The sequence below is a fragment of the Streptomyces sp. NPDC004838 genome (assembly GCF_053600955.1).
The window spans coordinates 1-49,798 of sequence record NZ_JBSGAW010000045.1; the positions used below are offsets into that span (position 1 = coordinate 1).

General features: G+C 69.5%; 40 protein-coding genes and 1 pseudogene. 13 read left to right on the plus strand and 28 right to left on the minus strand.

The features are described 5' to 3' along the window. Positions 1 to 247: 247 nt before the first annotated feature. The 3 genes from ACWEFL_RS33805 to thyX all read right to left on the minus strand — a co-directional run bounded on the left by ACWEFL_RS33805 (position 248) and on the right by thyX (position 4,013). Complete coding sequence (locus tag ACWEFL_RS33805; RefSeq protein WP_451720390.1) at positions 248 to 1,933, minus strand: ribonuclease J; 1,686 nt, start codon at positions 1,931 to 1,933, stop codon at positions 248 to 250. Between the two features lie 149 nt (positions 1,934 to 2,082). Next, positions 2,083 to 2,982: a 4-hydroxy-tetrahydrodipicolinate synthase gene (gene dapA, locus ACWEFL_RS33810; RefSeq protein WP_451720393.1), complete on the minus strand. Its 900-nt coding sequence runs from the start codon at positions 2,980 to 2,982 to the stop codon at positions 2,083 to 2,085. 290 nt (positions 2,983 to 3,272) lie between these two features. Then, on the minus strand, positions 3,273 to 4,013 hold the full coding sequence (gene thyX / locus ACWEFL_RS33815; protein ID WP_451720396.1) for an FAD-dependent thymidylate synthase: 741 nt from the start codon (positions 4,011 to 4,013) through the stop codon (positions 3,273 to 3,275). A gap of 164 nt (positions 4,014 to 4,177) precedes the next feature. On the opposite strand from thyX, the gene ACWEFL_RS33820 reads away from it, so the two are divergent. Together ACWEFL_RS33820 and ACWEFL_RS33825 are read left to right on the plus strand one after the other, a co-directional pair. Beyond that, entirely contained in the window at positions 4,178 to 4,417 is a 240-nt protein-coding gene (locus tag ACWEFL_RS33820; protein WP_451720498.1) for a hypothetical protein, read from the plus strand. 96 nt (positions 4,418 to 4,513) lie between these two features. Beyond that, positions 4,514 to 5,071: a hypothetical protein gene (locus ACWEFL_RS33825; RefSeq protein WP_451720399.1), complete on the plus strand. Its 558-nt coding sequence runs from the start codon at positions 4,514 to 4,516 to the stop codon at positions 5,069 to 5,071. A 131-nt stretch (positions 5,072 to 5,202) separates the two neighbouring features. Here the strand turns inward: ACWEFL_RS33825 and ACWEFL_RS33830 are convergent, their stop codons facing one another. From ACWEFL_RS33830 to eccD, 6 genes are all read right to left on the minus strand, one after another. Next, positions 5,203 to 5,655 carry a hypothetical protein gene (locus ACWEFL_RS33830; RefSeq protein ID WP_451720402.1) on the minus strand — a complete coding sequence of 151 codons (453 nt, stop codon included), beginning with the start codon at positions 5,653 to 5,655 and terminating at the stop codon, positions 5,203 to 5,205. A 17-nt stretch (positions 5,656 to 5,672) separates the two neighbouring features. Continuing rightward, entirely contained in the window at positions 5,673 to 6,425 is a 753-nt protein-coding gene (dapB, locus tag ACWEFL_RS33835; protein ID WP_451720405.1) for a 4-hydroxy-tetrahydrodipicolinate reductase, read from the minus strand. Between the two features lie 179 nt (positions 6,426 to 6,604). Further along, positions 6,605 to 7,984 carry a M16 family metallopeptidase gene (locus ACWEFL_RS33840; protein WP_451720408.1) on the minus strand — a complete coding sequence of 460 codons (1,380 nt, stop codon included), beginning with the start codon at positions 7,982 to 7,984 and terminating at the stop codon, positions 6,605 to 6,607. Then, positions 7,981 to 10,197 carry a polyribonucleotide nucleotidyltransferase gene (locus tag ACWEFL_RS33845; protein ID WP_451720411.1) on the minus strand — a complete coding sequence of 739 codons (2,217 nt, stop codon included), beginning with the start codon at positions 10,195 to 10,197 and terminating at the stop codon, positions 7,981 to 7,983. The genes ACWEFL_RS33840 and ACWEFL_RS33845 overlap by 4 nt, the downstream gene beginning before the upstream one ends. A gap of 406 nt (positions 10,198 to 10,603) precedes the next feature. Beyond that, positions 10,604 to 10,894: a 30S ribosomal protein S15 gene (rpsO, locus tag ACWEFL_RS33850; RefSeq protein ID WP_003958228.1), complete on the minus strand. Its 291-nt coding sequence runs from the start codon at positions 10,892 to 10,894 to the stop codon at positions 10,604 to 10,606. 296 nt (positions 10,895 to 11,190) lie between these two features. Further along, positions 11,191 to 12,690 carry a type VII secretion integral membrane protein EccD gene (gene eccD / locus ACWEFL_RS33855; protein WP_451720415.1) on the minus strand — a complete coding sequence of 500 codons (1,500 nt, stop codon included), beginning with the start codon at positions 12,688 to 12,690 and terminating at the stop codon, positions 11,191 to 11,193. Between the two features lie 656 nt (positions 12,691 to 13,346). Between eccD and eccCa the strand changes: the two genes are divergently transcribed. From eccCa to ACWEFL_RS33875, 4 genes are all read left to right on the plus strand, one after another. Beyond that, positions 13,347 to 17,324: a type VII secretion protein EccCa gene (gene eccCa / locus ACWEFL_RS33860; protein ID WP_451720418.1), complete on the plus strand. Its 3,978-nt coding sequence runs from the start codon at positions 13,347 to 13,349 to the stop codon at positions 17,322 to 17,324. 294 nt (positions 17,325 to 17,618) lie between these two features. Beyond that, a complete protein-coding gene (locus tag ACWEFL_RS33865; RefSeq protein WP_451720421.1) occupies positions 17,619 to 18,134 on the plus strand; it encodes a hypothetical protein in 516 nt (171 codons plus the stop codon). Continuing rightward, positions 18,134 to 20,446: a hypothetical protein gene (locus tag ACWEFL_RS33870; RefSeq protein ID WP_451720424.1), complete on the plus strand. Its 2,313-nt coding sequence runs from the start codon at positions 18,134 to 18,136 to the stop codon at positions 20,444 to 20,446. The genes ACWEFL_RS33865 and ACWEFL_RS33870 overlap by 1 nt, the downstream gene beginning before the upstream one ends. A 4-nt stretch (positions 20,447 to 20,450) precedes the next feature. Continuing rightward, the gene (locus ACWEFL_RS33875) at positions 20,451 to 21,080 is read left to right on the plus strand and encodes a hypothetical protein (RefSeq protein WP_451720427.1); all 630 of its coding nucleotides are present in this window, start codon (positions 20,451 to 20,453) and stop codon (positions 21,078 to 21,080) included. 108 nt (positions 21,081 to 21,188) lie between these two features. On the opposite strand, the gene ACWEFL_RS33880 is transcribed toward ACWEFL_RS33875, so the two are convergent. The 7 genes from ACWEFL_RS33880 to eccB form a co-directional block, all read right to left on the minus strand. After that, entirely contained in the window at positions 21,189 to 21,488 is a 300-nt protein-coding gene (locus ACWEFL_RS33880; RefSeq protein WP_451720430.1) for a WXG100 family type VII secretion target, read from the minus strand. A gap of 62 nt (positions 21,489 to 21,550) precedes the next feature. Further along, complete coding sequence (locus ACWEFL_RS33885) at positions 21,551 to 21,913, minus strand: WXG100 family type VII secretion target (protein ID WP_451720433.1); 363 nt, start codon at positions 21,911 to 21,913, stop codon at positions 21,551 to 21,553. A gap of 101 nt (positions 21,914 to 22,014) precedes the next feature. Next, positions 22,015 to 23,268, minus strand: a complete 1,254-nt coding sequence (locus ACWEFL_RS33890; protein WP_451720436.1) for a S8 family serine peptidase — start codon at positions 23,266 to 23,268, stop codon at positions 22,015 to 22,017. Between the two features lie 25 nt (positions 23,269 to 23,293). Then, complete coding sequence (locus ACWEFL_RS33895; RefSeq protein WP_451720439.1) at positions 23,294 to 25,087, minus strand: hypothetical protein; 1,794 nt, start codon at positions 25,085 to 25,087, stop codon at positions 23,294 to 23,296. Between the two features lie 3 nt (positions 25,088 to 25,090). Continuing rightward, entirely contained in the window at positions 25,091 to 25,567 is a 477-nt protein-coding gene (locus ACWEFL_RS33900) for a hypothetical protein (RefSeq protein WP_451720442.1), read from the minus strand. Positions 25,568 to 25,875: 308 nt separating this feature from the next. Then, positions 25,876 to 27,168 (minus strand): type VII secretion-associated serine protease mycosin, encoded by a 1,293-nt coding sequence (gene mycP / locus ACWEFL_RS33905; protein ID WP_451720501.1) that lies wholly within the window; start codon positions 27,166 to 27,168, stop codon positions 25,876 to 25,878. Between the two features lie 49 nt (positions 27,169 to 27,217). Beyond that, positions 27,218 to 28,744 carry a type VII secretion protein EccB gene (eccB, locus tag ACWEFL_RS33910; RefSeq protein ID WP_451720445.1) on the minus strand — a complete coding sequence of 509 codons (1,527 nt, stop codon included), beginning with the start codon at positions 28,742 to 28,744 and terminating at the stop codon, positions 27,218 to 27,220. Between the two features lie 181 nt (positions 28,745 to 28,925). Here eccB and eccE point away from each other — a divergent pair, with 181 nt between their 5' ends. From eccE to ACWEFL_RS33930, 4 genes are all read left to right on the plus strand, one after another. Then, on the plus strand, positions 28,926 to 30,293 hold the full coding sequence (eccE, locus tag ACWEFL_RS33915) for a type VII secretion protein EccE (RefSeq protein ID WP_451720447.1): 1,368 nt from the start codon (positions 28,926 to 28,928) through the stop codon (positions 30,291 to 30,293). After that, entirely contained in the window at positions 30,290 to 31,000 is a 711-nt protein-coding gene (locus ACWEFL_RS33920) for a hypothetical protein (protein ID WP_451720450.1), read from the plus strand. The genes eccE and ACWEFL_RS33920 overlap by 4 nt, the downstream gene beginning before the upstream one ends. Positions 31,001 to 31,172: 172 nt before the next feature. Continuing rightward, on the plus strand, positions 31,173 to 31,406 hold the full coding sequence (locus ACWEFL_RS33925; RefSeq protein WP_451720453.1) for a DUF397 domain-containing protein: 234 nt from the start codon (positions 31,173 to 31,175) through the stop codon (positions 31,404 to 31,406). Between the two features lie 485 nt (positions 31,407 to 31,891). Continuing rightward, a complete protein-coding gene (locus ACWEFL_RS33930) occupies positions 31,892 to 35,125 on the plus strand; it encodes an SCO5717 family growth-regulating ATPase (RefSeq protein ID WP_451720456.1) in 3,234 nt (1,077 codons plus the stop codon). Positions 35,126 to 35,364: 239 nt separating this feature from the next. Here the strand turns inward: ACWEFL_RS33930 and ACWEFL_RS33935 are convergent, their stop codons facing one another. From ACWEFL_RS33935 to rimP, 8 genes are all read right to left on the minus strand, one after another. Further along, positions 35,365 to 36,309: a bifunctional riboflavin kinase/FAD synthetase gene (locus ACWEFL_RS33935; RefSeq protein WP_451720459.1), complete on the minus strand. Its 945-nt coding sequence runs from the start codon at positions 36,307 to 36,309 to the stop codon at positions 35,365 to 35,367. A gap of 400 nt (positions 36,310 to 36,709) precedes the next feature. Continuing rightward, positions 36,710 to 37,639 (minus strand): tRNA pseudouridine(55) synthase TruB, encoded by a 930-nt coding sequence (gene truB / locus ACWEFL_RS33940; protein WP_451720462.1) that lies wholly within the window; start codon positions 37,637 to 37,639, stop codon positions 36,710 to 36,712. After that, positions 37,636 to 38,079, minus strand: coding sequence for a 30S ribosome-binding factor RbfA (rbfA, locus tag ACWEFL_RS33945; RefSeq protein ID WP_451720465.1), 444 nt, complete (start codon positions 38,077 to 38,079; stop codon positions 37,636 to 37,638). The genes truB and rbfA overlap by 4 nt, the downstream gene beginning before the upstream one ends. A gap of 34 nt (positions 38,080 to 38,113) precedes the next feature. After that, positions 38,114 to 38,407: a DUF503 domain-containing protein gene (locus ACWEFL_RS33950; protein ID WP_451720467.1), complete on the minus strand. Its 294-nt coding sequence runs from the start codon at positions 38,405 to 38,407 to the stop codon at positions 38,114 to 38,116. A gap of 139 nt (positions 38,408 to 38,546) precedes the next feature. Then, positions 38,547 to 41,666, minus strand: coding sequence for a translation initiation factor IF-2 (gene infB / locus ACWEFL_RS33955; RefSeq protein ID WP_451720470.1), 3,120 nt, complete (start codon positions 41,664 to 41,666; stop codon positions 38,547 to 38,549). 162 nt (positions 41,667 to 41,828) lie between these two features. Further along, positions 41,829 to 42,116, minus strand: a complete 288-nt coding sequence (locus tag ACWEFL_RS33960) for a YlxR family protein (protein WP_451720473.1) — start codon at positions 42,114 to 42,116, stop codon at positions 41,829 to 41,831. A gap of 143 nt (positions 42,117 to 42,259) precedes the next feature. Next, on the minus strand, positions 42,260 to 43,273 hold the full coding sequence (gene nusA, locus ACWEFL_RS33965) for a transcription termination factor NusA (RefSeq protein WP_451720475.1): 1,014 nt from the start codon (positions 43,271 to 43,273) through the stop codon (positions 42,260 to 42,262). Between the two features lie 2 nt (positions 43,274 to 43,275). After that, positions 43,276 to 43,803 (minus strand): ribosome maturation factor RimP, encoded by a 528-nt coding sequence (rimP, locus tag ACWEFL_RS33970; RefSeq protein WP_451720478.1) that lies wholly within the window; start codon positions 43,801 to 43,803, stop codon positions 43,276 to 43,278. A 293-nt stretch (positions 43,804 to 44,096) separates the two neighbouring features. Between rimP and ACWEFL_RS33975 the strand changes: the two genes are divergently transcribed. The 3 genes from ACWEFL_RS33975 to ACWEFL_RS33985 are packed head-to-tail and all read left to right on the plus strand — an operon-like array spanning position 44,097 to position 45,845. After that, complete coding sequence (locus tag ACWEFL_RS33975) at positions 44,097 to 44,465, plus strand: hypothetical protein (protein WP_451720481.1); 369 nt, start codon at positions 44,097 to 44,099, stop codon at positions 44,463 to 44,465. Beyond that, complete coding sequence (locus ACWEFL_RS33980) at positions 44,462 to 44,953, plus strand: ferritin-like domain-containing protein (protein ID WP_451720484.1); 492 nt, start codon at positions 44,462 to 44,464, stop codon at positions 44,951 to 44,953. The genes ACWEFL_RS33975 and ACWEFL_RS33980 overlap by 4 nt, the downstream gene beginning before the upstream one ends. Positions 44,954 to 44,972: 19 nt before the next feature. Further along, on the plus strand, positions 44,973 to 45,845 hold the full coding sequence (locus ACWEFL_RS33985) for an aminoglycoside phosphotransferase family protein (RefSeq protein WP_451720487.1): 873 nt from the start codon (positions 44,973 to 44,975) through the stop codon (positions 45,843 to 45,845). Between the two features lie 83 nt (positions 45,846 to 45,928). Here the strand turns inward: ACWEFL_RS33985 and ACWEFL_RS33990 are convergent, their stop codons facing one another. The 4 genes and pseudogenes from ACWEFL_RS33990 to ACWEFL_RS34005 form a co-directional block, all read right to left on the minus strand. Beyond that, complete coding sequence (locus tag ACWEFL_RS33990; protein ID WP_451720490.1) at positions 45,929 to 47,626, minus strand: proline--tRNA ligase; 1,698 nt, start codon at positions 47,624 to 47,626, stop codon at positions 45,929 to 45,931. Positions 47,627 to 47,694: 68 nt separating this feature from the next. Next, positions 47,695 to 48,264, minus strand: coding sequence for a GNAT family N-acetyltransferase (locus ACWEFL_RS33995; RefSeq protein ID WP_451720493.1), 570 nt, complete (start codon positions 48,262 to 48,264; stop codon positions 47,695 to 47,697). A gap of 225 nt (positions 48,265 to 48,489) precedes the next feature. Next, a complete protein-coding gene (locus ACWEFL_RS34000; protein WP_451720496.1) occupies positions 48,490 to 49,332 on the minus strand; it encodes a GNAT family N-acetyltransferase in 843 nt (280 codons plus the stop codon). Between the two features lie 330 nt (positions 49,333 to 49,662). Further along, positions 49,663 to 49,798, minus strand: a pseudogene (locus ACWEFL_RS34005) (flavodoxin-dependent (E)-4-hydroxy-3-methylbut-2-enyl-diphosphate synthase); the annotation flags it as partial.

Genomic DNA, 49,798 nt, shown 5'->3' on the forward strand with positions numbered 1-49,798 from the left:
GACCTTTTTCCCATTCCGTTTCCGGCTTGGAATTTCGATCGAGCGGCCGATTGGAGAAGCCTTTTGCCTTTCGGCGGTGCCGACATTATCAGAAGATTCTGAGTCGGTTTTCCCGACCCGCTCGGATCACCTGTGCGGGCGCATGAGCGCTCCGGGTTCCCGTTCGGGCGGAGCCGTAAACTTACTGGAGCGGAGCGCCTCGATGCAAATCGAGGCGCTCCGCTCCAGAAAGTGCGACGTCAGACCGTCAGACCTCGACGACGACCGGGAGGATCATCGGGCGGCGGCGGTAGGTGTCGGAGACCCACTTGCCCACCGTTCGGCGGACCAGTTGCTGGAGTTGGTGGGGTTCGGCGACGCCGTCGGAGGCCGACTTGGCGATGGCTTCCTCGATCTTCGGGACGACCGCGGCGAAGACGGAGTCCTCGATTCCGGAGCCACGGGCATGGATGTGCGGGCCGCCGACGACCTTGCCGGTAGTGGAGTCGACCACGACGAAGACCGAGATGATGCCTTCGTCGCCGAGGATGCGGCGGTCCTTGAGGGAGGTCTCGGTGACATCGCCGACCGAGAGGCCGTCGACGTAGACGTATCCCGCCTGGACCTTGCCGACGATCCTGGCCTTGCCGTCGACGAGGTCGACGACGACGCCGTCCTCGGCGATGACGATGTGGTCCTTGGGGACGCCCGTGAGGGCTCCGAGTTCGGCGTTGGCGCGGAGGTGGCGCCATTCGCCGTGGACCGGCATCAGGTTTCTGGGCTTGCAGATGTTGTAGAAGTACAGCAGCTCGCCCGCCGAGGCGTGGCCGGACACATGAACCTTGGCATTGCCCTTGTGGACGACGTTCGCGCCCCAGCGGCTCAGGCCGTTGATCACGCGGTAGACCGCGTTCTCGTTGCCCGGGATGAGGGACGAGGCCAGGATCACCGTGTCGCCCTGGACGATCCGGATCTGGTGGTCGCGGTTGGCCATCCGGGAGAGCGCGGCCATCGGCTCGCCCTGAGAGCCCGTACAGACGAGGACGACTTCGTGGTCCGGCAGGTCGTCGAGGGTCTTGACGTCGACGACGAGGCCGGCCGGCACCCGGAGGTAGCCGAGGTCTCGGGCGATGCCCATGTTCCGGACCATGGAGCGGCCGACGAAGGCCACACGCCGGCCGTATTCGTGGGCCGCGTCCAGGATCTGCTGGATGCGGTGCACATGGCTGGCGAAGCTGGCGACGATGATGCGCTTCTGGGCGTTCGCGAACACCTGGCGCAGCACATTCGAGATGTCGCGCTCGGGTGGGACGAAGCCCGGGACCTCGGCGTTCGTCGAGTCGGAGAGGAGAAGGTCGATGCCCTCCTCGCTGAGCCGGGCGAAGGCGTGGAGGTCGGTGAGCCTGCGGTCCAGGGGGAGCTGGTCCATCTTGAAGTCGCCGGTGTGGACCACCATGCCCGCGGGGGTGCGGATCGCGACCGCCAGCGCGTCCGGGATGGAGTGGTTGACGGCGACGAACTCGCAGTCGAAGGGGCCGATGCGCTCGCGGTGGCCCTCGGTGACCTCAAGGGTGTACGGGCGGATGCGGTGCTCCTGGAGCTTCGCCTCGATGAGGGCGAGCGTCAGCTTGGAGCCGATCAGCGGGATGTCCGCCTTCAGCCGGAGAAGGTAGGGGACGCCGCCGATGTGGTCCTCGTGTCCGTGGGTGAGCACGATGCCGTCGATATCGTCGAGACGGTCCCGCAGGGTGGTGAAGTCCGGCAGGATGAGGTCGATGCCCGGCTGCTCCTCCTCGGGGAAGAGAACGCCGCAGTCGACGATGAGCAGTCGGCCTCCGTACTCGAAGACCGTCATGTTTCGGCCGATTTCGCCGAGGCCGCCGAGCGGGGTGACGCGCAGGCCGCCCTTGGGGAGCTTCGGCGGGGCGCCGAGTTCGGGATGCGGATGACTCAAAAGACTCTCCTCACCACATACGCCACGTACCGCTGAGGCACGTGGCGTACATGACATTCGTGCACTTGCAGATGTCCTTGTCCGGGCCGCCGTGACGCGCACCCGGATCCGTCCTCGTATTCAGTTATGAGGTCTTGCCAAGTCCGTGGTCACAGCTGGACTCCGCCGGCCGCGAGGTCGGCCTTCAGCTGGGCCGTCTCCTGGGGGTTCAGTTCGACGAGAGGGAGACGGAGGGGGCCGGCCGGGAGGCCCTGGAGGGTCAGCGCCGCCTTGGTCGTGATGACTCCCTGGGTGCGGAACATGCCCGTGAAGACCGGCAGGAGCCGCTGGTGGATCTCGGTGGCCTTCTGGACGTCGCCGTTCACATGGGCGTCGAGCAGGGCGCGGAGTTCCGGTGTGACGATATGGCCGACGACGGAGACGAAGCCGATCGCGCCGACCGAGAGCAGGGGGAGGTTGAGCATGTCGTCGCCGGAGTACCAGGGGAGGCCGGAGCGGGCGATGGCCCAGCTGGCGCGGCCGAGGTCGCCCTTGGCGTCCTTGTTGGCGACGATCCGGGGGTGCTCGGCGAGGCGCACGATCGTCTCGGTGTCGATGGGAACGCCGCTGCGGCCGGGGATGTCGTAGAGCATGACGGGCAGCTCGGTCGAGTCGGCGATGGCCGAGAAGTGACGGTACAGGCCCTCTTGCGGGGGCTTGTTGTAGTACGGCGTCACCGCGAGCAGGCCGTGTGCGCCGGCGCGTTCCGCCGCGCGGGCGAGTTCGATGCTGTGGCGGGTGTCGTTGGTGCCGATACCGGCCACGATGTGGGCCCGGTCTCCGACCGCCTCCAGTACGGCTCGTACGAGCCGGTCTTTCTCCGCGTCGCTGGTGGTGGGCGACTCGCCGGTGGTGCCGCTGATGATCAGGCCGTCATTGCCTGCGTCCACCAGATGGGCCGCCAGACGCTGTGCGCCGTCGACGTCGAGCGCGCCGTCCGCCGAGAACGGCGTGATCATGGCGGTGAGGACCCGCCCGAAAGGGGTCTGCGGAGTGTGGATCGGAGCCATGGGTAACACGCTACTCGCTGCTCAGTACGGTGTGGCCCTTCAGGGGACGTGACGTACGACGTGGCATGAGGAGCCCGGCACTGCCTGCTCGGGGGTTCAGGCAGTGCCGGGTCCGTTTGATCAGCCTAGATGAAGTTCACGAAACACCGCAATGTGGACACTTCGCCGGGCGAATCCGTACATCTGTACCTCTGGGTGCCTCGGGAGAGGGACCATTCGGGTGGCTCCGGCGGGCACTTCGCCGATGTTCCGCCGGGAACCGCGGCCGCGGTTCCCGGCGGTGTCGAGGATCAGGGAGCGATTCGGCCATTCGCGTTGAACGAGGCGTGGGTGAGCGGCATCAGCCGGGCCCAGTGCTCCTCCATCTTCTCCCCCACCATCTCGATCTCCCGCTGCGGGAAGGAGGGCACTTTAGCCTGCTCGTGCTGCGTCCGCAGACCGAGGAAGTGCATCAGCGACCGCGCGTTGCATGTGGCGTACATCGAGGAGAACAGGCCGACGGGGAGGACCGAGCGGGCGACCTCACGGGCGATGCCCGCGTCCAGCATCTCCTGGTAGGTCTCGTACGAACGCCGGTACGAGTCCTCCATGGCATCGCTGACGATCTTGTGCTGCGCCGGGCTGCCGTCGATGAAGACGTACTTGCCGGGGCGGCCCTCCTGGACGAGCTTGCGGTCCTGGGCGGGGATGTAGAAGACCGGCTGAAGCTCCCGGTAGCGGCCGGATTCCTCGTTGTACGACCAGCCCACGCGGTGCCGCATGAACTCGCGGAAGACGAAGATCGGGGCGCTGATGAAGAAGGTCATCGAGTTGTGCTCGAAGGGGCTGCCGTGACGGTCCCGCATCAGAAAGTTGATGAGACCCTTCGACCGCTCCGGATCCTTCCGCAGCTCCTCCAGGGACTGCTCGCCGGCCGTGGAGACGCGGGCGGCCCACAGGACGTCGGAGTCCCCGGCGGAGTGCTTCACCAGTTCGACGGTCACATCGCCACGGAAACTGGGGGTCGCGGTCTCGGCGGAAGTGTCGGTCACCAGGGGGGTCCTTCCAAGGGCTGAGCTGGGCTGAGCTGGGCGGCGACCACTTTAGTCCACGCTTCTCAGAGGCTCCCCGCCATCGGATTTCCGAAATCGGGCACCGATTCGACGATTCGTTCGTCTGTATGGGTGACAGCCCGAAGACCAAGGAGAGTGACCTGATGTTCCGCCGGCGGGAAGCCGTCCCGTTCTCGTTCGTCGCCGAGGCCGACAGCTTCCGCAGTAACGTCACTCCTCCTCCGCGCGAACGCCCGAGCGTCTCCCAGCTCACGGGTCGCACGCTGATCGGGCTGACCATCGTCGCCGGACTGGTCGGCTCCCTGCTGTTCGGTATCCCCGCGCTGGAACCGGACAGTGCTACGGGCCGTGCCCAGCACTCCGAGGCGGCCGAGCGCCCCTGACTCGTACGGCCCCCTGGGGTGGTCGGCCGGTGAACGCCTCTGTAGCCTCACCCGTCACAGCCCCCAATCGAGCGTGCTGGTGAGTGAGGATCAGTCGTGCCCCTGCCTTTCCTGACGGCCGATCGCGCATTTGACGCGACCGAGGACGAGACCGCGCTGCCCTTCGACGACCACGACCTCTGGCGACGTCCGTACCGTCCGGGGCCCTGGAGAGTAGGCTCGGCGGCCGTTCTGCTGCTGCTCGCCTCGTTCATCATGCTCGCGGCCATGATCATCGCGTTCGCCGGGGCGCTGTCCGGGGCAGCGGCCTGTCTGTCCCTGGGGCTCGCGGTGATCGGGTCGGCCCTGCGGCTTCTGCGCATGGGTGTGTGGGTCAGCAGGCACGGACTGCGGAGGGTCGGCTTCTTCATAACGACCACGCTGGCGTGGGACGAGACGACCGATGTACGGACCGTGCAACAGCCGGTCAAGTGGCTGGGGCTGCCGCGGACGGTGCAGGGGCAGGCGCTGGTGCTGTCGCGGCGGGGCGCCGCCGAACCGTTCGGGCTGCTGACGGACCACAACGCGGACTTCCTGGAGCGGGTCGAGGCGTTCGACCGGGCCGCTGACACGGTCGAGGCGTGGGCCTCCGAGTACGGCACCGCCACGGCGTGACGCACCGTCCGGGGACACCGCTCCTGTAGGGGGCGCCGGACCGCCCCGCCCGCACTAGGGGCCGGGCTCAGGGCGTCCGTACAACTGCCGGGGCGTCGCCCCCGCCGACTCCGGCTCCCGGTCTCGTCTGCTCAGTCGCCGGACGGGCGCGCGCCGTGCAGCGCGATCGCGCGTTGCATCGCCTTCCGCGCCCGGGGGGTGTCACGGGCGTCGCGATAGGCGACGGCCAGACGGAACCAGCAGCGCCAGTCGTCCGGGGAGTCCTCGGTCTCCGCGCGGCGCTTGGCGAAGACCTCGTCGGCGGCGTCGCGGTCGATGCGGCCGGCCGGGGTACGGGCGAGGTCGTCGACGGGAAGGCCGCCCTCGGCCTCGAGTTCCGCGGCGAGCCGGTTGGCCCGGGTGACGAACCGGGTGTTCGCCCAGAGGAACCAGCCGCCGATGACGGGCAGGATCAGTACCACGGCCCCGAAGGTGAAGGTCAGCAGGGTGCCCTGCTGTATCAGCATCAGGCCACGGCTGCCGACCAGGACGAAGTACACGACCAGGGCGGCTGCCGTGACGAAGTAGGTGATCTTCGCGCGCATGTCGTTCGGGGTTCCGCTCAGCCGAGGTCCAGGAAGTGTTCCAGCCCGTAGGTGAGACCGGGCACGGACCCGACCCGCCGCACGGCGAGCAGGATGCCCGGCATGAAGCTGCTGTGGTGGAGCGAGTCGTGGCGGATGGTCAGGGTCTCCCCCTCGGCGCCGAGCAGCACCTCCTGGTGGGCGAGGAGGCCCCGCAGGCGTACGGAGTGGACCGGGACTCCGTCGACGTCCGCGCCGCGGGCGCCGTCCAGCGCGGTGGCGGTCGCGTCGGGCTGCGCGCCGAGGTCCGCCTCGGCGCGGGCGGCGGCGATGAGCTGGGCGGTGCGGGTGGCGGTACCGCTGGGGGCGTCGACCTTGTTCGGGTGGTGCAGCTCGATGACCTCGGCGGACTCGAAGTACCGCGCCGCCTGCTGAGCGAACTTCATGGTGAGAACCGCGCCGATGGAGAAGTTCGGTGCGATGAACACACCGGTGCGAGGGGACGCGGCGAGCGAGGTGCCGAGTTGCGCGAGGCGTTCGTCGGTCCAGCCGGTGGTGCCGACGACCGCGTGGATGCCGTGGCGTACGCAGAAGTCGAGGTTGCCCATCACCGATGCGGGGGTGGTCAGCTCGATCGCGACCTGGGCTTGGGCTTCCACCAGGCCCTCCAGCCTGTCGCCCTGGTCGTGTGCGGCCACCAGTTCCATGTCGTCGGCGGACTCGACGGCCCGTACCGCTTCCGAGCCGATACGGCCCTTGGCGCCGAGAACGGCCACGCGGAGCTTGCTCATCAGTTCATTCCTTAGATCTAGGTCGTTTCTGGTGGATCAGGCTGGGTCAGTGAGCGGGGTCTGGTGCCGTGCATCGCAAGGCGGAGGAGGGAGTCCATGCGGAGCATCGGCGACCGACGACAACGCAGCGAGGTGCGGTGCCAGGGCACGCGAGCCCAGCAAGATCCACCAGAAGCGGCCTAGGAGACCGACTCGTGCAGCCGGTCCGCCTGGCGGTCCTTGAGCGGGCCGATGACCGCCAGGGAGGGACGGTGTCCCAGGACTTCCCCGGCCACCGCGCGTACTTCTTCAGGGGTGACCGCGGCTATTCGGGCGAGCATCTCGTCGACGGACATCTGCGCCCCCCAGCACAGCTCGCTCTTGCCGATCCGGTTCATCAACGCGCCGGTGTCCTCCAGGCCGAGCACCGTGGAGCCGGAGAGCTGGCCGATCGCTCGGCCGATCTCGTCGTCCGACAGGCCGTCCGATGCCACGCGGTCCAGCTCGTCGCGGCAGATCTTCAGAACGTCGTGGACCTGGCTGGGCCGGCAGCCGGCGTAGACGCCGAAGAGGCCGCAGTCGGCGAAGCCCGAGGTGTACGAGTACACGCTGTAGGCGAGGCCGCGCTTCTCCCGCACCTCCTGGAAGAGTCGGGACGACATGCCTCCGCCGAGGGCGGTGTTCAGGACGCCGAGGGCCCAGCGGCGGTCGTCGGTCCGGGCGAGGCCGGGCATGCCGAGGACGACATGGGCCTGCTCGGTCCTGCGGTCGAGGAGTTCGACCCGGCCCGCCGTGCGCACACTGCGGCTGCCGTCACGGGGAGCGAGCGGGACCGCGTCCGTACGGGTGAGGGCGCCGGACTTCTCGAAGGCGCGGCGGACCTGGCGTACGACGGCGGCGTGGTCGATGTTGCCCGCTGCGGCGACGACCAGGTGGGTCGGGTCGTAGTGCTTCTTGTAGAAGCGGCGGACCCGGTCGGCGGTCAGCGCGTTGACCGTGTCGACCGTGCCGAGGACCGGGCGGCCGAGCGGCGTGTCGCCGAAGACGGTGCGCGCGAAGAGGTCGTGGACGCAGTCGCCCGGATCGTCCTCGGTCATCGCGATCTCTTCGAGGATGACCCCGCGCTCGGCCTCCACGTCCTCCTGGAGGATGAGCGAGCCGGTGAGCATGTCGCAGACCACGTCGATGGCGAGCGGCAGGTCGCTGTCGAGCACCCGCGCGTAGTAGCAGGTGTACTCCTTCGCCGTGAAGGCGTTCATCTCGCCGCCGACCGCGTCGATCGCCGAGGAGATGTCGAGTGCGCTGCGGCGCCGGGTGCCCTTGAAGAGCAGGTGCTCCAGATAGTGTGTGGCGCCGTTCAGGGCCGGAGTCTCGTCCCGGGAGCCGACGTGCGCCCAGATGCCGAAGGTGGCGGAGCGTACGGAGGGGAGGGTTTCGGTGACGATCCGCAGACCGCCGGGGAGGGTGGTGCGGCGGACCGTGCCGATGCCGTTCTCACCCTTGAGGAGCGTTTGGGTACGGGCGACGGCCCGCGCCTCCGAGGAGGTGCGGGCCGTCGCCTGCGAGCTGCGCGACGTCACTTGGCGGCGTCGTCCTTCACGTCCTCGGCGCCTTCGCCCTCGATCACGGGGATCAGGGAGAGCTTGCCGCGGGAGTCGATCTCGGCGATCTCGACCTGGACCTTGGTGCCGACCGCGAGCACGTCCTCGACGTTCTCCACGCGCTTGCCGCCGGCGAGCTTGCGGATCTGCGAGATGTGCAGCAGGCCGTCCTTGCCCGGGAGCAGGGAGACGAACGCGCCGAAGGTGGTCGTCTTGACGACCGTGCCCAGGTAGCGCTCGCCGACCTCCGGCATGGTCGGGTTGGCGATGCTGTTGATCGTGGCCCGGGCGGCCTCGGCGGCCGGTCCGTCGGCGGCGCCGATGTAGATGGTGCCGTCGTCCTCGATCGTGATCTCGGCGCCGGTGTCCTCCTGGATCTGGTTGATCATCTTGCCCTTGGGGCCGATGACCTCGCCGATCTTGTCCACGGGGATCTTGACGGTGATGATCCGCGGGGCGTTGGGGGACATCTCGTCCGGGGTGTCGATCGCTTCCATCATCACGTCGAGGATGTGGAGGCGGGCGTCACGGGCCTGCTTGAGGGCCGCGGCCAGGACGGAGGCCGGGATGCCGTCCAGCTTGGTGTCGAGCTGGAGGGCGGTGACGAACTCCTTCGTACCGGCGACCTTGAAGTCCATGTCGCCGAAGGCGTCCTCCGCACCGAGGATGTCGGTGAGGGCGACGTAGTGCGTCTTGCCGTCGATCTCCTGGGAGATCAGGCCCATGGCGATACCGGCGACGGGGGCCTTGAGCGGCACACCGGCGTTCAGCAGCGACATGGTGGAGGCGCAGACGGAGCCCATGGAGGTCGAGCCGTTGGAGCCGAGGGCCTCGGACACCTGACGGATCGCGTAGGGGAACTCCTCGCGCGTCGGCAGCACCGGCACGATGGCGCGCTCGGCGAGCGCTCCGTGGCCGATCTCGCGGCGCTTCGGGGAGCCGACGCGGCCCGTCTCTCCCACGGAGTACGGCGGGAAGTTGTAGTTGTGCATGTACCGCTTGCGGGTCACCGGGGAGAGGGTGTCCAGCTGCTGCTCCATCCGGAGCATGTTGAGGGTGGTGACGCCCAGGATCTGGGTCTCGCCACGCTCGAACAGCGCGGAGCCGTGCACCCGCGGGATGGCCTCGACCTCGGCGGCGAGGGTGCGGATGTCGGTGACGCCGCGGCCGTCGATGCGGACCTTGTCCTTGATGACGCGCTCGCGCACCAGGGACTTGGTCAGGGAGCGGTAGGCGGCGGAGATCTCCTTCTCGCGGCCCTCGAAGGCCGGGAGGAGCTTCTCGGCGGCCAGTTCCTTGACGCGGTCCAGCTCGGCCTCGCGGTCCTGCTTGCCGGCGATGGTGAGCGCCTGGGACAGCTCGGCCTTGACGGCGGCGGCCAGGGCCTCGTACACGTCGTCCTGGTAGTCCAGGAAGACGGGGAACTCGCCCTCGGGCTTGGCGGCCTTGGCGGCGAGGTCGGACTGGGCCTTGCACAGGACCTTGATGAAGGGCTTGGCGGCTTCCAGACCCGCGGCGACGACCTCCTCGGTCGGGGCGGCGGCGCCGTCCTTGACCAGCTGGACCGTCTTCTCGGTGGCCTCGGCCTCGACCATCATGATCGCGACATCGCCGTCTTCGAGAACCCGGCCGGCGACGACCATGTCGAAGACCGCGTCCTCCAGCTCGGTGTGGGTCGGGAACGCGACCCACTGGCCCTTGATCAGTGCGACACGGGTGCCGCCGATCGGGCCGGAGAAGGGCAGGCCGGCGAGCTGCGTGGAGCAGGAGGCGGCGTTGATGGCGACCACGTCGTAGAGGTGGTCGGGGTTGAGCGCCATGATCGTCTCGACGATCTGGATCTCGTTGCGCAGGCCCTTCTTGAAGGAGGGGCGCAGCGGCCGGTCGATGAGGCGGCAGGTGAGGATCGCGTCCTCGGAGGGCCGGCCCTCGCGGCGGAAGAAGGATCCGGGGATCTTTCCGGCCGCGTACATCCGCTCCTCGACGTCGACCGTCAGGGGGAAGAAGTCGAGCTGGTCCTTGGGCTTCTTGGAAGCGGTGGTGGCCGACAGCACCATGGTGTCGTCGTCCAGGTACGCCACGGCGGAACCGGCTGCCTGCCTGGCGAGGCGGCCCGTCTCGAAGCGGATGGTGCGGGTGCCGAAGGAGCCGTTGTCGATGACGGCCTCGGCGTAGTGGGTCTCGTTCTCCACTAGCGTTTTCTCCGTTACGTTTCGTTACGTTGATCGTCTTTGGTCCCCTCGCCCGTGTGGCGGGGAGACAGGCGGAGAAGCTCTCGGACTGGGCCGGTCTTCGATCGAAGCACCCGGGGTTCGAGTCCCGGGAGCCACTACCGAGGACCGGCGGCGGCGAGTCGGCTTCTCCCTCGTTCAGTTGTCGCGTTCGGTGTCGCGTTCGTTCGGTGTTGCGTTCTCGTGCGGTACCGCGGTGGTATCGCGTGTTGTTCCGTGTTGCCTTCTGCGACCAGACTAAGGGCCGTCCGGTAGGTCGCGCACGTACGGCTATCACGTACAGCCGTCACGTACGGCGATCGGCCACCATGTACAGCAAAAGGGAGCGGCTCCCTTTCCAGTGGGAACCGCTCCCCTCCATGGCGTCTTACTTGGCGCCGCCGGCCGCACCGCGGCGGATGCCGAGGCGGTCGACCAGGGCGCGGAAGCGCTGGATGTCCTTCTTGGCCAGGTACTGCAGCAGCCGACGGCGCTGGCCGACCAGGATGAGCAGGCCACGGCGGGAGTGGTGGTCGTGCTTGTGGGTCTTGAGGTGCTCGGTCAGGTCCGAGATACGGCGGGAGAGCATCGCGACCTGGACCTCGGGGGAGCCGGTGTCGCCCTCCTTGGTGCCGAACTCGGCCATGATCTGCTTCTTCGTGGCGGCGTCGAGAGACACTCGGTACTCCTCGGTGTGTTCAAAGCGCCCGCGAGTGCCCTTGGTCTTGATCTCAAGGGAGCTTCCATGACTCGAAGGCGGAGGTCCGATGGGCGCAGATCCCAGGGATTCCGGGAACGCGTACACAAACGGCCGTCACCCAGAGTACCAGCCGGCCGGGCCGGTACCGCGCGCGGCCGGTCGCCGGCCGCGGCGGGGCCGGGCGGTCCTTGTACGGCGGGGGTCGGGAGTCCGGGGTGGGGCGGGTCGGTCGGTTCCAGGGCGGGGACGGGTCGGGAGTGTGAACGTCACGGCCGCTACGAGGTCATCGCCCGGATCGCGTGGTAGACGTCGAAGACCGCGAGGCACAGCGGCAGGAGCGTCAGCAGGACGAACGTCTCCGCGATCTCCAGGAAACGTCCCCAGAAGGGGGTGACGCCCTTGCGCGGCACGATCAGGCCGATGGCGGTGATCAGCGCGGCGACGCCCGCGACGGCGGCGGCGAGCCAGACCGTACGGATGTCCAGCGCCGTGGCGTCGCCCTTGAGGGCGTCGCGTACCAGCTCGGCCGGCGGGTTGAGGCTGAGTCCGAGCCCGAGGAGCACCAGGGCGCCGAGGCCCGCGGCGAGGGCGCAGCCGACCTGGGCGGTGTAGCGGAAGAGGTGGGCGCGCATCAGCATGGCGATGCCGGTGGCGAGGGCCAATGTCTGGGCCCAGACATTGCTGGAGAAACCGAGGACGGCGGCCGAGCCGACGGCCAGCAGGGCGCAGCCGCCGACGAGGCCCACAAGCAGTTCGTGGCCGCGGCGGGCCTGGGCGGCGATGCGCTCGGCGTCGACCGGGCCCTGGGGTTCCGGGTCGGAGCCGTAGTCGCCGATCGTGGTGCGGGGCGGGTCGAAGCCGATGGGCAGGCGGGCGAAGCGGGTGGAGAGGCCGGGCAGGAAGGCGAGCGCCCCCACGGCGAGCGGGGCGCACATGGCGGCCGTCTCGATCGGTTCCAGTTCGCGGGTGATCGCGACGAAGGTGGCCAGCAGGCCGATGGCGGAGGCGAAGACGAAGGCGACGAAGGGGCCGTCGCCGCCGGGGGCGACGATGGTGAGGATCACCGCGAAGATGAGGATGGCGGCGCAGGCGAGCAGGAACTGGAGCTTGCCGATTCCCTGGCCGTCCGCGAGGGGCAGCAGTCCGGTTCCGCCGATGGCCGCGTTCGCCATCGCGCCGATGCCCAGCGCGATGGCCGAGCCCCGGTCGTCGTACACCCGTGCGCGTACACAGGCGAGTGCGAGAAGGAGCGCCGCGGTGACGCCTGCGAGGACGCCCGGCAGACCGTGCATGTCGTGGCGGGGGTCGGAGGTCCACAGCACGAAGGCGAGCAGAAGCAGCAGTACGCCGCCGCCGAGGAGCCCGGCGCCGCGCATGAGGGTGTCGGTCCAGAGCGTGCGGTCGCGGGCGACGGAGGTGGCCACGGCGTCGGAGACGTCGTCGAAGACGGCCGGGGGGAGGGATTCGGCGAAGGGGCGGAGGGAGAGGAGTTCGCCGTCGAGGATGCGCTGCGCTCCGAGGGAGCGGGCGCTGTCGAGGACGGTGCCGTCGCGGCGTACCAGGTGGTAACCGACCGGGGCGCCTGGTTCGGGGCTCTGTCCGGACAGCCGCAGGATCTCCGGGTAGAGGTCCGCGATGGCGATGTCCTCGGGCAGTGCCACGTCGACGCGGCCGTCGGGCGCGACGACCGTCACCCGGCAGAAGCCGGTTCCGCTGCTGGACGGAGTCACGGGACCCGGGTGGCCGGTTCCGTTCGCCGCCGCTGAGGCCGTCATACTCACCTGCTGCATCCCCTCGTGTTCTTCCTGTGCATCGGCTTGTTCATGTGGATCGGCGTCACACGTCGTCGTTCTTGGTCACGCGTCGTCGTTCTCGCGTCGTGCTGTCGTTCGGACCGCGTTGCTCAGGCCGCTGTCGTTCAGGCCGCGTGGTGGTTCGCGGTTCGTGGTTCGCGGTTCGTCGTTCAGGGTTCGTCGTTCGTGCGCTGTCCGTCCGCGTCCGTGTTCCCGTGCATCTGGTGCATCTCACGCATCTCGTGCACCGACTGCGTGGCGGCTCCACAGCCGTCCCGCAGGGAAGGCGCTCCGTACAGACTTCACACAGAGACTTCACACTTCGCCTTCATTTCGGCTTCCCGCAGCTCGCGTACAGCCGTCATGCACCGATAGGTCCGGCTTCGCGCACCGCCCGAACAATCCGAATCCATACGCTCGGTCCGAATTCAATTCGTCCAGGCCATTTCGCCCGGTCCGGCATTGCGCTCCGATTGACCCGGTTTTCACGGCAGTTCACGGGCACGCAAACACATCGCGTCACCCTACCGCCCGCTCCTTGACCTCGGCGCAAGTAGGATCCCTGACCGCGGACGGAACCCGTCGCCACGGGGGCGCCGATAGGAACAATCCCGTCCGGCAAGGGAATTGGTGAGCTGGTGAGTCAGATCGTCGTCAAGCGCCCACCACGGGTCCTGCCTTCCGAGGTGCCGAGCGAGCATCTGCAGCTGCAACCCCCTCCCGAGCTGCCGCGAGGACAGCAGGAGGGCGCGCTGATGCAGCTGCTGCCGATGCTGGGCATGGGCGGTTCCGTCGTCTTCTTCTTCATGACCCCGAATCCGATCATGAGGATCATGGGCATGGTGATGATCGCCTCGACGATCGCCATGGCCATCGCGATGCTGGTCCGCTACCGGCGTGGCACCCAGGGCGAACTCGCCGATCTGCGGCGCGACTATCTCAAGTATCTGACGCAGACCCGCCGGGCGGTGCTGCGGACCGCACGCCTCCAGCGTGACGCGCAGTACTACCTCCACCCCTCCCCCGAACAGTTGTGGGCGCTCGTCGCCGAAGGCAGCCGGGTATGGGAACGGCGCGTCGGGGACGCCGACTTCGGGCAGGTCCGCATCGGTCTGGGCAGCCAGCAGCTGGCCACCCCGCTGATCGCGCCCGACACCGCGCCGGTCGACGAGCTGGAGCCGCTCACGGCGGGCGCGATGCGACAGTTCCTGTCGGCGCACGGAACGCTGGACGGCCTGCCGATGGCCGTGTCGCTGCGCGCCTTCTACCACCTGACGGTGAGCGGTGAGCCGGAATCCGTACGGGCGACGGCGCGCGCGATGCTCGGCACGCTCGCCTCGCTCCACTCCCCCGAGGACCTGGTCATCACCGTCGCCGCCGGGCGTGAGGCAGTGGACCACTGGGAGTGGACGAAGTGGCTGCCGCACCTCCAGGCTCCCGGCCCCGGTGACGGCGCGGGCAGCCGCCGGCTGATCACAACCGACGCACGGGATCTGGAGGAGCTGCTCGGCGGACGGCTGGACGGACGCCCCCGGTTCCAGGGCAGCGGTCATCCCCTGCTCGACCAGCCGCATCTCGTCGTGATCATCGACGGGCAGTCGGTGCCCGCTACGTCTCCGCTCGCCGCGCCCGAGGGGCTCCAGGGTGTGACGGTCATCGAGGTCGTTCCGGGCGAGGTCACCGGGGCGCGCGGCGGACTGTCAGTGGTCGTGCACCCCGATTCGCTGCGGCTGGAGTCCGGGCACGGGCTGGTGTACGACGGTGTGCCGGACCTGCTGAGCATGGAAGCCGCCGAGGCGCTCGCCCGCCAGCTGGCCCCTTTGAGGGTCGCCTCCGGCGGCGACGACGACGAACCGCTCCTCGCCAACCTGGACTTCACCGATCTGCTGAACCTCGGTGACGCGGCGTCCATCGACGTCAGCCGCACCTGGCGGCCCCGTTCCCAGTCGGAGCGGCTGCGCGTGCCCATCGGTGTCGGCGAGGACGGCGTTCCGGTGATGCTCGACCTCAAGGAGGCGGCGCAGGAGGGCATGGGGCCGCACGGTCTCTGTGTGGGCGCGACCGGTTCCGGCAAGTCCGAACTGCTCCGTACGCTTGTACTCGGCCTCGCCGTCACACACTCCTCGGAGACGCTCAACTTCGTCCTCGCGGACTTCAAGGGCGGCGCCACCTTCGCCGGCATGTCGCAGATGCCCCACGTGGCCGCCGTGATCACCAACCTCGCGGACGATCTGACGCTGGTCGACCGCATGGGCGACTCGATCCGCGGTGAGCTGAACCGCCGTCAGGAGATGCTCCGAGACGCCGGCAACTACGCGAACATCCACGACTACGAGAAGGCACGCGCCGCCGGCGCCCCGCTCCAGCCCATTCCGTCCCTCGTGCTGGTCATCGACGAGTTCAGCGAACTCCTCACCGCGATGCCCGACTTCATCGAGATGTTCGTGCAGATCGGCCGGATCGGCCGTTCGCTCGGTGTGCATCTGCTGCTCGCCTCGCAGCGGCTGGAGGAGGGGCGGCTGCGCGGTCTGGAAACGTATCTCTCGTACCGGATCGGTCTGCGGACCTTCTCGGCGGCCGAGTCGCGGGCGGCGCTGGGCGTCCCCGACGCGTACACGCTCCCGAACGTGCCCGGTTCCGGGTATCTGAAGTACGGCACGGACGAGATGGACCGCTTCAAGGCCGCGTACGTCTCCGGCGTCTACCGCGAGAGCGGCCACCAGGCGGCCTCCGCCGGGGGGCCTCTGCCGGTGGACCGCAGGCCGGTGCCGTTCACGGCGGCTCCCGTGCCGATCCGATACGTCGAGCCGACGGCCCGGCCGTCCGTGCCGGACGCGCGTACCTCCGAGGACGACGCGCTGGCCGACTCCGTACTCGACGTGATCGTGCGGCGGCTCGAAGGGCGGGGAGCGGAGGCTCACCAGGTGTGGCTGCCGCCGCTGGACAATCCGCCGCCGCTGGACGAGCTCGTCCCCGGACTGACGAATGTGGAGGGACGGGGCCTCACCCAGCCGGGCTACGAGGGCGCCGGCCGTCTCGTCGTACCGCTGGGCGTGGTCGACAAGCCGTTCGAGCAGCGCCGCGACACCCTCTACCGGGACTTCTCCGGCGCGGCGGGCCATATGCAGATCATCGGAGGCCCGCAGTCCGGGAAGTCGACCCTGCTGCGCACCTTGATCTCCGCGTTCGCTCTGACGCACACCCCGCAGGAGGTCCAGTTCTACGGGCTCGACTTCGGCGGCGGCGGTATGTCGGCGGTCGCCGGGCTGCCGCATGTCGGCGGGATCGCCTCCCGTCTGGACCCCGAGCGGGTCCGGCGGACCGTCGCCGAGGTGTACGGCATCCTTTCCCGCCGCGAGGAGTACTTCCGCAGCGCGGGCATCGACTCCATCGCCACGTTCCGCACCATGCGGGCGCGCGGTGCCATCTCGGTGGCGGAGCAGCCGTGGGGCGACGTGTTCCTGGTCATCGACGGCTGGGGCAACTTCCGTACGGACTACGAGGGTCTGGAGCCCGCCGTCCTCGAGATCGCCGCGCGGGGGCTCGGCTACGGAATCCATCTGATCGTCTCCGCGTCGCGCTCGCTGGAGGTCCGGGCCAACCTCAAGGACCTCCTGATGAACCGGCTGGAGCTGCGCCTCGGTGACACCATGGACTCCGAGCTGGACCGCAAGGCCGCCGTCAATGTGCCGACGGGTGTGCCGGGACGTGGTCTGACGCCCGAGAAGCTGCACTTCATGGCTGCGGTTCCGCGTATCGACGGCATCAACTCCAGCAGCGATCTGTCGGAGGCGACGGCCGCGATGGCCCAGGAGGTCAACCGCCACTGGACGGCCCCGGGGGCTCCCGCCGTACGGCTCCTGCCCCGCGAGCTCCCGGCGGACAGTCTGCCGTCCGGCCTGGCCGAGCCTCAGCGCGGTGTCGCCTTCGCCATCGACGAGAACAATCTGGAACCCGTCTACCTCAACTTCGAGCGCGACCCGTTCTTCGTGGTGTTCGGCGAGAGCGAATCGGGCAAGTCCAACCTGCTGAAACTGCTCATCAAGCAGCTCACCGAGCGGTACGACGGCGATTCGGCGAAGTTCTTCGTGATCGACAACCGGCGGGCGCTGCTGGACGTCACCCCGGCGACGCATCTCGCCGAGTACGTCCCCATGTCCAACAACATGGAGCACCATGTGGACGCTCTGGCCGACCTGATGCAGCGCCGGACGCCGTCGGCCGATGTGACGGCCCGACAGCTGCGGGACCGGAGCTGGTGGCGGGGGCCCACGGTGTACGTGGTCGTCGATGACTACGACCTGGTGTCGACGTCGAGCGGCAACCCGCTGGGGAAGCTCACGGAGTTGCTGCCGTTCGCGCGCGACGTGGGCGTCCGCTTCATCATCGCCCGGAGTTCGGCCGGCGCGAGCCGTGCCTCGTACGAGCCCTTCATGCAGCGGATGATGGAGCTGGGCGCACAGGGTGTGCTGCTCTCTGGAGACCCGCAGGAAGGCGATGTCCTGGGGGGTGTCCGGCTTCGGCCGATGCCGACGGGCCGGGGCGTCTTCGTCTCCCGTCAGCGCGGGAATCCGCTGGTGCAGACGGGGTTGATGGCTCCGGACGAGCACAGTTGAGGGCGCGGGGGCGTGGCTGGGGCGTCAGGGCGCGGGAAGCGTCGGAGCGCGACGCCCTCGACGCCCGCGCCTTGTCGTGCCCCTCTTCGCCTCCCTTCGCCTCTTTTCGCTCCTCTTCGCTCCTCACGTGGTGCGCGTGAATCAGGATTCGGCGATGGAAGTGTGGTCGTACTTCGTCAAGTTGGGGCTTGGGGGCGGCGCTTGCAAGCAGTGACAGCACGTCAATAGGTTCGTTCCGGGCGCTGCCGAAAGGGGCCGCCCGAGACGGTGAACACGGGGGAAGGGGTCTGCGGCATGGCATGGGACGAGTGGGAACGGCTGAAGGCGTCCGCGGCGGAGAGAGACTCGGCGCAGATGCGACTGAACGGGCTTCCGCCCGACGAAGGCGGCGGCGGTTCGAGCGGGGCCGAGGCCGGTGATCTCAAGGTGTCGCAGACCGATCTCGCGGCGATCGGGGACAGAGCGTACAAGCTGTACAACCGGCTCTGGACGGAGGCGCGGGTAGCCGTGCCGACCAGCGATACGGCCGGGGAGAACCTGTCGAAGCAGGGGTTCGCTCTGGGCGGCGCGCTTCAGCATGTGGCGGACCGCTGGGAGAAGCAGCTGAGGTCGCTCATGGACGCTTGCGCGCATATTTCGAACCATATGGACGTCAGTGGAAAGACGCATCAGGACGACGACCAATTCATTCGGCGCAATATGAGCAGTATTCAGACGCTGGACAAGGGCTTCGACGAGTCGCACGCACCTGCAGGCAAGAAGAACGAGGTCTACGGCGATCAGGGTGAGAAGGGCAAGGGAGACAGCTGATGGACTTCGAAGCGCTTCGCGCGGCCAAGTTCTCGCTGCTCGACACGGCGATCACCGACTGGTCGAAAATGGTCACCAATCTGGAGGACCTGGAGAAGGGCGCCAGGGAAGGTCTCAGAGGCCAGGCCAACAAAGCCAACTGGGCAGGAATGAACGCGACCGTGTCCCGTGAGTTCATCGGCAGGACGGCCGGCGAGTTCGCTGATGCCCAGACGCAGGCCACATCGATCCGGAACATCCTCAGGGACACGCGTGACGAGCTGAACGACTGGCACCGCAAACTCAACGAGGCGATCGACCGCGGACAGGGAAAGAACCTCACCGTCGTGTCCACGCGCGGCGGTGGCTTCACCGTCACGATGATCGTCCATCCCGACCGGGTCGCCAAGGGCGGCTCCGTCCCCGATCACACCCCCGAGGACACCACGGCTCTCCGTGACGAGATCCAGGGGATCCTCGACGGCGCGACCGTGAGCGACACCTCAGCGGCCCAGATTCTCAAAGCTCTCGTCGACCAGAGCGACTACGGCTTCTCCGGTGCGAAGTACAGCGACCGCGACGCCGGAGCGGCGGCGCTGAGGGAAGGGGACAGGCTCGCCGCGCTGGCCGGGAAGAAGCCGGAGGACCTCACGGTCGAGGAGTTCGACGCGCTCAATGCCGGGCTGAAGAAGTACTCGGGTGATGAGCTCTTCGCCGAGCGCTTCGCGGAGCGGCTCGGGCCCAAGGGCACTCTGGAATTCTGGGCCGGTATCAATGAACCGGGCAGGAACTGGGAAGTCGGCAGCAAGCGGGTCGATCAGTTCGACGACCTCCAGAAGCACCTCAGTCTGACCCTCGCCAACGCGACGCAGAGCGACAGTCAGGCCATGACGGACTGGAAGCGCGATATGACGTCTCTCGGCGCTCAGCCGGTGCACAAGAACAGCCCGACCATGGGCTTCCAGGTCATGAGCAACCTCATGCGCTGGGGTGACTTCGACGACCAGTTCCTCAATAGCTACGGCCGGGAACTGATCAAGACCGAGAAGAAGATGAGCGACAACGGCAGCCATATGCCGATCGGCTGGCAGCGGATGGGGATGGACCCCTATCTCAACCGCACCGGCACCGATTCCGGCTCGGACCCCATGGTCGGGTTCATGAAGGCGCTGTCGAACAGCCCGGACGCGGCGACCGAGTTCTTCAACGACACATTCGTCACGAAGGACGAGGACCACGACTTCAAGCGCGAGGACGGGAACGGCAAGAACGTCAAGGCCGGGCTGAGCAACTTCGATTACCTCTTCGAGGAACGGGACTGGCCCAAGGACTCGGACGCCAAGGGCGACGAGAGCATTTCGGGGCGCAACTACATGGGGCTGGCGCTGGAAGCGGCGACGACGGGGCATCCGGCGGGCGAGTTGCCCACGATCGACACGCCGCCTCACAACGAGGAGCAGGCGAAGCTGATGGAGAACATCGTCGCGTCGATCTCCGACGACCCCAAGCGGCTGACGGATCACGGGTACATGGCCGACAGCATGGGGCAGATCGCTGCCGAATACATGCCTGACATCAACCGGGGACTCCACCCGGGCGAGGTCCGCGAGGATGCTCTGTTCCCCGTCGTCGGATCATCGGCGAAGCTCGGCGAGAACGAAATCACCCGCTTCCTCTACACCGTGAGCCAGAACCCCGAGGGATACGCGGCGATCAATGTGGGGCAACACAGCTACACAACCGCCCTCATGGAATATCACTTCGCTAACCCTGATGCCTACCTTGATGACCCCGGTCACAGCGAAAAAGAAAACCTCAAGAAGACAATCGAGGACATTTCCCGAGTGGCAGGCGAGGTCGATGGGACCATCGGAGCCGGCCGCGCATATGCGAACGAACTGGACGGAGGGGCCAAGGACAAGGAGTTCAACGATGCCCTGAATTCCTCCTCCACCTGGATCGGAAGTGGTATCGGAATCGGAATCGGCCTGGCCACGGCACCATTTATCGGACCGGGAGGAATCGTCGCCGGAGGACTTGCCGGAACCGCAGTGAACGAAATCCTCGGCGCCATCACGGAAGGCTCGATGAAGGACAGTGCCGACGATGTAATCTATCGCAACGGCGAGAAGATGAATGACACCAGGGACTCAACGTACACGCTCGTCGAGTCCGCCGCCCAAAAAGCTGGCGAGAACGCCGGCAACCCGTCGCCCCACATCGTCTCTGCCGCAGCAACCGCAGCAGAACAAGGGTTCAACAACGCCAAGAGCAACGTCAACGATGCCTTCGACGGTCAAGGGGTTCCCAGGCAGTTGGATACAGAGAGCTGAGGGCATGGCTATCGCACCGAAGAAAATAGTCATCCCGGTCGCAACACTGGCCGTGCTGGGTTCTGTGGCCGGCGCATCCTACCTGCTTGGCTTCCCCCCTTTCGATCGACAGGGGGAAATCAAAGCCGATCGTGTCTGCGAGTCTTTGGGGGAGTCATCCTTTGCTGCGACAGCGCTCAGGCAAGCACTGCCCGCCGAACCCACCTACTCGTTCAAGGACCAAGTGGCGGGCGAGAACGCCGAACAGGGCAGTACGAGCTACACGGCTGATTGCTTCGTCCGGGGCGAGAGCAGCGTCCTGCTGAGTGCCAGAACTGAGATGATGGTCGTCAGTTCATCGGAGAGCTGGACGACGCAAGTACTCGATGGTCGGAGCCCCTCGGATGTCGAGAACTTCACCGCAGGATCCAAAGGGGTGGCTTCTGCAAGCAGAGCCGCTGTCTTGGTGCCCTGTACGTCAGCGGGAAGGATCCCCGGCGGAAGCTACAGCCTTAGTGTCGTCATCGACTTGCGAAAGCACGACGACTCGGATGAACGGAAGGTTCGCCAAGCGCTGGAGAATCTGGCCGTCGGCGCGGCTGAATACTCCCACCGCGAGGCGAAGTGCGACCTCCCGTCTCGGCTGCCTCAGTAGCGGAACGAAAGCCATCGCGCCCCAGAAGAAGAGCAACAGGGTGGGCATCTCCCGCGCATGCCCACCCTGTTGCCCTTTGCTGCGCTCAACGATGAGAGCGCTCAGTTCTTAGAAGTATCCGGCGGCCCTCTTGTCGCCCGCCTGGTAGGCCGGGCCCGCCTCGCGAACAGCCTTGGCGATGCCCTTCAGGGCCGTGTGGATCTGACGGGTCTCCATGTCCCACTTCTTGTGGGCGCCGTCCGCCGCGGTCTTGGCTTCACCCTCGAAGGTGGCGGAGACGCTACGGATCTTGTTCTGCAGATCCTCGAGCGTCTGGTCCAGTCGCTGGGCCTGTGCCTCAATGGTGGAAGCCGCCTGCTCCAGTGAGGAGTAGGTGACGAGCATGAGGCCGTCGTTCTGCTGTGCCATGATTCCTCCAACTACCTGCTGTGGCGATTGTGTCGGCCGGGTACGGAGTGCCGACGCTCTGGTCAGTAGCCGCTGATGTTCGAGGTCGCAGCCCTCGTGGCACCCGCGTCACCCGAGAATCCGGCGGTGACGTCGACGCCCTGGAGCGCGGCGCGTACCTCGTCTTCCGTGTTGCCGGCGGTGGTACGGGTAACCTGGATCGCTTCCTGGAAGTTGAGCAGCAGCTTCGCGATGCGCACCATGCCCTGGTTGATCTCGGCCTGCTTCACGTCGAAGGCGCCGGCACCAATGCCTTTCCACGCGCCTTCGAGGCTGTCGATGACGCCCTGGAGTTTCTGGACCTGTCCCTTGATGTCCTCGAACTGCCGAGAGATCTCGTCCTGGAAATCCTTGAGACTCTGATCGCCGACCTTCTGGACTGACATATCCCGGTCTTCCTTTCCCTGTGATCTGTGTGGGTGAATCGTGTTGGCTCGCGTGTCCGCCGCAACCCATCTGTGAGTGGAGCGGAAAGATCAAGCCGTGGTCAGGCGCTGCGGCGGCGCCTGACTACGAGGAAGGCTCCCCCTGCGAGGACGACCACGGCGGCGACTCCACCGAGGATCAGACCCGACTGACCGTCGTCCTCGGATTTCTTGCTGGAGCCTGCCACGGCGGCTTTGCCGTCGGGCTGGTCCTTGGAGGGTTGTGACGAAGCTGGTGCAGAGGGGGACGCCGAAGCCGGCGAACCACCGGTCTTCTCATGGGTCAAGGGACTGATATCGGCCGGGCCGGGCTCGCCCTTTCCGTCGAGAATGATCTGGCGCGGACGGATGAGACCGTGACCGAGGAAATTGCTGCGGGTTCCTTTAGCCCAGTCACGGGAGGCGGTGTCGATGAGTGCGTGAAGGACTTGATTCGCGGTCCAGTCCGGGTGAGCAGACCAGACGAGAGCTGCGGAGGCGGAGGCGATGGCGGTCGCCAGGCTGGTTCCCCCGCTGTCGCAGTAGTTCTTGAACTTGGTATCGCACCAGGCAGGAATGCCTATCCCGGGAGCGGCGAGATCCACGTTGTCGCCGTGCTGAGAGGTCTCAGCCACTTTGCCCTTGCTGTCTGCTGAGGCGACGCCGACGACTTCAGCGTACGCGGCCGGATACTCGGGCTTGTTGCCTTCCTTGGCATTGTTACCGGAGGATGCGAAGAACAACTTTCCCTTACTGAACGCGTACTTCACGGCAGCCCGCTCCTCCGGGCTGGAGTACTCACTTCCCATCGACATGCTGATGATCTTCGCTTCGCTGTCGGCAGCCGCCCGGATGGCATCCGGCACGTCCTGGCCGTTGACCTTGTGCTTGTTCTGGAAGTCCGCATCGGAGACCCTCATCGGGATGATCTTTACTCCAGGAGCCAGACCACGGAGGCCGCCCCCCTTGCCCGTCCCGGCGATCAGTTCGGCCATGGTGGTCCCATGGCCGTCATAGTCGTCCGTCTCCTCACCTTCGGCGTCCGTGGCATCGAGTCCCTTGAGAACCTGCCCCTTCAGCGATGGCGTTGACGAATTGACACCGGTGTCGATGACAGCGACCTTGATGCCTTCCCCCGTGGCGACCTTCCACATCTCCTCGGCGCGCATCGCATCCAGATACCACTGCTGCGGCTGTCCGGGCGCGGCAGAGGCGACCGGAGCCGTGCCTGCCGTGCCCGCAGCCCAAACGCCAACCGCAGCCAGCGTGCAGAGCATGCCTCGCTGCAAAGGACGGGACCTGCCGTGCTTCCGCGTCAGGCGCATTCCTGCCGTCATCCTGGCTTCCGAACCTTCCCTGTGCCTACTCGATCACCGGCGGCACAGCGTCGCGCCGCCGAGTCGCCCATGTCTCTTCGTCTTCCGTCAGGTAGTCCGGACGGGCCGAACCGGAGCGCTCGTCGTCCCCATCACCCGTCTGGTTCTGACGGGGGCGACCTCCGGCGAGCCCCGTGCCGCCCGCTGTGAAGCCGCCTGTGCCGGACCGGGAGTTCGTACCGCCGGGACGCGGAGTGCCGACGACTCCGTTGGCACTGGGAGTGCCCCGCCCAGCGGGTCGGGGCGTGTTGCCCGCCGGGTTCGCTCCCACGACTCCGGCCTGACTCTGCCGTGCTGCGGAGGGGCGGCCCGGTGCCGCTCCGTCCCCGCCGACGACGGTTCCTCGGGGCATCCGGGACCCGGTGGACCCGCCAGTGGCACGCTGAGGTGTCCCTCCGACGATTCCGTCCGCACGACCGGTGCGGGATCCGGCTGAAGTACCCGATCCGGCACGGCCTCCCGCCATGGGCTGCCCAGCCGTACCCGCTCGCCCTGCGACAGGGGACTGCCCTGCGGCTCCTCCGCCTACGGCACCCGCACGCCCCGCCGCACCCGCACCCGCGGCTCCGCCCATGGGTCCCGTGGAACGGCCGACCGGACTCGCGCTGCCGGCCGCGCCGGATCCGCCGCCCACGACTCCGGCCCGACCGGCCGCACTTGCGTGTCCGGCTACCGGGGCACCGCCACCTGCCGCACCCGCCCGACCGACCGCCCCAGCACCCGGACTTCCGCCGGCCCTCGGCACCGCTGCCACGCCTGCGCCCGGCCCCGCCTTTCCTGTCACGGGGTTCGTCACGCCGCCGATCGGCGGGACCATGCCGGGGGCAGCGCCACCCGGGCCCGTGGCTTGAGGCACCGTAGGCGTCGGATTCGGGGCCGGAGACACGGCGGGGGGCGCCGCGACACTGTCGATCTCCATCGAGGTGTTGCGTTCCGGCGCTGTCGGCGCTGTGCCCGTGACCTCCGTACGCGGTGCTTCGGCAGGGTGCACAGTGTCCGTACGACGCTCCTGAGTCGACCTGGTCGCCGACTTTCGGGAAAAATCAGCGCTTCCGGACCGGGTAGCCGGCGGATCGACTCGCCTAGCCTTCGGCGGGAGCATGTCCGCCTTCAGCATCCGATCGAACCTCGGCACCTCCTGCCCCGCCAGCGTCTCCTCCGAGACTGCGTAGAACGACGCCAGCCGGGTCATCTGATTGATGGCCTCCTGACGGTTCTTCTCCACCTTCACGGCTTCGTCGAATTCGGGATTCCCTTCGACGCGCTTCTGAGCCTCGATGGCGTTGACGTCACGCTTGACCACGCGGGTGTCGCGCGCGGGCATGGAGTTGCGCACCGAGGCCAGGCCCGTGCCCGCGACCGTGATCTGGGTGCCGGCCACGTCCGCGAACGAGGCCAGGGTGCCGGCGTGTTCGGCGAGGGATCGGCCGAAGGAGCGGAACTCGTTGCCCGATTCGCCCTTCCACTCGACCTTCTCGACGTAGTCCTTGAGCTCCTTGGCGGCGTCTCTGAGGGCGTCCCGCGCATTCCACAGCGCGGTGCCGGCGGTCTCAAGGTCCGCCGGATTGGAGTTCTCCACCAGGTCGATCATCGCGTTCAGCTCATGGGCTTCGAAGCTGGTCCGGGCAAAGGGGCCCGGACCGGAGTTGCCGAAGAAGCCGCCCAGTACGGAGGTGATCTTCTGGGTCAGGTCGGTCACGCCCAGTTGGCTCTGGACCCGCGCCAAGTCCTGCTCACGCTGTGCCTCGGGGCTCAGTTCCTGCTCGTCGTTGTCAGTCATCCGTCACCACCCGGATTCGGCGGACTTGTCGTCGGTCTTCTGCTCCTCGGGCTTGAGGCTCCTGCGCTCGCGCACCAGCGCGGCCTCGCGTTCCTGGTCCAGACGGGCCCGGATCTGCGCGAAGCGCTGGCGTCTCTCCTCGTCGACGTTGTCGAGGCCGACCTCCGCGGCGTGGACGGCGATGCTCAGACACTCGATCTGGTCGCCCAGTGTCCGAGAGAGCGTCACGAGGGCCGCGTGCACACGGTTGTACTGGCCGAACAGTCCGTCCGCCTCGGAGAAGGGAGAACCGACCCCGCTCAGAGAGGTTCTCGCGACCGTCTGCGCGGCCACCTTCGTCTTTCCCGCTGCCCCGTTCTCGAGGTTCTCCAGCAGGGTGTTCACCCGCTGCTGGAACCGCTTCAGCGCGCCGACACCCTTCTCCAGGTCGCTCGCACCGCTCGGGCCTCCGCTTCCTCCACCCTCTGACGCATCGAGCACGATGCCCGTTCCTCCCCGTTTGCTCCAGCTGTACCACGTTGCGATCGTGGTGTCTCGGCCATCCTCAATTGGCCGCTTACCACTCTAGCCACTGGCTATGACAGCCCCAAGTGTCTTATCCGCCACGCGACTTCCCTCGTACGTCACCTCATAGATACGCACGCGGACCCCTGTGCGGTTGCAATCGACATCTCGTCATGGACCTCATCGTCCACGTCCCATGACAACCGCTTTCACCGCCGAACCACGGCGTCCGCGGAAGCCGCCAAAGCCACCGAAACCGCCGGAGCACCGGAGCCGCCGAGATCTCAGCCTTCCGTGCTCCGGGCGGACCGCCGCCGCGCGTCCCGCAGAGCCACCGAACCGCCTGCGATGGCCGCGACCAAGACGCCGCCGCCGATGACGACGTACGTCGCGAGACGGGCGTCGCGCTCCTGCGCGGTCTCACCCAGGCTGAGTTCGGCGGGGGTCGGGGCCTTGGCTTGGATGACGCCCTCGTCGGCGACCGGTCGCTCGATGGGCTTGTCGTCCTCCGTCAGGGCGCGTACGGGGTCGACGACTCCCCAGCCGACGAGGCGGTCGTGGCCGGGGGTCGAGCGCTCCGCGGTCTGCTGGATCTGGGCCACGATCTGGCTCGTCGACCAGTCCTTGTGCTTGGCCTTGAGCAGCGCGGCGACCCCGGCGACGTAAGGGGCGGAGAAGCTGGTGCCGTTGTCCGCGCAGTGGCCACCGCCGGGGACGGTGGTGATCACGTCGACGCCCGGAGCGGCGACCCCGACGAAGTCCCCTGACTGGGAGAACGCGGCGCGCTCGTTGTTGCGGTCGGACGAGGCGACCGCGAGGACGCCCTCGTACGACGCGGGATACGTCTTCTTGACGTTGCCGCCGAGACCGTCGTTGCCCGCGGAGGCGACGACCACGACCTTCTTGGCGATGGCCCTGTTCACGGCCTGCCTCAACTCGGGTGCCGGTTCGATCGCGTTGGCCGTGTCCTGGGAGATGTTGATGACTCCCGCACCCCTCTTGACCGCCTCGTCTATGGCGGTCGCGAGCGTCCCGGCGGTGCCACGCCCTTCGGCGTCGTTCTGCTTGATGGGGATGATCGTCGCCTTCGGGGCGAGTCCGACGAAGCCGGTGCCCTCCGCCGGGCGCGCGGCGATGATGCCGGCGACCTTGGTGCCGTGCCCGACCGTGTCGGTGGTGCCGTTGTCCGCACCTCGGTCGATCTTGTTGCCGTTCTCGTCCTTGGCGTCCTTCGGCAGCAGATTCACCCCGCTCTCGGCGTCCACGGCATCGGTGAGCTGCGGATTCCTGGTGTCGACGCCGGTGTCGATGACCGCGACCCGTACCCCTTCGCCGGTGGACCGCTTCCACAGTTCGTCCAGGAGTACGCGCTGAAGGGCCCAGGGGCGGCCCTTGTACTGCTTTCCCGGATAGTTGCACTGGGTCGTCTCGGCGGCGGCCGGGGCCAGGGGGAGGCCGATGAAGGTGATCGCGGCGGACGCCGCGACGGCGAGCGCACGCCGTCCGGTCGTGCCCGGACGCGCTGTACGCCGGCGGCTCGGGCGCAGACGTGCCGGGCGCAGACGTGCCGGGCGCATTCGGGCCGTACGCGGGCGGCTGCTGGTGTAGTTCTTCATTCCCCGGCCCTCACGAACCCTGCGGTTGGTTGGCCGAGCCGGTCGACAGCCGGGGGCCGGTCGGCAGGAAGGCGGACCAGGCCGCCGGGATCGGCAGCGGATCGACGCTCTTGTAGCCGAGCCGGTTCTGCGCCTGCTGCGCCTCCTGCTGCCGGGCCTGCTTCTCCTGCTCCGAACCGGAGTCGCCGATGCCGGAATCATCCGTCGCACTGTCGCTGTTGGACTGCATCGCGTAGCGCAGCCCGGTGTCGGTGACCAGGAACAAGAAACCGGTGTTCGTCGTGGAGCCCTTGTACTGGCGGAAGAGCTGGCCGGAGCCGGGAGTGACGTAGGCGCTGCTCGATCCAGTCGGCAGGGTCGCCGGGAAGTCGGTGCCCGCCCAGGTGCTGAGGGTGGTGGCTCCGCTGTCCTCGTCCACCTCGCGCAGGACGTTGCACACGGTGTTACGGCTTCCCTCCTCCAGACTCGCCGTGTTGACGGGCCTCGGAGCGTCCTCGGGCCAGTTCTTCTCCCGGCCGAACCCTTCGCCGGGCTGGAAGGCGGCGGCGCTGACGGACGTGGCCCGCCCCGCCTGGCCGAGCCCGATCAGCTCCCGGCTGTTGATCAGCAGCTTCGCCGTGAAGTCGGAGAGGGGGGCCACCCGGCCCTTGAGGACCACGTACTGCTGGTTCCTGGTCCCGTCCGTCGCCGTGAGGATCATGCCGACCTTGTTGACCGAGGGCTCCAGGCTTCCGGGGACGCCGGCGTCCTCGCCGGGCGTCCCCTGGATCGCGGGGAAGGAGATGGCGTCGCCCTTGTGGAGGGTGTCGAGCCAGGCGGCGGACACCCGCTGGGCGACCCGCCCCTGGCCGACCAGCTGACGGAGCAGCAGTTCGTCCTTCTCCACCGGATAAGCGGTTCCGCCGGCGTCGACGATGTACTGGACCCTGTCCGGGCCCTCCACGTACATGAGGTCACCGCCGCGCAGCCGCCTGGCGCCCTCGGTTTTCCTCTCGTCCCGTTCGGCGAACACGAACGCGGCCTTCTGGATGGCTCTGCCGCCCTCGCCGGGCCGCTCGCAGACCGCCCACCGCTTGGCGGATCCGGCTTCCTTGGCCGCGGGCAGCCGGTCGGGGGCATAGGGAATTCCGAGCGTCGCGCCGTGCGGGATCTTCCCCTTGTCGAGTTCCGACTCCGCGACGTTGATGACCTTCCCCTTGTCGGGATTGAGGAGAAGTTTCGCGGAGGACATGTTGAGAACGGGATGGAGCTGTTTCTTGCCATCCGTCTCCAGCACGACATATCGGGTGGTGGATTTGCTGGCGATAATGACGTTCTCACCGGGCTTGTCCCAGCCCTTGGGTGCTACGGGTTTGAACATTCCCCAGGCCCCGAACCCCGCGAGAATCACCACGCCGACGATCGCTCCGGGTACCACCGCACGCAGCGGACGAGGGGCGCCTTCTTCCGAACCGGTCGCGTTGGGCTGCAGGAACTGTGCGATCAGCCGTCGTTTCGCGAAGGTATAGGCGTTGAGTTCGTCCCGACGTGATGCCATCTGTCCGCTGTCCCTCTCCCCGCTGGGCGGCCAGGCTCCCCTGTTCACCGAATCGGCCTGCCGTCGTACCGGGCCCCTACTATGCCTTCTGACGGTGACGACTTACTGCTCCGGTAGGGTGATCGCCCGGTCAACGCCCATAGGAATTCGGCGATTACGGACACGAGGGGGCAACGCGGCGATGGGTTCGGCGACGCGCGCGCGTAATGGGCGGACTCCGGAGAGACGGCCACTGGCGAGAGGAACACACGGCGGCGGTTCTCCAAGGCAACGCGACGGCAGGGTCGACGGCCCCGCGCGTTCGGGACCGTCACCCGCCCCCGCGACGACCACCCTGCGCCCGCTCTCCCGTACCAGCCGTGTGGGCCCGTTCCAGTTGCGACAACTCGCCCTGGTGGAAGTGGCCCTCGCCCTCGCCGCGGTGGGCGCGGTGCTCGGCGGACTGTGGCTGATTCTCGCCGTTGCCGTCGCCTCCGTCCTTGTGCTCGTCGCGTTCATCAGACGACGCGGTCACGCCGTGCAGGACTGGCTGTCGACGGCGATGTCCCTCCGTTCGCGCACGCGCCGCGGAGCCGGTCCGGCCGCGCCTGACACCGATCCTTCGCTGGCCCCGGTGGTCGAGGGCGTGCCCGGACTCGGTCCGTACCCCTATGTCGACCGGAACCGGCGCACCGTCGGGATGCTGGGCGACGGCACCTTTCTGACGGCGGTCGTACGGGTCGAGGCCAGCGGCGCGGCACTGCGCCCCGCCTTCGGCTCGCGGGCCCTGCCGCTCTCCGTCCTCGGCGGGGCGCTGGAGGTCGACGACATCGTGCTGGAGTCCGTGCAGTTGGTGCAGCAGGTACGGTCCGCCCCCGCGCCGCATCTGCCCCAGCAGTCGGTGGCCCGGCTCTCGTACGCCCCGCTCCAGGAGCGGACGGGCGCCCCTGCCCTGCGGCTCACCTGGGTGGCGGTGAAACTCGACCCGGAACTGTGCCGGGAGGCCGTCGACGCGCGCGGCGGGGGGCTGGAGGGTGCGCAGCGCTGTCTCGTCCGGATCGCGGACCATGTGGCGAGCCGGGTCACCGGCGCCGGCTTCCAGGCCGCCGTGCTCGACCAGGACGACCTCAACTCCACCGTGGCCACGGCCGCCTGCGCGAGCCCCCGGCTGGCGGCCCGCGCGAGCCGCCCGGACGCCGCGCCGCAGCGCCGGACCAGCGAGACCCCGCGCGTCTGGCGCTGCGACGACCGCTGGCACACCACCTACGCGGTCGGCCGCTGGCCCGAGTTGGGGCGGGGGGCGGCCCCGCTACCCAAGGTGGTCTCGCTGCTCACCTCGGCCCCCGCGTACGCGACCACTTTCAGCCTCACCATGCGGCGGGGCGCACACCAGGGGGCGATGTCCATGGCCGGTCATGTCAGGGTCACCGGAGGCTCCGACACCGAACTCATCGGAGTGCGGCGGACGTTGGAGGAGGCGGCGAGAGCCGCGAAGGTGGGTCTGGTTCGGCTGGATCGTGAGCAGCTTCCCGGCGCGCTGGCGACCCTGCCGCTGGGCGGTGCCCGATGACGGCGCAGGCCGGAGCGGCCCGCCGCCTGCCGGGTCCGCGCCATGCCGGGCACACCCTGTCCACGGCCGATCTGGGCGCGCTGTCCCTTCCCGTCGGCGACGACGGCGTCGTGATCGGTGACGACGCGGAGGGCCGCCCGCTGATGGTCGGCTTCCACCGGTCCACTCCGTACGACGTCCTGCTGATCGGCGGGCTGTGGACGGCTCAGGTGCTGGCGCTGCGCGCGGCGGGCACGGGCGCGCGGGTCGCCGTGGAGACCGGGCGCGCCCAGGCGTGGACGGGGCTCGCGCAGGCGGCGGGCGCGGGGCTGGACTGCATCACGCTCCACGAGGTCGGGCGTGTCCCGCCGATGGGCGCGACGGTCGGCAGCCCGGTCGTGGTGATCCGGGACTGCGGTATGCGGCCTCCACGAGGTCGTGTGGTGTCGGCCCCCTGGCAGTCGGTGCTGACGCTGCTTCCGTATCTCAGCCCGGTGGCGCCCCGATTGCTGCGCGACGCCACCCTGGTCGGCGTCCAGCGGATCTCACCGGAGGAGTCCGAGCAGATCGGGCGCATACTCGGGCTCTCCCAGGCGGAGACCGGCGCGCTGCCGACGCTGGCCGACGGGGTCACCCTCTGGTGCGCCGGACGTGAGCGGCACTGGGTGATGACGAGCGGTACGGACGCGGAGACGGGCCTGCTGGGCGTCGCCCGCCGGATGGACTGACTCCACAACCGTGTTCGAACCCGGCGGAACCCGTTCGTACGCTGCGGTCTTCGGCGGATCTTCAGCTGATCTCCGGGGCCGGTTCGGCATAAAATCTCTCACCGGGCGGACCGGCGGGACAGCCGCGCGGTCCGCGGACCCGACCGTTCGACCGAAGGGGATTCTTTCACTCATGGGGAGCGCACAGGAGAAGGACGAGTTGTACGCCCTCGACATCTCTGACGTCGAGTGGCTCAGCGCGCCTGGCACGAGCGAGGACGAGGAGCGGGTCGAGATCGCCCATCTGCCCGGAGGGGCCGTCGCGATGCGCTCGTCTCTGGACCCCGACACCGTGCTGCGTTACACCGAGGCCGAGTGGCGGGCGTTCGTACTCGGGGCGCGGGACGGCGAGTTCGACCTGCGTTAGTGCCGTAGGCCGGCGGCAGGTGAACGTCCGCGGTCATGTCACTCGCCGTCGTACGCCGGTACGGCACGGGAAGTACCGACGGCGGGCTCGGAGGGGCGGGGGCGGCTGCTCGCACAGGGCGGTCCTCGTCCGCCGGGACCGGCCCCGCGCAGACCGAGACCGGATTGTTGGGCGATGTTCACCGAGCGGGCAGCGACCCTCATCCGGACGCTATTGCCGGGCAGTTGTACCGGTTTGCCCCGTCCGCTTCCCCACGGTCCGCCGCTCCCGGACCACTTGGGGAGCCTGGGGATGCACGGGAGAGTCCCCGACGGGGCATCGGCCCTGCCGGGCCCCCTTGTCGGCGATTAGGGTGGGATGAACAACGGCACAAGAACCTGCGGGGATGCCCGCCGCGTCCCCAGAGGGAGAGCCGGGCCGATCGGAAGACAGCGGTCGCCCCACCCACTACGGCACAAGGGTGCTCGACCACACCAGGAGGCACAGTGAACAGCGATCGGGACGAGATCCGCGGGGGATGGGACCTTCCCGCCGACGAGTCCGACGCGGAGCCCTCGGATGTGACGGGTGAGTTCACCATCGACTACACCCCGCCTGCCTGGTACACACAGAACGCGTCGGGGGACGCTCAGAGCGGTGGCGCGGGCGGAACGCCTCCTCCGCCGCCTCCGCACGGATCGCCCGTCGCGGTGCCGGGACTGCCGACGGGGAGCGGGTTCCAGCCGAACTGGGCGCAGGGGCCGGACGTTCCGGGTCCTCCCGGCGGTCCGGGAGCGTCGGCGGCCGATGACCGGACTCAGCGGCCGGGCACCGCGCCGGACGCTCAGGCACCGCAACCACTGGTGCCCGCGCCCGTCGCTCCTGCCGTTCCGGGATCCGCCGCTCCCGAGCCGAGCGCTACCGCTGTCCCTCCCGCTCCTGTTGCGGCCCGGGCGGACGAGCCCCCGTCGGAGCCGTTCGGCGGTGGCAGGCTGGAGAGCGGGGCGACCATGCGCTTCTCCCCCGCCGCGCTGAAGCGCGAGTTCGACGAGCGGGATGCCGCGGCCGGCCGCAAGGCGGAGGCGGCGGGAGCAGAAGCGGGAGCGGGAGCGGGAAGCACTGCGGATCCCGGGGGCTCGACGGCCACCGGCGGAGACGGTACGACCGCTCCCGCCGCCGCGGAGCCCGAAAGCCCGGTCGCGGGGACCGAGCCCGCCACCGCGACGCCAGAGGCCGGGACGTCCGAACCCTCCGGGGACGCCGGGGCGACCGGGACGTCCGAACTCTCCGAGGAAGCCGCAAACGCCGCGGCGGTCGACGACAGCGACGGCACTCCGGCTTCCGCCGTCCGTGTGCCTGCCCCCACCCCCGAGGCTTCCGTCGATCCCGAGGTCTCTCCGGGATCCCCTGACTCGACGGAGGCCGTAGGAACCGCGGAAGCGACTGCGCCGACGGCCGAGGGGGCCAGCGAGCCCGTACCCGTACCCGCCACTCACCAGGACCGGTCCCCCGCCACGGCCGACGAGCCGCAGGGCCCCGCAACCGCTCCGGCTCAGCCCTGGTCCCCCGCGGCTCCCGCGCAGGGCACGGGTCTGCCGGCACTGCCGCCCGCCTTCCAGCCGGCCGCGCCCGCGTCCACGCCGCAGTGGCCCGTATCCCCGCAGACCTCCGAGCAGTCCGTGCCCCCGCCGCCACCGGCACTCGGACACGGCGGCCCGCCCCCCGCGTCCGTCACGGCACAGCCCGGTTACGGATTCCCGCAGCCCGATCCGGCGCGGCCCGCACTCCCCCAGCAGCCCAACACCCCCGCACCCCAACCGGGTTACGGATTCCCCCACACCCCCCAGCCCGCACAGCCCAGCCCACAAGCCACGTACGGCTTCCCCCACCCCGGCACCAACCTGCCCGCACCTGTCGCACCCCCCGCGCCCGCACCCGGTCCCGAGCAGCAGGCACAGCAGCCCGGATACGGATTCCCGCAGCCCGACCCCGCGCAGCCCGCACTCCCCCAGCAGCCCAACACCCCCGCACCACAACCGGGTTACGGATTCCCCCACACCCCCCAGCCCGCACAGCCCGCGGCCCAGGACGGCTACGGCTTCCCCCACCCCGGCACCAACCTGCCCGCGCCCCAGACACCCAACCCGCCGGCGACGCCCCAGCTACCGGCGCAGCAGACGAATCCGCCGGCCCAGCAGCCTTCGGGCGGTGCCGGACCCGGTGCGGGGGGCCCGATGCCCCCCGCCGATCCGCGGGCCGGAAACGCCTGGCCGACGCCGGTCACGCACGACCAGCGTGAGCGCTCCGTGCCCGGAGCGCCGCTCGGGTACACCGCGGCGGTGGAGCTGTCCTCGGACCGGCTGCTGCGCAACAACAAGCCGAAGCCCAAGTCCAGCCGCAATCCCTCCGGCGCGTCCCGCTTCAAGCTGGGCGGCAAAAAGGAGGAGGCCGAGAGGCTGCGGAAGCTCGATCTGATCCGTACGCCGGTGCTGTCCTGCTACCGGATCGCGGTCATCAGCCTCAAGGGCGGCGTGGGCAAGACGACCACGACCACCGCACTGGGCTCGACCCTGGCCACCGAGCGGCAGGACAAGATCCTGGCGATCGACGCCAACCCGGACGCCGGCACGCTCGGCCGCCGGGTCCGGCGCGAGACGGGGGCCACGATCCGGGATCTGGTGCAGGCGATCCCGTATCTCAACTCGTACATGGACATCCGCCGCTTCACCTCGCAGGCCCCCTCGGGGCTGGAGATCATCGCCAACGATGTGGACCCGGCGGTCTCGACGGCGTTCAACGACGAGGACTACCGCCGTGCGATCGACGTCCTGGGACGGCAGTATCCGATCATCCTCACCGACTCGGGCACCGGGCTGCTCTACAGCGCGATGCGCGGGGTCCTGGATCTGGCCGATCAGCTGATCATCATCTCGACGCCGTCCGTGGACGGCGCGAGCAGCGCTTCCACCACGCTCGACTGGCTCTCCGCGCACGGATACGCGGAGCTGGTGCAGCGTTCGGTCACGGTGATCTCCGGCGTACGCGAGACCGGGAAGATGATCAAGGTGGACGATATCGTGGCGCACTTCCAGACGCGCTGCCGCGGTGTGGTCGTGGTGCCGTTCGACGAGCATCTGGCGGCCGGCGCCGAGGTCGATCTGGACATGATGCGGCCGAAGACGCGAGAGGCGTACTTCAATCTGTCCGCGATGATCGCCGAGGACTTCATCCGCGCTCAGCGGCAGCAGGGGCTGTGGACCGCGGACGGCAACCCTCCGCCGACCATGCCACCGCCGATGCCGGGCCAGCAGGGTCCCGCACAGCAGGGTCACCCCCCGTCCGGGCAGCCGGGTCAGTACGGACAGCAGGCACAGCCGGGGCAGCCCGGCCCACCGCAGTACGGGGCCCCGCAGGTGTATCCGCAGGTCGGCCGGCCCCAGCCGCCGTACGGCGGGCAGCAGCCTCCTCCGTACCAGCCCTACCCCCCTCAGACTCCCCCCTCGACACCCTCGGCCCCGGCGCAGGCAGAAGCGCAGGCTCACGGCTGGCCCCAGCAACCGCCCGCCCCCGCGCAGCACCCTCTGCCGCCGGCCGGTGCTCAGCACCCGTCTCAGCACCCGCACCCCGGATACCAGGGCCTGGCGGGTGATCCTCAGCAGCCCGAGTTGCAGGGCCCGGTCCCGCCCGGAGGCCGACCGCAGCAGCAGCCTCCGCAGTCGCCGCCGGCCTCTGGTCAGTAAGGCGGCGGGAAACCTGAACCACTGAGGGCCCACAGCGCCTCCACGCTGTGGGCCCTCAGTGCGTTGCCGCGACCCGCACACCGACGCCGTGGTTGATCTCAAGACGACCCGAGTGCCACTCCACGAGACGATCACGCGCACGGGGCGGCGTGCCTACAGGTCGCGGGGTCGCGTGCAGGGGGCTCCGCCCGTGAGCCCCTCTCGTCGAACGCCGGAGGGACCGGATCCGCCGCGACCGCTCAGGCCGACGCGGTCAGCTCACGGCACTTCTTGACGTCTTCCGACATCGTTTCCAGCAGGGCGTCGACCGAGTCGAACTTCTGCATGCCGCGGATGTAGGCGAGGAACTCGACGGCGACGTGCATCCCGTACAGATCGAGGTCCACGCGGTCGATCGCGTACGCCTCGACGGTACGTTCCGTACCGTCGAACTGGGGGTTCGTACCGACGGAGATGGCCGCGGGCATGCGCTCGCCGTCGGCCGTCAGCCAGCCCGCGTAGACGCCGTCCGCGGGGACCGCGGTGTGGGGCAGGGTCTCCAGGTTGGCGGTCGGGAAGCCGAGTTCGCGGCCTCGCTGCGCGCCGCGGACGACGACGCCCTCCACGCGGTGGGGGCGGCCGAGGATCTCGCCCGCGCCCTCGACGTCGCCGGAGGCGACCAGGCGGCGGGTGAGGGTGGAGGAGAAGGGTTCGCCGCCGCCCGCCTCGCCGGTGACGTACAGGTCGATGACCTCGACCTCGTAGTCGTAGGTCGCGCCCAGCTCCGTCAGGAAGCCGACATCGCCGGCGGCCTTGTGGCCGAAGCGGAAGTTGGGGCCTTCCACGACCAGCCGGGCGTGGAGCTTGTCGACGAGGACCTTGACGATGAAGTCGGCGGGCGAGAGCTTCGAGAACTCGGCGGTGAACGGCAGGATGAGCAGGGCGTCGACGCCCAGTTCCGCCATCAGCTCGGCGCGCCGGTGGTGCGGGGCGAGCAGGGGCGGATGGCTGCCGGGACGGACGACCTCGCTGGGGTGCGGGTCGAAGGTCACGACCACCGACGGCACGGACAGCTCCCGCGCCCGCTGCACCGCGCGTCCGATGATCAGCTGGTGCCCGCGGTGGACCCCGTCATAGGAGCCGATGGTGACGACGCTGCGCCCCCAGTCCTGGGGGATGTCCTCCAAGCCACGCCAGCGCTGCACTGTGACCGCTCCTCGCCCAAACCTCAGATACAGAAGACTGAATATTTTCGCAGGTCTAAGACTGCCATGCCCACGGCGGTCCGTTTGCATCGGCCTCAGTGCGACCGCACATCGAACGCGCCCCTTTTCACTCCCCTGATTCACTCCGCGCGCCCGCCCGATGGGGTGAATGTCGGGCGCGCGCTGGATAGACCCCTGCGGAGGGGGATCGTGGAACGGGCAGTGAGGCTGCCCGTTCCACGGTGAAGCCCGGTCCCGGCCCGGCTCCGGCCCGGCTCCAGCCCGGTCCCGGCCCGGCTCCGGCCCGGCTCCAGCCCAGTCCCGGCCCGGTCCCGGCCCGGTCCCGGCCCGGTCCTGGTTTCTGAGTTCTGGGCCCTCGTGCCGGGGCCCTCGCTCAGCCTCAGACGAAGACGGCGAGGCTCTTGGCCTTGCCTTTCTGCTCCTCCACCAGCGCCAGAAAGCGGCCCGCGGGATCGAAGACGGCGACCGGTGATCTGTCGTACGGCGGCATGTCCAGGCGTACGCCGTTGGCCAGCAGCCTGGCCCGCTGCACATCCACGTCCCAGCGCGGAAAGGCCGCCGCGGCGGCGTCCGCGATCGGCATGACGGTCAGCTCCTCCTGGAGCTGGTCGAGCGTTCTCGCCGCGTCCAGTCCGTACGGGCCGACACGGGTCCTGCGCAGCGCGGTCAGATGCCCGCCGACGCCGAGTCCGGCGCCGAGGTCACGGGCGAGGGCGCGGATGTACGTACCGGAGGAGCAGACCACCGAGACGATCAGGTCCACGACAGGGGTGCCTTCGCCGGAGCCCCCGTCCTCGGGGGACGGCGGGGCGACGGCCTCCCGTACGTCGTAGACCTGGAAGGACGAGACCCGTACCGGCCGGGCCGGGATCTCGAAGTCCTCGCCGCCGCGCACCCGCGCGTACGACCGCTTCCCGTCGATCTTGATGGCGCTGACCTTGGACGGCACCTGCATGATGTCGCCGGTCAGCGCCGCCACGCCGGCGTCGACGGCGTCGCGGGTGATGCCCGACGCGTCCGCGGAGGCGATGATCTCGCCCTCGGCGTCGTCCGTGACGGTCGTCTGGCCGAGGCGGATCGTGCCGAGATACTCCTTCTCGGTCAGCGCGAGATGGCCGAGGAGCTTGGTGGCCCGCTCGACGCCCAGCACCAGCACCCCCGTGGCCATGGGGTCGAGCGTGCCGGCATGGCCGACACGGCGGGTCCTGGCGATGCCGCGCATCTTGGCGACCACGTCGTGCGAAGTGAAGCCCGACGGCTTGTCCACGATGACAAGCCCGTCGGGCGTGGTGGTGTTCCGCTGTGTCATTCGGAGGCTTCGTCCTCGTCCTCCGGCTTGCGGTACGGGTCCGCCTCGCCGGCGTAGGCCGCTCCCGAGGACGCCTCGCGCACCTTGGCGTCCGAGGCCCGCGCCTTGTCCAGAAGGTCCTCGATCGTCCTCGCGTTCTCCGGGAGGGCGTCCGCCACGAAGGCGAGGGTGGGCGTGAACCGGGTCCCCGCCGCAGCGCCGACGGCGCTGCGCAGCACGCCCTTGGCGCTTTCGAGCCCGGCGGCGGCGCTCGCCCGGTCCTCGTCGTCGCCGTAGACCGTGTAGAAGACCGTGGCCTCCCGCAGATCGCCGGTGACGCGGGTGTCGGTGATGGTCACATGCGTGCCGAGTCGCGGGTCCTTGATGCCGCGCTGTAGCTTCTCGGCGACCACTTCCCTGATGAGGTCCGCCAGTTTCTTCGCCCGCGCGTTGTCGGCCACTGGTCCTTCTCCTTCATACCTGCTTGCCTTGCCATCAGTCTTCGTCGCTGTGGAGCCTGCGTCGAACCGAGAGCAGCTCCACTTCCGGCCGGCCCGCGACAAAACGCTCGCACCGGTCCAGTACATCCCTGAGATGTGCCGAGTCGCCCGACACCACCGCCAGGCCGATCTCGGTCCTGCGATAGAGCTCCTGGGCCCCCGTCTCCGCCACGCTCACCGCGAATTTCCGCTGGAGCTCGGCGACGATCGGGCGGACCACGGAACGCTTCTCCTTCAGCGACCGTACGTCGCCGAGAAGCAGGTCGAAGGAGAGAGTCCCCACGTACATGGATGTGTCCGGATGTCCCGCCGGTTCGGGTTCAAGGGCCCTGCCAGTGCTTGGCGGGTACTCCGAGAACCGTACACGCAGCGGCCGGGGCCGATCGACGGAGTTTCCCCGCCGACCGGCCCCGGCCGACCCTGCGTGATCAGCCGCGCGGCTTCTCGCGCATCTCGTACGTCGCGATGACGTCGTCGATCTTGATGTCGTTGAAGTTTCCGAGGTTGATACCGCCCTCGAAGCCTTCGCGGATCTCGGTGACGTCGTCCTTGAAGCGGCGCAGACCCTCGATGTTGAGGTTCTCCGCGATGACCTTCCCGTCGCGCAGCAGGCGGGCCTTCGTGTTCCGCTTGACCTCGCCGGAGCGGATGAGCACACCGGCGATGTTGCCGAGCTTGGACGAGCGGAAGACCTCGCGGATCTCCGCGGTGCCCAGCTCGACCTCTTCGTACTCCGGCTTGAGCATGCCCTTGAGGGCCGCCTCGATCTCCTCGATGGCCTGGTAGATCACCGAGTAGTAGCGGACGTCGACGCCTTCGCGCTCCGCCATCTGCGCGGCACGGCCGGCCGCACGGACGTTGAAGCCGATGACGATGGCGTCGGAGCCCATCGCCAGGTCGATGTCGGACTCGGTGACCGCACCCACACCACGGTGGAGGATACGGATGTCGACCTCTTCGCCCACGTCGAGTTGGAGCAGCGAGGACTCCAGAGCCTCCACGGAACCGGACGCGTCGCCCTTGATGATGATGTTGAGGTCCTGCACCAGGCCGGCCTTGAGCACCTTGTCGAGGTCCTCCAGGGACACCCGGCGGGTGCGCTTGGCGAACGCGGCGTTGCGCTCACGGGCGGCACGCTTCTCGGCGATCTGACGGGCCGTACGGTCCTCGTCGACGACCAGGAAGTTGTCGCCCGCGCCCGGGACGTTGGTGAGACCGAGGACGAGGACCGGGGTCGAGGGACCCGCCTCCTCCACGTTCTCGCCCTTGTCGTCGAGCATCGCGCGGACCCGGCCGTACGCGTCGCCGGCGACCATCGTGTCACCGACGCGGAGCGTTCCGCGCTGGACCAGGACGGTCGCGACGGCGCCGCGGCCTCGGTCGAGGTGGGCCTCGATCGCGATGCCCTGCGCGTCCTGCTCCGGGTTGGCCCGCAGGTCGAGCGAGGCGTCGGCGGTGAGGACCACGGCCTCCAGCAGGGAGTCGATGTGCAGCCCCTGCTTGGCGGAGATGTCGACGAACATGGTGTCGCCGCCGTACTCCTCGGCCACCAGACCGAACTCGGTGAGCTGTCCGCGCACCTTCGTCGGGTCGGCGCCCTCGACGTCGATCTTGTTGACCGCGACCACGATCGGCACATCGGCCGCCTTGGCGTGGTTCAGCGCCTCGATCGTCTGGGGCATCACACCGTCGTTGGCCGCCACCACGAGGATCGCGATGTCGGTCGACTTGGCGCCACGGGCACGCATGGCGGTGAACGCCTCGTGACCGGGGGTGTCGATGAAGGTGATACGGCGGTCCTCGCCGTTGACCTCGGTCGCGACCTGGTAGGCGCCGATGTGCTGGGTGATGCCGCCGGCCTCGCCCGCGACGACGTTCGTCTTGCGGATCGCGTCGAGGAGCCGGGTCTTGCCGTGGTCGACGTGACCCATGACGGTCACGACCGGCGGACGGGACACGAGGAACTCCTCGCCGCCCTCGTCCTCGCCGAACTCGATGTCGAAGGACTCGAGAAGCTCGCGGTCCTCCTCCTCCGGGCTGACGATCTGGACCTGGTAGTTCATCTCCTGGGCCAGGACGACGAGCGTCTCGTCGGAGACGGACTGGGTCGCGGTGACCATCTCGCCGAGGTTCATCATGACCGCGACGAGCGACGCCGGGTTGGCGTTGATCTTCTCCGCGAAGTCGGTGAGGGACGCACCGCGCGACAGGCGAATGGTCTCGCCGTTGCCGCGAGGCAGCATCACGCCGCCGACCGACGGGGCCTGCATGGCCTCGTACTCCTGGCGCCTCTGCCGCTTCGACTTGCGGCCACGACGGGCCGGGCCGCCGGGACGGCCGAACGCGCCCTGTGTGCCACCACGGCCACCGGGGCCGCCGGGACGACCGCCGAAGCCGGGACGACCGCCGAAGCCGCCGCCACCGCCGCCGCCGGGGCCACCGCCACCGGGACGACCGGCGAAGCCGCCGCCACCACCGGGACGACCGCCGCCGCCACCGCCACCGGGACGGCCGGCGAAGCCGCCGCCACCACCGGGACGACCGGCACCGGCACCGCCGGGACGACCGCCGCCGCCGGGACCGCGTCCGCCACCGCCGCCGGGGCCACCGCCGGGGCGGGGACCGGCGGCAGGACGCTGCGGCATCATGCCGGGGTTCGGGCGGTTGCCCGCCGGGGAGCCGCCGGGGCCGCCGGAACGGGGGGCCTGCGGACGGGGCATGCCGCCGGGCGTGGGACGGGCACCGCCCTGACCCTGCGGACGCGGGGCGCCGCCAGGGCCACCCTGCGGACGCGGGGCACCGGGAGCGCCGCCGGGACGCGGGGCGCCGCCGTGGCCGCCCTGCGGGCGCGGGGCCTGCGGGCGCGCCATTCCGGTGGAGCCACCGGAGGTGAAGGGGTTGTTGCCCGGACGGGGTCCGGCCGGACGGTTGCCACCGGGACGGGGGCCACCCTGGCCGGGCGCGGGACGCGCCGGGCGGTCGCCGCCGCGGCCACCCTCACGGGCGCCGCCGTCACGCTGGCCGCCGGCCGGAGCCGGACGGGTGGGACGCGGGCCGGGAGTGGAGGGCCGAGGGGGCTGCGAGGCCGCGGGCTGGGCCGGAGCCGGGGCGGAGAACTCCGCCGCGGGGACCGGCGTCGTGGGCGCGGGCCGTGCGGGGGTGGGCTTGGGACCCGGACGGGGGCCCGGAGCCGGCGCACCGGGGGCGGCGCTCTCCGGAGCCGCGGCGGCGACCGGCCTGGGGGCCGGGGCACCGGGCTTGGGAGCACCCGGACGGGGCGCGGCCGGGGACGGCGCGCCGGGGGTGGGGCCGCCCGCACGGGGGGCGGCGGGGGACGGCGCGGCCTTACGAGGCGCGCCGGGCTTGGCAGCGGGCTTGCCGGCGGTGCCGGGGCCCTGCAAAGCGTCAGTCAATTTGCGCACAACCGGCGCCTCGATCGTCGAGGACGCCGAACGGACGAATTCACCGAGTTCTTGGAGCTTGGCCATGACGACCTTGCTCTCCACGCCGAACTCCTTGGCGAGCTCGTATACCCGGACCTTAGCCACTTCGCTCCTTTGAGGTCCGGTTACCGCCGGACCGTCGCTACTTCATGGGCGTACTCATCGCGTACTCATCGAGTGCTCATCGCAATCTCGACCTACTTCCAACTCGCGAGGTACCTGACCGCACGGGATCCCGTGCCGTACTTCTTCTTACGGTGTTTCTTCTTACGGTGCTTCCTGCGCTGTCTCCTGCATGTGATGCCGCACTCCGGCCGTGTCGAGCGGTCCCTTGGCCCTGAAGGCCCGCGGGAACGCCCGGCGTCGTACCGCCAGATCGAGACAGACCACGGCGGGGTGTACATAGGCACCCCGGCCGGGCAGCGTACCGCGATCATCGGGGACGCACTCATTCCCGATCCTCACGATGCGCAGCAGATCGTCCTTGGCCGCTCGCTCCCGGCAACCCACACAAGTCCGTACAGGGCATACGCCGACGTGCGTCCGGCCAGACACGGTTAAGTCTACCTCCCCGTAGCGACCTCACCCGTTTGGGGTAAAAATCGAACACTTGTTGTCTTGATCCTGATCGGGAACCCGGCCTGATTCCGGGGTCCCGATCAGGACGCCGGTCGGCGGCCGGCCCGGATCCCGGGGGCTCAGCCGGAGTCCCGCTCCGGCTCCTGGTCGGCGCTCTGCTCCGTGTCGGGGCGGATGTCGATGCGCCAGCCGGTGAGACGGGCGGCGAGGCGGGCGTTCTGGCCCTCCTTGCCGATCGCCAGCGACAGCTGGTAGTCGGGCACGGTCACCCGTGCGGAGCGGGCGCCGAGGTCGACGATCTCGACCTTGCTGACGCGGGCCGGGGAGAGCGCGTTCGCGACCATGTCGGCCGGGTCGTCCGACCAGTCGACGATGTCGATCTTCTCGCCGTGCAGCTCGGCCATGACATTGCGCACCCGGCCGCCCATGGGCCCGATGCAGGCGCCCTTGGCGTTGAGGCCCGAGCGGGTAGAACGGACCGCGATCTTGGTGCGGTGTCCGGCCTCGCGGGCGATGGCGGCGATCTCGACGCTGCCGTCGGCGATCTCCGGAACCTCGAGCGCGAAGAGCTTCTTCACCAGGTTGGGGTGGGTCCGGGAGAGGGTCACGGACGGCCCCCGCACGCCCTTGGCCACCCGGACGACATAGGTCCGCAGCCGCAGGCCGTGGGTGTACTCCTCGCCGGGCACCTGCTCCTGCACCGGCAGGATCGCCTCCAGCTTGTCGTCCAGCCTGACGAGGACGTTCTTCGGGTCCTTGCCCTGCTGCACCTGGCCGGCGACGACATCCCCCTCACGGCGGGCGTACTCGCCGAAGGTGACGTCGTTCTCGGCGTCCCGCAGCCGCTGCTGGATGACCTGACGGGCGGTGGTGGCGGCGATACGGCCGAAGTCCGTGGGCGTGTCGTCGAACTCCTTGGGCTCCTGGCCCTCCGCCACGTCCGCGGGGTCCTCCTTGGCCCAGACGGTCACATGGCCGGTGTCGCGGCTGAGCACCACGCGGGCGTGACGCCTGCTGCCCGCGGTCCGGTGGTACGCGATGAGGAGGGCCGACTCGATCGCCTCGACCAGCAGATCGAAGGGGATCTCCTTCTCCTGTGCCAAGCCCTTCAGGAGCTTTACGTCGATGTCCACGGCTACGCCTCCTCTTCTTTCTTCTGCTTGTCCTGTGGGTCCTTGCGGCTGAACTCGATCTCCACCCGGGCCCTGGCGATCTCGTCGAAGGCGATACGGCGCGCGGTGGCCTTGCGCCCCTTCACACCGGGAACTTCGAGGTCGAGTCCCGTGTCGTCCACGGTGAGGATGCGCGCCACGAGTTCTCCGGACCCGGCCGCGCCGGGCTCGCGCAGCCGGAACCGCACCAGCCGCCCGACGGCACGTGTGTAGTGGCGGTGCTCGGTGAGGGGCCGGTCGGCTCCGGGCGAGCCGACTTCGAGTACGTACTCGCCCTCGCCCATCGCGTCGGTCTCGTCCAGCTTCACGGAGATCGCGCGGCTCAGCTCGGCGCAGGCGTCCAGGGTGGCTCCGGCGTCGGAGTCCACGACGATCCTGAGCTGGCGGCGACGTCCGGCGCGGGACACCTCGATCTCCTCCAGATCCAGGCCCGCGGCGCTGACGAGCGGTTCCAGCAGCCCGCGCAGCCTCTCGCTCTGGGTGGTGCTCATCCGGGTGACTCCTCGGCCGCGTGTGCTGTTGTGGGATCGTCGCGTGTCAGATCAAAGGGTATCCGGTCCCAGAGGGTGTTGCCGTCCACCCGCGAGGGACCCACAGGTACGCTCGCCTGCGGCGATGATCACCGAGAGTCCGAGGGAGAGAACACGTGGCGCGCACGGGGACGACACGAAGACGCGCGCTCGTGGTGACGGGTGCGGTGACGGCGGGGGCGCTGACGGGTTGCGCCGGTGACGGACGCCGGTCCCCAGACGGTGACGGCGACGGTGACGGGGGGTCCGCCGACGTGTTGCTGCGGAAACGGTTGGCCGAGTCGAGCGGCTCGCTGCGGGACCAGTACGACGCCGTGATCGCGGCCCATCCGGCGCTGGAGGGGCGGCTGGCCCCGCTGCGGACCTCGGTCGCGGACCATGTCGCCGCGCTCGGAGGGTCCGTACGCGTCACCCGGCCGGCGTCGGTTCCGGTTCCGGCGGGGGCGGACGTCGCGCTGAAGCAGCTGGCCCTGGCCGAACGGCAGACCGCCGACGCGTACACCGCCGCCCTCGCCGACGCGCAGCCGGAGCTGGCCCGGCTGCTGGCGTCGGTCGCGGCGGCGGGCGCGGCGCACGCGTATCTGCTGACCGGGCCCGAGGCCGTGGACGGAGGCGCACGATGAGTACGGGAACACCGGGAACACCGACCTCCGGTGCTGCCAGGGCCACCGGGAAGGCGCTGACCGCCGTCCAGGCCGCGCTGGCGGCGGAGCATGCGGCGGTGTACGGGTACGGGGTCGTCGGCGCGCGGACCGGGACGGCGCGGGAGGCCGAGGCGACGGCCGCGTACGGAGCGCACCGCGCCCGCCGGGACGCCCTGGCGCGGACGGTCCGCGATCTGGGCGGGCGGCCGGTGGCGGCGGCCCCCGCGTACGCGCTGCCGTTCCCCGTGCCGGACGCGGCGGCGGCCGTGCGGCTCGCGGTGTTCCTGGAGGACCGGGTCGCGGGCGTCTACTCCGATCTCGTACGGGACGCCGAGGGGCCGCTGCGGAAGGAGGCGGCGGTGGCGCTGCGCGAGGCGGCGGTCAGGGCCGTGCGGTGGCGGGGCAGCGGCGTAGCCTTTCCTGGGCTCGTCGAGCGGGCGGCCGTCGGGCCGACGACCGGTGGATGACAGAGGGAGTCGCGGACCCATGGATGTTGAAGCGCCCCGGCGTCTGGTGCGGGCGCTCGGCGAGAGCGGGGGCGACGGCTGGCTCGACCGGCTGCCCGAACTCGCCAAGGAGGCGGTGTCCCGGCAGGGCCTCGACGTCGAACGGGTGATGGAGCCGGGCGGCCGGAGCAGTCTGGTCCTCCTCGTACGCCTGGGTGACGGCACCCCAGCGACGCTGAAGCTCGCGCCCCCGGCCGCCGCGCTCGGGCTGGAACGGGCGGCGCTGGAGCACTGGGACGGCTGGGGCGCGGTCCGTGCGCTGGCCCCTGTCGCCGGTGACTCGCTTCTTCTGGAGCGGCTGCACCCCGAGGTGTCCCTGCGGTCCCTGCCGGAGGCGAAGGCGCTCCTGGAGGCGGCGGGGACGGTACGCCGGCTCTGGGTCGAGCCGCCGCCGGGCCATGGCTTCGAAACGGTCGCGGAACGGACGGCGCGGCAGGCGGAGGCGATGCGGGAGGTGAGCGAGCCCCTGGTGTCCTCGGCGCTCGCCGCGCGCGAGGAGCTGACCGCCGCGCCCGCCGAGGTGTTCCTCCTCCACGGCAACTTCCGCCAGGGGAAGGTCCTGGCCGCCGACCGCGCGCCCTGGCTGGCGGTGGGCCCCGAGCCCCTCGTCGGCGAACGCGCCTACGATCTCGCGCGCCTCGTCCGCGACCGGGTCGAGGATCTGGTCGCCACTGCCTCGGGCGCGTCCGCGACCCGTCGCCGGGTGACCAGGCTGGCGGCCTCCCTGGAGGTCGACGCCGACCGGCTGCGGGGCTGGACGCTGTTCCGCGCGGTGGAATCCGCGACGAGGGCCATCCGGGCGGGCCGGGTACGGGAGGCGGAGCCGGGCCTGGAGTTCGCCTCCTGGCTGTAGCGCGCGCTCGGGATCCCGGCAGGAGACCTGAACCCCCGGCCCCGTCCCCGAGAGCGGTGGACGGGCCGGAGGCGTGGGCGCGGCTACGCCTGGAGACGGGCGACGGCCTCGTCCACCGGGAGTTCCTCACGGGCGCCGGTGCGGCGGTCCTTCAGTTCCACGATGCCTTCCGCGGAGCGGCGGCCCGCCACCAGGATCTTCGGGACCCCGATGAGTTCGGCGTCGGTGAACTTGACGCCCGGAGAGACTCCGGGGCGCTCGTCGACCAGGACGCGCAGGCCGGCCGCGGCCAGCTTGTCGGCGACCTCGAGGGCCAGCTCCGTCTGGAGCGCCTTGCCCGCGGCGACGACGTGGACGTCGGCGGGGGCGATCTCGCGGGGCCAGCACAGGCCCTGCTCATCGGCCGTCTGTTCGGCGAGGGCAGCCACCGCGCGGGAGACGCCGACGCCGTAGGAGCCCATGGTGACGCGCTGGGGCTTGCCGTTCTGGCCGAGGACGTCGAGCTGGAAGGCGTCGGCGTACTTGCGGCCCAGCTGGAAGATGTGGCCGATCTCGATCGCGCGGTCGAGCTTGAGCCCCGTACCGCACTGGGGGCAGTGGTCGCCGTCCTCGACCACGACGACGTCGACGTACTGGTCGACCTCGAAGTCACGGCCCGCGACGACGTTCTTCGCGTGGACGCCCTCCTTGTTGGCGCCGGTGATCCAGGAGGTGCCGGCGGCGACGCGCGGGTCGGCGAGGTAGCGGACCTTCTCCAGGCCCTGGGGTCCGACATAGCCGCGGACCAGGTCGGGACGGCCGGTGAAGTCCTCGGCGGTGACCAGTTCGACCTCGGCGGGGGCGAGGTGGTCGGCGAGCTTGCCGAGGTCGACCTCCCGGTGGCCGGGGACGCCGACGGCGACGATCTCGCCGTCCACCTTGACGAGGAGGTTCTTCAGCGTGGCGGAGGCGGGGACGCCCAGGTACTGGGCGAGGGTCTCGATGGTCGGGGTGTCGGGGGTGTCCACTTCCTCGACCGCCGGATGGTCGGCCGCGGCGGCCGGCTCGCCGGTGAAGGTCACGGCCTCGGTGTTCGCCGCGTAATCGCAGGAGGTGCAGTGGACGAAGGTGTCCTCGCCCGCCGCGGCCGGGGCCAGGAACTCCTCGGAGGCCGAGCCGCCCATCGCCCCGGACACCGCCGACACGATGCGGTGGTCGAGTCCGAGCCGCTGGAAGATCTTGATGTACGCCTCGCGGTGCAGCGCGTACGACTGGGCCAGGCCCTCGTCCGTGGTGTCGAAGGAGTACGAGTCCTTCATCAGGAACTCGCGGCTGCGCAGGATGCCCGAGCGGGGACGCGCCTCGTCGCGGTACTTCGTCTGGATCTGGTAGAGGAGCACCGGCAGGTCCTTGTAGGACGTGCACTGGTCCTTGACGATGAGGGTGAAGATCTCCTCGTGAGTGGGGCCGAGCAGATAGTCCGCGCCCTTGCGGTCCTTGAGGCGGAACAGCTCCGCGCCGTACTCGTTCCAGCGCCCGGTCGCCTCGTACGGCTCCTTGGGCAGCAGCGCCGGCAGGAGGACCTCCTGCGCGCCGATCGCGTCCATCTCCTCGCGTACCACGCGGGTGACGTTCTCCAGGACCTGCTTGCCGAGCGGCAGCCAGGACCAGATGCCCGCGGCGTTGCGCCGTACGTATCCCGCGCGGACGAGCAGTTTGTGGCTGAGGGTCTCCGCGTCCGCCGGGTCGTCGCGCAGTGTCTTGACCATCAGACGGGACATGCGCTGGACCTGGGCTGCCATGGGAAGTCTCCTGCGTGACGAAAGAGTGATGTGCAGGAGGTTAGCCGGGGGGTGCGGATGGGTGGAAATCAGCTCCCGCGCGGCAGGGGCAGCGGGGCGCCCATCACGGCGTACGGACTGGCCGCGCTGGGGAAGTGGACCTGCCGGGCGAGGTCCCGGTAGCCGAGTGCGCGGTAGAGGGCGCGGGCCGGGGACTCGATGTCGATGGCGGAGAGGATGGAGCGCGGCTGGTCCACGGCGTCGGTGATGGTGGTGATCAGCGAACGGCCGATGCCCCGGCCCTGGAATCGGGGGTGGACATGGAGTTCCGTGATGACGAAGGAGTCGTCGAGCCAGCCGTCGTCGCCGGTGCGGCGCAGATACGGTTCCACCACGGTGGACCACCAGTGCGTGCGGTCGTTGGGCATCCCGTAGACGAAGCCGACGAGCCTGCCCTCGGGCGTCAGCGCGCCGACCGACCGCGCGCCGGGCTGGCGGAGGTGGCGGTGGACGATGTGGCGCCGCACGTCGATCTCGTCCCGTGTGAGCCCGAAGGCGAGGGCCTGCACCGTGAGGGCTTCGTCGACCCGCGTGGAGAGATCGACCGGCTCGATCACGACATCGGGGATCCGGGGTGAGCCGCCGGGAAGTGCTGCCATGCGCGAACCCTACTGGCCGCCGCTCAAGCGCTGGACGGCGCACGGGTCCGGGCCGGCGGGACGCGCGGTACCGGCGCGGATTCGCCCGTGCCGGGGTGTCCGTGATGTCGGTGATATCTGCGATGTCGGCGCTCTCTGCGGGGTCGCGCTCGCGCCGGGACGCCCGGAACCGTCCGCGCTGAACCGTCCGCCCTGAACCGTCCGCGCAGAGGAGGAGGCTCAGAATCAGAAGAGAACGCTCATGAACGCGCCGACCTCGCGGAAGCCCACCCTTCGGTACGCGGCCCTCGCGGCGGTGTTGTAGTCGTTCACGTACAGGCTGACGACAGGGGCGACATCCGCGAGGGCGTACCGCAGGACCGCCGCCATCCCGGTCTCGGAGAGCCCTCGGCCGCGGAATTCCGGGTCCACCCAGACACCTTGAATCTGGCAGGCCCGGTTGGTCGCCGCGCCGATCTCGGCCTTGAAGACGACTCGCCCGTCGTCGATACGGGCGAACGAGCGGCCCGAGCCGACGAGTTCGGCGACCCGTGCCTGGTAGAGCAGCCCCCCGTCGCCGGCCATCGGAGAGACCCCGACCTCCTCGGTGAACATGGCCACGCACGCGGGCATGATCACCTCCATCTCCTCCTTGCGGATCCGGCGGACGTACGGATCGGGCTCGATGTCGTCGGGCAGGCTCTCGGTCACCATCAGGGGCTGGTGGGGGCGTACGTCCCTCGCGGGACCCCAGCTCGGTTCGAGCAGTCGCCAGAGCTGGGCGGTGGGCTCCGCCGGGCCGACGATGGACGAGCAGCGGCGGCCGGCTCTGCGCGCCCGGTCCGCGAAGGCGCGGATGGCTTCGGAGGTGGCGCAGACGGGGACGAGATTGGCTCCGGAGTAGCAGAGCGAGCGCAGCCGTCCCTCCGAGTACCAGCCCCACATCTCGCCGCCGAGACGCCAGGGATCGAGTCCGGCGACCTGGACGCGGGACGTGATAAAAGCATTCGCCACGGGCTCGCTCTCCAGGACGGCGAGCGCTGCGCCGAGGTCACTGGGTTCGAGGACCCGGGTGGTGGTCTGCGTCAACACGAGGGGGCCTCACCGTACGGTCTGCTGATCTCCGCACTGTACCTGGCAGGTGCGGCGGGTGCCGAGTGGAGCGAAGGGGGCCGTTCTCCGAGGTCGGGTGGTCGCGGGGGACGGAGTCCCGGTGCCGGAGTGCTCTCCGCGGCGACGGCGCGGGCCATCGGGGCCGTGCCCGAAGGGCGGGGAGAGGGCGGCGCGGAGATACGGGGTGTGGAGCCGGGCGCGGGCGAAGCCGACGGCAGGGAGCGGCGGGACGGACTCAGGCCCCGCGCTCGGAACGTGTGCGGGGCCTGGCGAACAGGTTCAGGGGTTGGAGTCAGGGGGCCGGATTCAGCTGACGGAGACCTCGGGCTCGCCGGAGGGGATGCCGTCCTTCTCCATCTGTTCGGCGATCTTCATCGCCTCCTCGATCAGGGTCTCCACGATCTTCGACTCCGGCACGGTCTTGATGACCTCGCCCTTCACG

Coding starts and splice junctions, on each gene's coding strand:
- dapA (WP_451720393.1), bottom strand. CDS start 2,982: ATGGCTCCGATCCACACTCCGCAGACCCCTTTCGGGCGGGTCCTCACC.
- ACWEFL_RS33820 (WP_451720498.1), top strand. CDS start 4,178: ATGTTCCGCCGGCGGGAAGCCGTCCCGTTCTCGTTCGTCGCCGAGGCC.
- ACWEFL_RS33830 (WP_451720402.1), bottom strand. CDS start 5,655: ATGCGCGCGAAGATCACCTACTTCGTCACGGCAGCCGCCCTGGTCGTG.
- dapB (WP_451720405.1), bottom strand. CDS start 6,425: ATGAGCAAGCTCCGCGTGGCCGTTCTCGGCGCCAAGGGCCGTATCGGC.
- eccD (WP_451720415.1), bottom strand. CDS start 12,690: ATGACGGCCTCAGCGGCGGCGAACGGAACCGGCCACCCGGGTCCCGTG.
- ACWEFL_RS33865 (WP_451720421.1), top strand. CDS start 17,619: ATGGCATGGGACGAGTGGGAACGGCTGAAGGCGTCCGCGGCGGAGAGA.
- ACWEFL_RS33870 (WP_451720424.1), top strand. CDS start 18,134: ATGGACTTCGAAGCGCTTCGCGCGGCCAAGTTCTCGCTGCTCGACACG.
- ACWEFL_RS33875 (WP_451720427.1), top strand. CDS start 20,451: ATGGCTATCGCACCGAAGAAAATAGTCATCCCGGTCGCAACACTGGCC.
- ACWEFL_RS33880 (WP_451720430.1), bottom strand. CDS start 21,488: ATGGCACAGCAGAACGACGGCCTCATGCTCGTCACCTACTCCTCACTG.
- ACWEFL_RS33885 (WP_451720433.1), bottom strand. CDS start 21,913: ATGTCAGTCCAGAAGGTCGGCGATCAGAGTCTCAAGGATTTCCAGGAC.
- ACWEFL_RS33890 (WP_451720436.1), bottom strand. CDS start 23,268: ATGACGGCAGGAATGCGCCTGACGCGGAAGCACGGCAGGTCCCGTCCT.
- ACWEFL_RS33895 (WP_451720439.1), bottom strand. CDS start 25,087: ATGACTGACAACGACGAGCAGGAACTGAGCCCCGAGGCACAGCGTGAG.
- mycP (WP_451720501.1), bottom strand. CDS start 27,168: ATGCGCCCGGCACGTCTGCGCCCGGCACGTCTGCGCCCGAGCCGCCGG.
- eccB (WP_451720445.1), bottom strand. CDS start 28,744: ATGGCATCACGTCGGGACGAACTCAACGCCTATACCTTCGCGAAACGA.
- eccE (WP_451720447.1), top strand. CDS start 28,926: ATGGGTTCGGCGACGCGCGCGCGTAATGGGCGGACTCCGGAGAGACGG.
- ACWEFL_RS33920 (WP_451720450.1), top strand. CDS start 30,290: ATGACGGCGCAGGCCGGAGCGGCCCGCCGCCTGCCGGGTCCGCGCCAT.
- ACWEFL_RS33925 (WP_451720453.1), top strand. CDS start 31,173: ATGGGGAGCGCACAGGAGAAGGACGAGTTGTACGCCCTCGACATCTCT.
- truB (WP_451720462.1), bottom strand. CDS start 37,639: ATGACACAGCGGAACACCACCACGCCCGACGGGCTTGTCATCGTGGAC.
- ACWEFL_RS33950 (WP_451720467.1), bottom strand. CDS start 38,407: ATGTACGTGGGGACTCTCTCCTTCGACCTGCTTCTCGGCGACGTACGG.
- rimP (WP_451720478.1), bottom strand. CDS start 43,803: ATGAGCACCACCCAGAGCGAGAGGCTGCGCGGGCTGCTGGAACCGCTC.
- ACWEFL_RS33980 (WP_451720484.1), top strand. CDS start 44,462: ATGAGTACGGGAACACCGGGAACACCGACCTCCGGTGCTGCCAGGGCC.
- ACWEFL_RS33985 (WP_451720487.1), top strand. CDS start 44,973: ATGGATGTTGAAGCGCCCCGGCGTCTGGTGCGGGCGCTCGGCGAGAGC.
- ACWEFL_RS33990 (WP_451720490.1), bottom strand. CDS start 47,626: ATGGCAGCCCAGGTCCAGCGCATGTCCCGTCTGATGGTCAAGACACTG.
- ACWEFL_RS33995 (WP_451720493.1), bottom strand. CDS start 48,264: ATGGCAGCACTTCCCGGCGGCTCACCCCGGATCCCCGATGTCGTGATC.